The following is a 57671-nucleotide window of genomic DNA, read 5'->3' as shown; positions in this document are numbered from 1 at the left end:
CGGCGACGTTCTGGTCGCTCCACTTCACCAGCAGCTGCTCCTGATTGGTGCCGGCGCCGACGCCGATCCGCTTGCCTGCCAGCGATTTACGATCGGTATAGGTCCAGTCGCTGTCTTTGGGCACCTCCAGCGCGATGTTGTCGAGCCGATAGGTCGCGAAGTCGTACTTCTCCTTGCGTTCCTCGGTGACGGTGACATTGGCGATGAACGCGTCCACCTCACCGGAATCGATGCGGACGAAGTTCTGCGACCAATCCGCCGCGCTCAGTTCGGCTTTCAGCCCCAGAATGTCGGCGAGCAGGTAGGCGAAGTCGACCTCGGAGCCGATGAGCGCGCGATCGTCGCTGGCGTAGAAGCGCAGCGGCGGGCCGGTGTCGGGTGAACCGGTGACGATCAAGCTGCCCCGATTCCGAATGACCTGGGGCACTTTCGCCGCAATCGCGTCGACCTTGCCGGCGCGAATCCGGGTCGACTGTTCGGGCGACAGATCGAAGCTCTGCCCGTTCACGGTGCGCACCTCGTTGTCGACGGTGTCACCGCAGGCGCCGACCAGCAAGGTCACCGCGGTAAGCACGACCAGCACGAGCGAAGGCCGACTACCGTTGCGAGAGAATGACATAGACGTGTCCTTTGCTACGAACCGGTCACTGGTTCCTTGACTCGGCGCGGTTCGCGGCGACGCTGTTGAGGAAGCTGCGCGGCGCGTTGCCGTTCACCGCGTGATCGCCGATGAGCGCGGCCTTGTAGATGGCCGGATTGTGCGACGAGACGGTGCGGGCGTTGCGCCAGTGCCGGTCAAGTCCCAGTTCGGATTTCAGCGCGCTGGCGCTACCCGCATCGAACAGCCGCCACGTCGCGGCGCCGACCAGTTCGGTGTTCGCGACCTGGGTGGCCGCCGATTCGAGCAGTATCCGCTCGGCCGACCGCGGCGAGGGATCGGCGACGAACGCGTCGAGCGAACCGGCCAGCAGCAGCACATTCGCGCGCGCCGAATAGGCCTTGCTGCGCACCGCTCCGACGATCTGCAACACCTGCGGATCGGCGGCGGGCTCGGGCGTCGACGCCAACGGATAGGAGCGCGTCCGGCCGCGCACCAGCGTGGCGAGATCGTCGGCGACGGCACGGGCGATGCCGGCCTGCACTGCCGAGTGCACGAACTGGTAGAAGGCTTCCATGTAGTCGTTGGCGAGCGGATTGCGATGGCGCAGCAGGAAATCCGGATCGACGGGCACCGACTCGAAGCGTGCGGTGCCGCTCGCGGTCAACCGCTGACCGAAGCCGTCCCAGTCGTCCTCGATCGTGATGCCCGCCTGATGCCGTGGCACCAGCGCCGAGATGAACTCCTCGTCGTCTACCACCAGCACGTTGAGCCAGTCGGCGTGCAGGCTGCCGGTGGTGTAGTACTTGCGGCCCGACAAGACGTAGTGGTCATCGACGCGTTCCAGCGTGGTCGCCAGTGCGGTCAGGTTCGGCGTGCTCAGTTCGGCACCCGCCGGACCGAAGAACTTCCCGGCGGCGGCCGCCCGGAGCAGGGTCTCGCGCGCGGTCCCCGGCGCGGCGAACCGCAGGATTTCGGTGAGCCCCAGGTGACCACGGAAGATCTGGCCCAGGTTGGAGTCGCCCGCGGCGATGTCGATCAGGACGTCGGCGAGGGTCAGCACCGTCGCGTCGGCACCGCCGTACTCGGCCGGGACACGCAGCGCCCCGACGCCCGCCGCGAGCAACTGGGCCAGCTGCTCGGTGGGCGGCTTGTGTTCGGCGTCCCTTGCGGCGGCACCGGCGGCGAGACCGGCGGTCGCCTCGGCGATCGCGTCCAGGCGCTCATGAAGATCGTCGACCGGTGCCATCAGTACTCCGTTCGTTGTGCTAGACGCTGCCGAAATCTACAGTGCGGCAACAATTGCAGCGCCCGTACAGGCTGAGCGCCTGCGGCGAGCGCAGCACCAGGATTACGACAATGACCTGCGCGACCACCCCTGCGCACGGCACGCCCTCGGCGTTCCGATCACACTGAATGAAACTATGTTTCACCCGACAATCGAGCGATGACAATACATACATTCAGCATGCTCGAAACCGTATACAGCACAACCCGATTCGCCCACGATGGCGTTATCAGGGGGTCTTGCCAGAAATCACTCGCCTACCGAACGGACTCATCCACGTGTCTGCTGTCGTCGAGCACGAGTCATCGCTGTTCCGGTTCTCCGAGGAGGTCCGGGAAGCGCTCGTCCAACGAAGACCTGTCGTCGCGCTCGAATCGAACGTCGTGGCACACGGATTCCGCTGGCCGGACAACATCGCGGTCGCCGAGGAGGTCGAGGCCGCGGTGCGCGCGGCAGGCGCCGTCCCGGCGACGATCGCCATCGCGGACGGCCGGATCGTGGTCGGTACTACTGCGGATGAACTCGAAACCCTCGCCACCGCAACCGATGTCGCGAAGGTGACGAGCCGTGACATCGCGGTCGCGGTGACCAGGCGCGCGCTCGGCGCGACGTCCATCTCGGCCACCATGGTCATCGCGAACCAGATCGGCATCGCCACCGTGGCCTCGGCGGGGCTCGGCGGCGTGCACCGGGGCGCGGAAACGACGATGGACATCTCCGCAGACCTCACCGAACTCGCCCGAACCAAGCTCATCGTGGTCTGCGCGGGCGTGAAGAAGATCCTCGACGCGGGCCGCACCCTGGAGTTCCTCGAGACACAGGGCACCCCGGTGATCGGATACCGATATCTCCCGTTCCCGGCGTTCTACTGCCGCGAGAGCGGCTACAACGCGCAGCTGCGCATCGACGATCCCCACGACATCGCCGAAATCGCCCGCGTGCACCTGAGTTTCGCCGGTGCGGGTTCGCTGCTGATCACCCATCCGATCGCGTCCGCCGACGCGCTCGACAGCGACGCCGTCGAAACGGCGATCCAGCAGGCACTCGCCCAGGCGGACGCGGAGAATATCAGCGGGCCCGCCGTCACCACCTTCGTGCTCCGGGCCGTCGACGCGGCGACCGGCGGTGCCGCCGCGGCCGCCAATCGAGCGGTCCTGATCAGTACCGCGCAGGCGGCCGCGGAAATCGAAAATGCCCGCGCCGCACTAGAACACGGAGCCACCCATGCCGCATGAATCATCGACCGCGCCGCGCTCGGCGCTGCTGTTCGACCTGGACGGCACGCTGCTCGACACGCCACGCGCGATCGCCGAACAGTTCTCCGCGGCAGTCGAATCGGTCACCGGAGTGCATCCCGGTCTCGACGCGACCCGTGCGCTCGTCGGCGCCCCGCTGGAGCGGATGGCGGCCACGTTGTCCGGTAGCGATCCCGAATCGTCCACCGCTCAGGCGATTTCGTCCGAGTACCTGACCCGCTTCCGCGAGATCATCGTGCCGAAGGCGGCCGACCTGTTGTTCCCCGGCGTACGCCCCGGGCTGGAACGGCTGTCGAACGCCGGACTGATCCTCACCATCGTCACGACCAAGAAGCATCACAGCGCGGAACTGATCCTGACCGCAGCGGGGATCCGCGACTACTTCGCCGTGGTGGTCGGCGCCGACGACGTGGCACACCCGAAACCACACCGGGACAGCGCCGATGCCGCGCTGGCGGCCGTCGGCCTGATCGAGGCCGGTCCGGGCGGTGCCGTAATCGGTGATACCGCAAGCGATATCGGTCTCGGCGCCGGGATCGGCGTCTTCACCATCGGAGTCACCTACGGGGTGTACTCGGCCGAGCAGATCGCCGCGACGGCACCGGACGCGCTCGCGCACACCTTCGACGATGTCACGAACATCGTCCTCACCCGAGTGGAAAGCGACATCAGCTCATGACCGCATGGACTCGCCCGACGATCGAGCCCGCACAGATCGTTCCGTACCTGGGCGTCAACGTCTTCGAGCTGCCCAAACTCCCCGAGCTCATCACCCTGCACACCGAGGCACGCGACGCCGGCACCGGCCAGGAGCGCTTCGTCCGGGCCACCCAGCGCATCATCCGGCTGCTGCTGGAGACCGCGCTGTCGCAGCTGGAACACCGGCCGCGCGCGGTGACCACGCCCACCGGCCGGGTGTTCCGTGGGCTCGAGCCCGCGTCGCCCACGCTGTACGCGGTGTCGATCCCGCGGGCCGGTGACGCGCTGGAGAGCGGGCTGCGGGAGATCAGGCCGGACGCGCGGCTCGGCAAGATCCTGATCCAGCGCGACACCGTCACCAAACAGCCGACGTTGCTGTACCGCAAGCTGCCGCCCGACATCGCGGGCAACGAGGTACTGCTGCTCGATCCCACCATTGCCACCGGCGGCACGCTGCTGACCGCGGTCAACGAGTTGATCGCGGCCGGCGTCGAGGAGAACCGGATCATCGTGGTGAATGTGCTGACCTGTCCCGAGGCCCTCGCCACGGTGCTGTCCCGGCGACCGGACCTGCGCATCGTCACCTCACACATCGATGACACGCTGACCGACGAGGCCTTCATGTCGCCGGGCATCGGCGACTTCGGCGACCGGTTCCACGGCACGACCAGGAGTGCGTGAGGTGCACGGACAGACGGGGCAGGCCGGCACCCTGGTCGACCTGCTCGACGCCAACGTGCTGCGCGACCCGGATGCCATTGCCTGCGTGGACACTTCACGCGCGCTCAGTTACGGCGAGCTGTCGGCACGGTCCTCGGCCGGCGCCCAAGCCTTACGGGATGCGGGGGTGCTGGCGGGCGACACGGTGGGCGTCTTCCTGAGTCCCTCGGTCGATCTCGTCGCCTCGGTGTGGGCGATCCTGCGCGCGGGCGCCGCGTATCTGCCACTGGCCGTGGACTATCCGGCCGAACGGCTCGCCTACATGGCCACCGACAGCGACCTGCGCATGGTGGTGACCGATCCGAGCACGGACGCGCTCGCACGCCGCATTCTGCCCACTCCGACGGTGCGTCTGCCCGAGGAACAACCCGCAGCGCAGGACGTCAATGCCGCGACCGCAACGGGCGCCGCGTACACGATCTACACCTCAGGAACCACCGGATCGCCTAAGGGCGTGGTGATCTCGCATCGCGCGATCGTCAACCAGATGACCTGGATCGGCGCCGAACTCGCCCTGGGGCCGGGCGCCCGGATTCTGCTGAAGACCCCGGTCAGCTTCGACGCCGCGCAGTGGGAACTACTGGCCAACGCCGGTGGCGCGACGATCGTGGTGGCACCCGCAGGCACCCATACCAGCCCCGAGGGCCTGCTGGATCACGTTCGTAGCGAAGCGATTACGACGCTGCAATGCGTGCCGACCATGTGGGCCGAGCTGGTCGAACTGCCGGACATCAGTGCCGCCACTTCGCTGCGGACGGTGGTCAGCGGCGGTGAAGCGCTACCCTCCGCACTGGCCCAGCGCCTGCGTGCCGCACTGCCAGGGCCGCGAAAGATCAACCTGTACGGGCCGACCGAAGCGACGATCAACGCGACCTGGTACGACTTCACCGGCGCCGACGATTCCGATGCCGCGATCGTGCCGATCGGCCGGTCCGTCGACGGCTGCACCACCGTTGTCGTCGACGAGGCGGACCGCCCAGTCGCGGGAGCGCAGATCGGCGAGTTGCTGATCAGCGGTATCCAGTTGGCCGAGGGCTACCGCAACCGGCCCGACGTCACCGCGGCGCGCTTCGCCGAACTGGCCTTCGGTACCGCGGACACCCAACGTTGGTACCGCACTGGCGATCTCGCCCGCAGCCGGGACGACGGCGTGCTGGAGTTCGTCGGCCGCAACGACGAACAGGTCAAGGTCAACGGGCACCGGGTCGAAACGAACGAGGTCCGTGTGTCGATCGAGGCGCACCACTGGGTGCGTTCGGCCGCGGTGGTGCCCTGGCTGTCCGAGCGCGGCGTAACCCAGCTCGCGGGCTTCATCGAACTCGACCCGGACGAGGCCCCGCTGATGGACCAGGGCCGAGCCAGGCGGCATCACCGGTCCAAATCGACCCGTGTTCAGGTCACCGCGCAGCTGGCCGACCTCGCCGTGCCACAGTTCACCACCGAACCGGAGATCCCGCTGGCCGGGGCCGAACCCACCGGCGAGCAGCAGCGAAAGGTTTTCGCGCGCAAGACCTATCGAACCTTCACCGACACTCCCCTTGATCTCGGCGAGATCGAGGCATTGCTCGCTCAACTGCCCTCGCGCGACGTTCGACTCGGTTCGCACGGTCCACTCACCGCCGTCGAGCTGGGCCGGATGCTGCGCTGGCTCGGTCCATTCCACAGTCCGAATCGATTGCTGCCCAAGTACTCCTACGCCTCGCCCGGCGCGCTCAACGCCACCCGGGTCTACATCGAGACCACCGGACTCCCCGGACTCGCTGCCGGGGTCTACTACTTCCATCCCCTGCGCCACTCGCTGTTCCGAGTCGGCTCGACCACTCGATCCGGCCTGCACCTGCACCTGGTCGGGCTGCCCGAGGTCATCGAATCCGTCTACTCGACCAACGTCCGGGAGGTGCTGCACTTCGAGGCGGGCCACATCCTCGGCGTACTCGACGAAGTAGCCGCCGATTACGGAAGACGGATACGCACGGCCTGCGTGCGGCTCGTGGACGGCCTGGACAAGGGGGTGGTGACCGCCACCGTCGAAATAGCCACGCACGCGCCACATCCCGGCAGTGCGCTGCCGCGCACGGTGCTGGTCCAGGTGCACGGCGAGATCGGCGACGCCAGGCCGGGCATCTATCGGCTCGGCGAGGCCGGACTCGAGTTCCTGACCGAGCAGAAGATCGAACGACGGCACGTGATCGCCATCAATCAGCGTTCCTACGACCACTCCTCGTTCGGCATCGTGCTCGCCACCGACGCCGACAACGGCTGGGCCGGCTTCACCGAGCTCGGTCGCACACTGGCGCACCTGCAGCAGCTCGGCGCCCGCGACAGCATCGGCTTCATGTCGGCCGGATACTCCTCGCTGACCGGACGAGATCTGCCCTCGGCCCGCCGGTTCCGGGATATCTTCACCGAGGGGCCGCTGTCGAATTCGCTCAGCTACTTCGCGCTGGGCGGCCGCGTCTCCGCCGACCAGCTGCGCTCGACGGGCATGGCGGAGGACGCGCTGCACATGAAGGGACCGGAGGAACTGCTCAAAGACGATCTGCGCGCCGTACTTCCGCACTACATGGTGCCACCCACCATTCATGTGCTCGACCGGATTCCGCAGTCGCAGAACGGAAAACAGGACCGCAGCACACTCATCCGGCTCGCGGCCGAACTCAACGCGCCGACCGCCCAGCCCAGCGATCCGCCCGCGGCCGGGCGGGAGACCGAGCTGGCCCGTGTCTGGTCTCGCGTGCTCGATTATCAGCCGGTCTACCGCGCCGACGACTTCTTCGCGCGCGGCGGCAACTCGATCTCGGCGTTGCGGCTGATCCGCGCACTCAACGAGCGGTTCGGCATCAACCTGGGCGTGCAGACAATATTCCGCGCGCCGACCTTGGACGAGCTTGCTGCCGCGACGCTCGAGGCCGAATCGGCCTCGCGGCGAACCGGTTCGGAACAGACGTCGCGATTCTTGCGGCTCGCCGGGGCCGACGGCGACCCGGTCACCGTGCTCTGGCCGGGGCTCGGCGGCTATCCGATGAGCCTGCGGGCGTTGGCCGGTGAGCTCGCCAACGACGGTCACCTCGTGTACGGCGTGCAGGCGCGCGGCATCAATAAAGGCGAAGTGCCGCATGACCATTTGGACGCACTGATCGCCGACGACGTCGCGGAGTTCCGCAGTCTCGGCCTATCCGGGCCGATACGCGTCGTCGGCTACTCGTTCGGCGCGCGCGTGGCAGCGGAGGTGGCCCAACGCCTTTCGGCCGGCGGCCACCAGATCGAGCAGCTGGTGCTGATCGCGCCGGGTTCTCCCGTCATTGCCGGAATCAGCGCGGACACCGATGAAGTCAGTTACCGCAACGCGTATTTCAAGCGGGTACTCGCCTCGGTGTTCAGCGGCCGGATCGACCCCGGCTATGCGGCCGACCTCGACGAACAGGTCAGCAGGCGAACGGACTTCATCGACCTCATGGTGGCGAACGAGCCGGGCTTCGCGCGGGATATGGTCGAGCGGATCGTCGCGGTGGTGGAGCGGACCTACCGGCTGCGCACGCAGCCGATCGGGGTCGATCAGGATCTACTCGACCAGAGTCTGTTCCTGCGGGCCCGTGGTGACGGCCCGTCGTTCGCCGACATCCCGGTCGTGCCGCTGCGCCTGCGAACCGGCCGAGTGCGCAACCTGCCGTATCACCACTACGAGATCGTCACCGCCGGAGCAGCCGAGGTGGCGACGGTAGTCGCGACCGAAACCTTGGATCGGGAGTTGGTTTGACATGCCCCACGTAGAGATCTGGCACTTCCCCGCCGAACTGTCCGGCGACGCGTCGCGCAGGCTCGAGGCCGACATCGTCGACGCGGTCACGCGGGCGTTCGGCGTCGCCGAGGGCGTGGTGTCGATCGGTGTCGAGAGCGTCGGCAGCGACCGGTGGCAGGAGCGGGTCTATCGCCCCTTGATCACCGATCGGCCCGGCGAAACGCCCCTGCTGCGCACGCCGAACTACTGATGACCGCCCGCGAGGCCGGTCCGGCGAGCGCGGTGCCGCATCCGGCGAATACCGCCCGGCTGGTGGCGCTGATCGCCGTCGTCGCGGCGGTGGCGGTGAACCTGCGCCCTGGCGTTACCACCGTGGGGCCCGAACTAGATGTCGTGACAGCGTATTTCGGTGCCGGAGCGCGCGCGGCCGGGGTCATCACCGCGGCACCCGTCATCGCCTTCGCGCTGGTGAGCCTGGCGACACCGGTTGTGCTGGCACGGATTTCGCTGCGCGCCGGTCTCTACTCGGCGCTGGCGCTGACCGGGACCAGTCTCGCGGTGCGGCCGTGGGGCGGGCTCTGGCTCTTCGTCCTCGCGACCTGCACCGCGGCGGTCGGGATCGGGCTCATCGGCGTGCTGCTGCCCGCCGTGATCAGGACCATCGGCAACACCGGCCCGCTGATCGCCGCCTTCACCACGGCACTGCAGGCGGGTTCGGCGATCGGCTTCGCCGCCGTGGTGCCGCTGTCGCACGCGCTCGACAGCTGGCAATGGGCGCTCGCGCTGTGGGCGGTGCTCGCGCCGATCGGTGCGGCCGCGCTGTGGCGATCCCCGGCGGCCTCGGTCACCCCGACCGGCACCGGCCTGCCCCGCGGCTCCGCCGATCCGATCGAGATCCTGCGCCGCACCCGAACAGTCGGCCTGGCAGTCTTTTTCGGGCTGCAGGCGCTGGTCGCCTTCGTTGTCATCGGCTGGTTGCCCTCGGTACTGCACGACGCCGGTGTCAGCCCGGACCTGGCCGGCGGGTACCTCGGCATTCTCACCTGCGTCGCGGTGCCGATCAGTTTCGTGGTGCCGCCGATCGTGGCCGGGTCGGCGCACCGCGCCCGCTGGCTGGCCGGGTTCAGCCTGTGCAGCGCGGCCGGGATTCTCGGCTTCCTCGTCGCGCCCGAGGCCGCGCCACTGGCGTGGTCGATCGTGCTCGGCACCGGACTTTCGGTGTTCTCCTTGGCGCTGACCGTCATCACCGTGCGCGCGAGTTCGCCGGAACAGGCGATTCTGCTGTCCAGCGCGGTGCAGGGCGTCGGCTACCTCATCGCCGCCATCGGTCCGTATGCGATCGGTGTGTTCAAGCAATTCACGGACGGCTGGGGCATTCCGCTCACCGTCCTTCTCGCGACAACGCTGGTGCAGGCCGCGGTCGGGTTCGCCGTCGGCGACACCAACCAGCGTCCGACAGCACAGGAGGCCACGACCTAATGCCTGCACAAGCCGTGAAAGCGGTCTCGGACCTGCTCGATGATCGCAGCTACCACATCGAGTTCAACGGGCATCTGACCAATCACGTCAAGCACGCGGTGATCGCGCTGGCGGGCATCGGCGCGACGGAGCAGGTGATCCGGGAGTATCACACGTCGTATTGCCGCCTCACGCCGTACGGGTTTCCGCTCGAACCGGCACGCGAGCCCACCGAACTCATCGACACGAGCAATTGGCGCGAGTTCCTCGGCGAAAGAAAGCATTTCGCCGCCTACTGCGAGTTCTTCGACAACGAGGTCGCGCGCAAAGGGATCGCCGGTGCGGTCGACGAGTACGCCCCGTACCTGCTGCACGGATGGATCGGGGCCTTCACCCATGCCACCATCCATCTCGGTTGGGCGATCTGGGCCGACCATCCCGCGATGACCGCCGAGAGCCTCGCCTATCTCGCGTTCTCGTTCGTGCCGGTGCTGGCCGACGACCGGGACTCGCGGCCGGCCGTCGCCGCGGCCGATCCCTGGGATTCATTGCTGCAGTTGAGTTCCGGCTGGGCGCAGGACCCCGCTTTCCGCGGCGCGGTCGACCGGGTGATCACCGACACCAACTCCTTCACCGAGCTGCATCCGGAGCTCAGCCGCTCTGGACTGCAGGCTCGGGTCGCGGGCGTCGCCCTCGCGGACATCCCGGAATTGGCCGACGCACCCACCTGGCTGCACGCGTTCTCGGGCACCGAGCGCCGCGACCGGGTGCGTCGTGCGGTGACGCTGCTGTATCTGGCGGTGCCCGGCGATTTCGTTGTGCTGCATCTCATCACGTCGCTGTTCGCCCTGGAGACCATCCTCGAGCAGCTCACCTCGAAGGCCGCCGCCGACACAGTGTACGACCTCTATTGGGCCGGGCTGCGGATCATCGTGGCGGCCGAGACGAAGATCCCTGCCGTGCACAAGCTTCGGGAACTCGGCGACCTGTATGCCGGTCCCGCGGCCGATCGTTCCGGTTACGCCGCCGACGAATTCGATGTCATCGCCCGGCGGGCGTGGCTGGAGGACGAGGAGCACAACCCCAAACTCGTCTTCGTCCTGCAGTCGTGGTGGGCCGAGGACCCGTGGACCGGATATCGGCACGCGGCAGCCCAATTCACCAGCACACCCGCCCTGCCGCCCAGTTTCGCGGAGCCACCGAACGAGTAACGCCTCGCGCCGGTCAGCAACGTCGATACGAGAACAGGAACAACGCAGTGAACAACGTGATCGCGAATGAGCTTCAGCAGCAACTGGATAAGCGGTACGGCACCTCGGCACCGGATGCGGGCGACGCGACGAACCCCACGCTCGAAGTACTGCTGCGCCACCGGACCGCGCGCCACTACCTGACCGCGACGGTGAGCGAGACCGAACTCCAACTCATCATCGCCGCAGCGCAATCGGCGTCGACCTCGGCCAACTTCCAATTCACCAGCGTGGTCGTCGTAGACGACCCCGAACTCCGGGCCAGGCTCTCCGAACTGGCGGGCGGGCAGCAACTGATCAAGGATGCCTCGGTATTCCTGGTCTGGGTGGCCGATTGGTCGCGCAACATCACTATGGCGGAGGCTCACGGGCACACCATCGAGGCGACGTCCTACCTCGACAGCGCGCTCTCCAGCGTCATCGACGTCACGCTTTCCGCGCAGAACGCCGCGATCGCCGCCGAATCCCTCGGCTACGGCATCACTTTCGTCGGCGCCCTGCGCAACAACATCGACGATGTCATCGACCTGCTGCAGCTACCCGAGTGGACCTTCCCCGTCTACGGAATGGCCATCGGCGTACCCGACCCCGCCGATCCCGCCGACATCAAGCCACGCTACGGCCAGAACGTCGTCGTGCACCGCAACACCTACGCTCCGCCCGGCGAGGACGCCATCCAGGACTACCTGGACCGGATCAACGCCTATTACCGCGAACAGGAACTCCCCGAAGACTGGGTGAAGAACCGCCTCGCCTGGCGGATCTCGACCAAGGAGAGCCTGCACGGCAGGCAAGGCATCCGGAAGACCTTCGGCAACCAGGGTTTCCGGCTCGAGTAAGGCCGGGGCGTGGTGTCGGATTCGCCGAATCCTGTGACCACACTCGATGCAGCCGGGCGAGTGCGGCGTCGGCGATATCGATGAGGTCGACACCCCAGAGCGTCAGCCGGCCCGAGGTAGGAACCAGTTGCCTGTGCCAAGCTGGTTGTTTGCCACAACAAACCAGATCGGCGTGATTTCAAAAACTCGTGTGCGTCGGCGCCTGCACGATCGTCAGCTGCGAGCGCTGGCGCAGGGTGAAGCCGAGTGTCTCGTACAGGCTGATCGCCGTCGTGTTGTGGGCGACGGCGTGCAGGAACGGTTTCTCGCCGCGCGCTCGGATGCCCGCGCCGACCGCCCGGATCAGGCGCGAGGCTATGCCGCGGCCACGGAATTCGGCGTCGGTGCAGACGGCGCTGATCTCGGTCCAGCCGGGCGGGTGCATGCGCTCCCCCGCCATCGCCACCAGTGTGCCGTCGACGCGAAAACCCAAGTAGGTGCCCATTTCAATGGTCCGGGCCGCGAACGGGCCCGGTTCGGTGCGCGCGATCAGTTCGAGCATCTCGGGAACATCGGCGGCGGTGAGCACCTCGAATTCCGGGTCCTCGGCCACCCGCAGCCCGGTGCCGTCCATCTGCACCGATCGAACATCCTGCAGCACTGCCCAACCCGCGGGCGGCACGTGCCCCGCGCCGCGCAGCGCGGTGCTGCCGCCGGGGCCGAGCAGGGTGGCCAGGTCGGCCCAGTCCTGGTCGTCCAGTACCGGCGGATGGCCGAAGAACCTGGCGACCTCCGGGTCATAGCGACCGATCCGGCCCACCCAGGCGGCGAACCGGCGGTGCTCGCCATGCAGCGAGGACCGCACCGGATCGTCGAGCGGATGCAACGAGGTATAGACATCGAGGGTCGACTCAGCGGTCACCGCACACTCCTCCACGAGAACGTTCAACCAGAGAACGTTAGCGAAGCGCACAACCATCGGACATCGTTGCACTCACCGCGATTCGGACGCGGGGTACCGACGGCACATCCCGTGCCGTCGAAAGACTTGGGATTCAGAGCTTCTCGGCAGCGGCCAGCAGTAGCGCACGCGACCGGTCCGGCGTTTCCGCCTGCACGGCAACCTGGTCCATCACCTCGCGGTAGACCTGCAGATCGTCGCTACGATCCAGGTAGAGCGCGCTGGTCAGCTGTTCCAGATACACGATGTCGGGCAGCTCGCGCTCGGCGAAGCGCAGCATGGTGAACGAGCTGCCTGCCGCCGGATGGCCGCCCGCCTCGTACGACAGCACCTGAATGGTCACGCCGGGCTTCTCCGACATCTTCACCAGATGGTGGATCTGCTCGCGCAGCACCTTCTTGCCGCCGATCGGGCGATGCAGCACCGCCTCGTCCAGCACCGCCCACAACCTGGGGCCGTCCGCCACGTCGAGGATCTCCTGGCGCCGCGCCCGCAACTCCACCCGCCGGGACGCCTCGGCGCTCTGATTGCCGACCTCGATGACCGCATGGGTGTAGTCTTCGGTCTGCAGCAGCCCCGGAATCAGTTGACCCTCAAACGTTCTGATCGTCTGCGCGGCACCCTCCAGGCCGAGATAGGTCTCGAACCAGGGCGGCAGCAGATCGTTGTATCGATGCCACCAACCCGGCTGATTCGCCCTGAGCGCCAGATCGACGAACATCTCGCGCTGATCCGGTTCGGTGACGCCATAGAGGGTGAGCAGATCCAGGATGTCGCGTTCCTTGTACCCGGTGCGGCCGAGCTCGAGGCGACTGATCTTGGCGTGCGAACCACGGATGTGCTCGCCCGCCGCGAGCGGCGTGATGCCCCTCGCCTCGCGCAGCTTGCGCAGTTGACCACCGACCGCGATGCGCAACGCCGTCGGGCCGCGCTCGGCAACCCGCGCGTCGATACCCGTGATCCGGACCGGCACCGTGACCATGACCTCATCTCCGCTTCTCGACAACCACCGGCGGTGAGCACACCGCCCCACCAGATGTTATCCCGCTCCGGGCATGGAATCCCACACCACTGATGACCGCGTGTGCGCGCGGCTGCCGCGGTTGTCCGTCCGGGTTTTCTGATCGACATGGTTGACGATGTCGCCGCGCCGATGCAGACTGGGCAAGCGATCAGTTACTAAGCAAGCGCTTAGTCAGCATCCGGGATTCGTATGCTCTCCAGCTCGGCCGGAACCTATTCAACGCGCAATGGCAGATCGGCGAAATATGCCGCGATAGCCGCTCGGCGTCCAGGCAACAGCGAAAAGGAGTCCCATGAACAGCACAAACCTGCGTCCGCGACCGATGCGCACTAGCAGCGCAGTTCAGCGGTTCCGGCACCTTCCGGGCGTGGCCGCCGTCGCCTTCGTCACGTTCGTGTGCACCACCGCGCCCGCGTCGGCGATAGACGTGGACCCGACCCCGATCGCAGGCATCCCCACCTGCGTCGGCGTCAAGGACACGTCAGGGATACATGATGCGACGGGCGCCGGGCCGACCAGGACATTCGCCGACAACTTCACCCCGCCACAGCCCGACAACTGGTGCAATATCCACTACGGCACCGACACCCTCACCGCGGATGCCGACGGCCTGACCTTCCACAACGTGCCCGACAGCGGCACCGGCGCGCAATGGCGATACGCCGAAATCGTTGGCATGCCAGCGTTTACGGCCGGACAATCGATGAACTATTCGATCAAAGGGACCGATGTCGGCAACCTCAACGGCTCGATGGCGTTCGGGCTCTTCAATCGCATCGGCGACCCGACGCAAGTCAGCCTGGCCATGTTCATATACCAGCACAGTTCGAGGTTTTCGCCGATTTCGGACCCCCTCCGGCCGCTGCTCGACCCGACCACGCTGGCCGCGCCCGACGGTTTCTTCCTGATCGTCCGCAAGGCGGGCACCGCGCAGCTGCAGCTGACTCGGCTGGACGAGCGGCTGCTCGCCCAGGATCACCGGTACACGGTGCGGCAATCGGACCGGTCCGTCGAGTTCCTCATCGACGGCGAAAGCCACGGCGTCTTCGACTACCCGCAGAATCCGGCTGACGCGGCGTATCCAGGCATGGCAAGCATGTGGTTGGACGATCAATATTGGCCGGAGGACATCGTCCTCGGCACCAACGACAAATCGGAACCGAACACCGCGGAAACCACCGTGACGTTACGGTGTTTCACGCAAACCGATTACGCCGCCGGCGCGACCTCGGGAACCAATTGCCCTGCGGCATAGCAGGATCAGCGACGGCGTCAGAGTGGGATCGGGTTTCGAATTGCGCTGTGCCGGTGTAGGAAATCGACGGCGGTGTGGAAGAACGTGGTGGCCTGGGGGAGGTCGAAGCGGTACTGGTATTCGTGGTTCAGGCCCATGTTCTCGTAGAAGACGTGGGTGGTCGGAACGGACCGGCGGTCGAGGGCTGATACCAATTCGCGCGACTGGCTTGCGAAGCGGTCCCGGTCGCCGACAGTGATGAGCGTGGGCGGATAGTCAGCTGTTACGTGCCGCACTGTCGATAGTTGGTCGAGTTTCGGGAAGTTCAGCCAATTCCGTTGTCCGACATAGGCTGCCATGAACGTGTTCAGCGCGAAGACGCCGGATGTCGCCACGGTGGTCATATCGTAAGGGCCGCAGCACAGAACGGTGCCGCGGAGAGCTCGAGGGCCGACCGCGGCGGTCAGGCTCATGGCGTGGGCGAAGGTGGGATTCGTCTCGATAGCGGCGGCCTGGCTGGCAAGTTGAGCACCGGCAGAGTCACCGCCGACGAAAAATCGGCTCGGGTCGCCGCCGAATTCGTCCGCATGGTCACGCAGGTAGTGCAGTGCGGCATTGGCCTGGCGCACCGGCACCGGATAATGCTGGCCGGGAGCGAGCGAATACTCCAGGCTCGCAACGACGAAACCCTGGGCAGCAAGCATGGTCGCGTAGGGGCCGACCGTGCGACTGGTCCCTGCAATGAAGCCGCCGCCGTGAATCCACAGCAGGATGGGTCGCCGGTCGGAGGCCGAGCCCTTCGGGCGATGGATGTCGACGGATGCGGCCGGCGCATCCGTGACCGGGAAGCTTTGCCCCGCGAGCACCTCGACCTTCGCGGCGTATTCGGCCAGGTTGCCGGGCGGGGTGAACGGTTCGATTTCGAATGAGCGCTTGACCACTGCCACCCGGGTGGCGAACGGCAACAGGCCGAGCACCAACTCGGCCACCTGGAGCGCGGCGGCGGTGAGGTTCAGGTGTTTCGAGCGAGTCATGAGCGGCTCCGGTGTCGCGAAGCGGTCAGATATCGGCGAGTGATCGTCGTTAAGGCTTGGAAGCCGAGCGATCCGGCGGCCAAGCCGTCGTAGAAGTGGTTGGCGAACGGAACTTTCACCAGGGTGACGTCCATACCGGTCTGCTCGGCCCGAGTCACGAAGTCGTACACCGATTCGGGCGGCACCAGACTGTCTCGGGTGCCCTGCAGGACGAGTGTCGGCGGTGCCTGCGGCGTGAGGTAGGACGCGCAGTCGACGACGGTGTAGCGCTCCGGGAACTGCTCAGGTAGCCCGCCGATGTATTGCTCGACGTCCTGGTCGATATGCAGAAGATGATGCGCCAGAGCCGCTTGCGGGCTGACCATCGGATAGTTGGCGACGACCGCGAGCGGGACCGGAAGATGTTCTGCCACAACCTCTTTCCCGGATGCGAGCCGATACGCGAGGATCAGTGCGAGGTTCCCGCCTGCCGATTCACCCATCACGGTCATTCGCTCGCTGTCCCCGCCCAGCGCTCCAGCGTGTTCAACAGCCCACGCGTACGCGCGAGTCACGTCGACTGAGGCCACGTCCCAGGTAGGCCGATCCGGCTGGGCCAGACGGTATTCCGGGCGGATCACCAGCCAGCCGTGGTCGGCGAACCACCGCATCGTGGCCGGTAGGCGCGTATCGCCGGTGAACGCGCCGCCGTGGATGTAGAACAGCACCGGCACCCGATCACCGGTGGGACGGTAGATTTCGAGGTTCAGGTCCTGACCGTCGACGGTCGCGTACCTTTCCATGCTGTCCGCCTTGCCGGTCATGGGCCCGAACGCCAAGGCCCGCAACGGATTCACCGAACCACCGGCGGCACGCACGGTACGAACCAGCACCACCGTCACCACCGCCGAGCCCACCGCGCCGACGCCGCCGAGCATCAGAAGCACCGCAGCCATGCCGGGATGCTTTGCCTGCGACCACCATCCGATACCCGCACAGAACACCCCCACAAGCACGAAATGCGGCGCGAACGTGGGCATTACGAGGGCAGCCACCGCACCGAGGAGACCCGACCTGCCGACGAAGGCTCCCAGGCAGAGCAGCACGACGATTGCCGCCGCGACCAGCGTGAGTCCCAGGACGACGCCGACCAGCACGGTCATGGCCGGAAGCTGTCGACCGCCGGATCATAGATCGCAACGGCCAACGTGGTATCGCTCTGCCCGTAGTAGGCGAACCACCTACCGCGGAAGTGCACCAGCCCTTCGACGAAGGTGACATTGGCGACCATCCCGTGCGTGTCCTCGAACGATGCCGGGCGCAGCCACGGCTGGGTGGTCTTGGCGATCACCCGGGTCGGATCGTTGCGTGCGATGGCGATCTGCCCGCAGCGGTAGTCGACGTCCTGGGGAGAGGTCGCGGCGGCCGAGTTGGTGAGGAACACCAGGAGTCCGTCGGCCGTGGTGACCGGTGGCGCGCCGATCTCCACCAGGGTGCCGTCCCAATTGCCCGGCGTCGGTGTATGAATCGGCTCGTCCTGCGGGCACGGCGTCCAATGCAGCAGGTCCTCGGAGGTGGCGTAGTAGATGCAGCCCTCGCCGAAATACATGTAGTACTTGCCGTCGATCGGTTCGGCGTGGATGACACCGGCCTTGTTCCACGGGATTTCGGGCCCGTAGGGTAGCGGGCCCCAGGTGTTGAAGTCGGGGAACAGTGGGCCGTGCTTGGTCCAGCTGCGCAGGTCGGTCGAAGTCGCCAGGCACAGCAGCGAACTCGGTCCGGTGGGGCCGCCGGTGTATTCGCCGCCGTGGCCGGTGTAGGTGAGGTAATAGGTGTCACCGATCCGGGTGATGCGCGGATCCTCGCAGCCGTGACGCTCGTAGTCGAATTCCGGTGAGAGCAGCGGCTCGTCCTCGCGCTCGAAATGAATTCCGTCGTCGCTGAAGGCGATTCCGATGTGCGATATCTTGTCCGCGGCGTGCCCGCGGTAGAGCAGGGCCACCCGGTTGTCGACCACGATGGCTGCCGGGTTGTAGAGGTTGGCCGACTGCCAGCTCGCACCTGCCGGTTGCAGGATCGGATTGCCGGTGTAAGGCGTGAACGGGCCGAGCGGGAAGCTTGCCGGCGGATAGGCGCGCGGTCGGGACACTCTCGCATCGACGCTGCCGAGTGCCGTGACTATGGCCCGCAGCAGCAGTTGCTGGCCCGCCTCGGACGGATGCGCGCCGTCCGCCGACCAGTAGTCCGAGCCGACCTCCAGACCTGAGAAGACATCCAGCGCGCCCGGAATCGCGGCCAGCACGGCTCGGCGGCTCGCCACCAGATCCTCCGGATACCAGAAGTCTCCGCCGGCCCGTTTGGCCTCGACAGATGCGGGATCGAGGACCAGGAAGGACGGGATCACGATCACCTTTGCCCGTGACTGCTCGGCCGCCATGCGTTCCAGCTCGGCCAGATTGCGTGCGGTTTCGCCCACCGAGGTCATCCGCACGGCAGCCGTAATCCCTTCGCGCCGTGCGTCGTTCGCGCCGAGCATGATGATCACCCAGTCCGGATCGAGCGCGAGAGTGGCCTTGAATGCGGGAATAGTCTCGGTGGTGGTGCGCCCGCTCACCGCGCGGTTGACCAGGCGAACGCCACGGTCGGCCAGGATGACCCCGAGCAGGTTCGCCCAGCTGTACGCAGCGGCGGTCAGCGAGTCCCCGGCAACAACTACGGTCTGGCCACTGGTGAAGGGCAACCGGTCCAGCGCCGCGGCGAACTCCGGCTCGGCCGTCAGCGCGGCCGCCGTGGTCCGCAATCCGTCCCGCAGGGCCGCGCGAATCGTCTCGAGCTGCTCCTCGGACAGGCCGAGGGTCTGTGCGATCAAGCCGGACTCGGCGTCCGGGCCGACGCCGAAGCCCTCGAACAGCAGACCGGGCGTGAGACCCGCGGCGGCCACGAGTTCGACGACGCGGGGTGGGATGCCCTGCAACGGGCCGGTCTGAATCGCAACCGAATTGGTCATGGCTTTCCCTCGCTCGAAAGTCGGGGCGGACCGTGGAACCCGCCGTGAGATGACGGTTCTGGCAAGACCTGGTATGCATCAGAGCGTACGCTTGAAAACTAAAGAACACTAGGTTTTCATTGTGCCTGAGGGTGCTGACCAGCGTCGACGCCTGGTTGAACGCCGGATCGATGCTTCCGAGTGAAGCATGTCACACCTCTTGATCGGGGTTCGACGCTGCCGCTGAACGGCCGGGCGCCAGTGCTTCGACGAGCCGTTGCATGTCCGCTAGGATGTCGATGCGCGGATCACGCAGCCACCGCAGCTGCAGGCCATCGATCGCCGCGACGAGAATGCGTGGCTGCCAATCGTCTTCGTCGCCGCCCTGACCGAGCACGAGGCGGAGCAGGTCGCGCAAGGCGGTGTCGCGGCCGGTCAGAAACGCGTGCGCGGGATGATTCGGGTCGGCGGCCGCGACCACCATGTCGACGAAAAGCTTTACCTCGCCGGGGGTTTCGTAGGTTCGCCGGATGGCCGCATAGATCCCGTCCCAGGTCGTCAGGTCGAAGGTTTTCCGTGCGACCTCGTCGCGCGACTCCAACACCGACACCAGCAAGTGATCCTTGCTGTCGAAATAGTGCAGGACACCGGCCTCGGTCATGCCGAGCGAGTCGGCGATCTGCTTCAGCGAAGGCTGCTGCTGATTGTCCGCCGCGCCATAGGCGGTCAGCGCCGCCTGCAGAATCTCCGTGCGCCGGGCGAGCCCCTTGGCGTAGGGGCCGCGTCGCGCTCCGGGTTTTGCCGGCGGGCTCACCAGTCGCTCGTCGCGATCACCTTACGGAAGGTCTCCACCGCGTCGGTCGGAACGCGCTGCAGGGTCGGATCGCCTGCCGCGTCCACCGAGTACAGCCCGAAACGTGGCCGGTAGCTGCCCCATTCGTAGTTGTCGGTGAGGCTCCAGTACAACAGGCCGACGATGGGGACGCCGCGCTCGCGCGCCCGGCCGATGGAGTCCACGACATTGAGCAGCTGTTGGCTGCGGGTCAGCCCGTCGGCCCGCGGTGCTCCGTTGTCTGTCGGCATGCCGGATTCGATGACGAAGATGGCGAGTTCGGGATACTTCTCGGCGTAATAGCCTGTGACAGAACCGATCCCGTCCGGCGGCTGCGGGATGTTCCACGGTGTGCCCAGTGCCAGCTGCGCCATGCCCTCGGCATCGATATTCGGGTAGTAGATGTCGAGTCCCAGGAAATCCAGATACCCGTCTGCCACCTGGTCCAGGAAGGCGGCATCGGCCGAAACCCGCAGGGCCTCTGGCAGGTTTCCGGTGGCCTCGTTGCTCGACACCGCGGCGTCCGGATACGCGGACTTGATCACCGCGTACGCCCGCTGGTGCGCGGCCACGATATTGGCGGCCATGGCCGCGCTCTGCTTCGGCGTCAGCGCGCGCATCTTGGTATCCATGACAATGTTCACCGCAGGCTCGTTGAACACCAGCCACCAAGGGCACGAGCCGAGTTCGCGAACCGCGGTCTCGACATAGGCGAGGAAGCGATCGACCGTGGCGGGCGCCACCCAGCCGCCGTCGTCGAGAATCCATGCGGGATAGACGAAATGGTCCAGGGTCGGCATGGGCTCCAGGCCGGCCGCGCGGATCGCGGCGACCACGTCACGGTAGTACGCCCAGCCCTCCTCGGACCGCCGCCCGCGTTCGGGCTCCACCCTGGCCCAGTTCACGCCGAACCGGAAGACCTGCGCGCCGAGGTCCTTGGCGAGCGCGATGTCCTCGCGGTAGCGGTGCCGGAAGTCGACGGCCTCGCGATAGGGCTCGAGATCCGGATGCTGACCGTCGGTCAGGTAGATCTGCCAGTTACAGGGCGGCATATCGCCCTCGGACTGGAAGGCCGAACCGGCCACGCCCCACCGAAAACTCTGGTCCCATCGCATAGGTCGCCGTCCTTTCGTCATACGGATTCCGTATCCGGTCGATCCCCAGGCGCTTGCACCGAACCTATCGTTCAAAACTAAAGAGTACTAGGTTTTAGAGGCTACCGCTCGGCCACGGCTACTTCAGTGCGGCAATCAGTTTCTCGAGCGTGTCCCAGGACAGGCCCGGTGTGCGTACGAAGCTGAAGTAACTGATGCCCAACTCGTCTCGCAGGCAACGGATTCGGTCGGCCGCCTCATCGATGGAATCGCCGAGGAAGGTGGCGAGTTGGCGAAGGTCGGCGTCGCTGCGGCCGGGAGCGAGCCTCCGCAGCATCGACAGGTCATCGGGATCGTCGATGGATGCCTGGAAGAAGCTGAACGCGAGTTCGAGGTCGTCGAACCGGTCGCCCGCTGTGGCCTTCAGGTACTGGACCCGCTCGGCAAGATGTTCTTTGTTGCCCATGGTGGCGATGGCGACGATGTCGGCCTGCGCAGCGGCCATGGTCAGCACGCGGTCGCCCACGCCGGCGACCATGATCGGCGGCGGCGTCTGGACGGGAGCGGGGGCATAGTCCGGGCTGGACAGGAGTCGCCTGATCTCGGTCACGTGCTCGGTCAGCAGATCCACCCGCGCTCGCGCGCTGGGAAAGGGAAGACCGGCTGCGGTGAACTCTTCTTCGACATAGCCCGTACCCAGGCCGATCTCGAGCCGGCCGTTGGTAGCGGAATCGACACTTGCCAGGTCGCGAGCGAGCAGTGCCGGCCGGTAGAACGACGCGTTCAGAACCAGATTGCTCACCCGCAGTGTCGGAGCGGCCTGAGCGATCGCAACCAGCGGTGGCAACGGTGCCGGCAGACCGAGATGGTCGGGCAGCAGTGCGACGTCGATGCCGATCTGTTCGGCACGACGCGCGTCCTCGGCGAGACTTGCCACCGAGCTTTGGCCGATCAGGGACAGACCGAGGCGAATAGGGCGTGAAGTCATGACTCAGGTGACCTTTCCTATCGAAGATGACGCCGTTGATGAGGCAGCCCTCAGGTACGCCGCGAGCGTAACACAAAATGAGGCATGCCTCCGTTTATCCTGAGGGTTGTCTCACTTTGATAGAGTCCGGGTATGCCATCCGCCGCGGACCCGCCCCTCCCGATTCGGCGCGACGCGCTGCGCAACCGCGACCTGTTCATCCAGTCCGCCCAGGCCGCCTTCGCCGAGCTGGGGGTCGACGCCTCACTCGAGCAAATCGCCCGCGACGCCGGCCTGGCCATTGGCACTCTGTACCGCCACTTCCCCACCCGGGTGGATCTGCTGGTGGCCGCGTTCGAGCCGAAGCTGCGCGAATTCCTCGACTCGGCCACGGACGCGCTGGCCATGGACGACCCATGGGCAGGGTTCTGCACCTTCCTCGAAGTGCTGTGCCGCACCCAAGCCGGCGACCGCGGTTTCAACGACTTCCTCTCGATGCGTTTCCCGGCCAGCGAGCACACCGAAGCCATGCACAACCGATTGTGCGAGCTGACCAGCGACATCCTGGCCCGTGCCCAGACCGCAGGCGTCGTCCGGCCGGACGTGACCGAAGCCGACATCATCAGCCTCATCTGGGCCAACAGCCGGATCATCGAGGCAACAAGCCATACCGCACCACAAACCTGGCGACGCCACCTGCACCTGATGATCGACGGACTCCAGGCCGCCAACCGGCACGAACTACCCGAGCCGCCCCTCACCGAGGAGCAGCTCTACCAGGCAATGGCTCACCTGAGCGAATGAGCGACGAGCAGGTCTTCCTTGGAATCCCCTGCGGTGGTAGCCCTTTCGTCATCTGCCTGAGCGACTTCATGGAGCAACCGGAGCGTGGCCCGGCTGTGGTAGTAGCGCAACGTGTCGATCCTGCTGCTCGACGATCCGCTCCAGGTGCCCTACCCACCGCATTCGACCATCCTTGCCGGGCTATCCCGGCTGGGCCACCGAGATTCGGGCGGAAGTCGGCTCGCGAGCGCGGTCAGCTGCGGCGGGGTAGGCGGGCGACCTGGGCGAAGAATTCGTCGATTTGTTTGATGGCGGCGGTGAATTGGTCGAGGTCCGCCGGTTTGGTGACGTAGGCGTTCGCGAACAGGCGGTAGCTGCTCAGTACGTCGTCCTCGGCCGACGAGGTGCTCAGGATGACCACGGGCATGTCGGACAGTTCGGCGTCGGCGCGGATCTTCGCCAGGATCTGCCTGCCGTTGTATTTGGGCAGGTTCAGATCCAGCAGCACCAGGTCCGGGCGCGGTGCGTCCAGGTAATCGCCTTGCCGGAACAGGAAATCCAGCGCCTCCTGCCCGTCCCTGGCGACATGCAGGGTGCTGCCGATCTGGTGCTCCTCGAACGCTTCCCTGGTCATCAGCTCGTCGCCCGGATCGTCCTCGACAAGGAGGATATCGACGGGTCGGGTAGAGATCATCACAGCGGGACTCCTTCGACGGCCGGTGCGGCCGGGATAGCAGGTGCGTCCTCGGCGAGGACGGGAAGGGTGAACCGGAACCGGGTTCCTTCGGTGCGTGCGGTGTCGACCCAGATCTTGCCGCCGTGGTATTCGACGATCTTGCGGCACACGGCAAGGCCGATTCCGGTGCCGCCGTACTCCTCTCGACTGTGCAGGCGCTGGAAGATCACGAACACCTGCTCGGAAAACTCGGCCGCGATGCCGATTCCATTATCGGTCACCGACAGCTGCCACATTCCCGAAGCGGCATCGAGTTCGCAGTCCACCCGGACCAGCGGGGCGCGATCGGGAGCGCGGAATTTGATGGCGTTGGCGATCAGGTTCTGCCACAACATCTTCAGCAGCGTCGCCTCCCCCACCACCTCTGGCAACTGCGCGGGCAGCTCCACCTGGGCGTCGTTGTCCTCGATGATCGTGGACAGATCGCTCACCGCGGCTTCCAGCGGCGCACGCAGATCGACCCGGGTGGCGGCTTCGGCGACCCGCCCGACGCGGGAGAAGGTGAGCAGGTCGTTGATCAGGATCTGCATGCGTTTGGCCCCGTCGACGGCGAAGTCGATGTATTGCTTGCCCCGTTCATCGAACTTGTCGCCGTAGCGTTTATCGAGCAGCTGGCAGAACGACGCGACCTTGCGCAGCGGTTCCTGCAGGTCGTGCGAGGCGACGTAGGCGAATTGCTCCAGTTCGGTGTTGGAGCGGCGCAGCTCCTCGGCTTGCAGGTCGAGCTCCGTCTTCTGTTGGGACAGAACCGCTTCCTGCGCACGGGCAGCGGTCAACTCCGAGACCACCCGTTGGCGCATCCGCTCGACGACGTCGGCGACGGTGGCGACATCGGCCGGGCCCGCGATGTCGATGTGATGATCGAAATCGCCCTCGGCGACCCGCGACGACGCGGCCGCCAAGGCCGAGAGTGGTTGGGCGACAAGGCGACGGGCCAGCCCGGTCAGGATCGCACCGGTCAGCAGGGCGACCGCGACCATGCTCGCGAGGACCCAATTGCGCAGGGCGCGGGCGTGTTCGAGCGCGCGGCGGTCGGCGGCGATCGTGGCGGTGAGATCGGCGGTCTGCGTGTCGAAACGGGTGCGCAGCTCGTCGAACAGGGCCTTACCCTGCGCCGAGGTGGCCGCCAATGTCGCAGGTGCGGCGTCGGTATTGCGTGCGTAGTTCACCCGCCAGTTGTCCGCGGCGTGTTGCACCGCATCGAGATCCGCGAGCAGTGCCGGGGATCCGGCCACCAGCGTGCGGATCCGGTCGGCGGCTGTACTCTGCTCCCGCAGCCCGTTGCTGTAAGGCTCGAGGAACTGTCGATCACCGCTGATGGCGTAGCCGCGGATGCCGGATTCCTGGTTGATCAGCGCGCTCTGCAAGCGAGTTGCCTGCAGCAAGGCAGGCTGCGTGTGGTTGAGCACCCGGTCGGTCGCGTTGTTGGTGTTCGCGATCACCTGCGCACCCGCGGCCGCGCCGAACACGACCACGATCCCCATCACACCCAACACCAGCTGAAACCAGGCCTGCACGGTGAAGCGCCCGGCACCGCGCCCCCGGGCCGTCGCGGCAGTGCTCGCCACAGAGTCCTCCGTTTCCAGAAACGGGCGCACCTGGGCGCGCGTCATCGAACTCGACAGCCGTTTGCTGGACCGCGAAGTATCGAAATACTAACCGGTCCCGTCGATCCGACCGCACCGGTGGCCTAGATCGGGCGAAACGTCATGGCCTCGTCGAAAACCGTCAACCAGTCGGCACCGACCGCCCGATAGCCGAACGCGTTCAACCCCGCGAGCACCGCGGGCATATGCGCCGCGCCGTAGACGATCGCCACGACCTCGTGTCGTCCGCGACGCTCCTGGTGTATCTCCGCCAAGGCCGACACCAGGGCTTTGTCCCGGTCATGGATGAAGACATCGTTCATGAAACGGAGCCGCACCTCGGTGTTGTCGGAGATTTCGAACCTGGTGCGCAACAACCAGCCGCGACCGCCGAGGGCCATGACCGCGACATAGAACGGAGTCAGCAGCAGCAGGTCGAGGACGGAGAGAAACACCATCCGCCGCCGTCGATTGCTGCGTGAGTAGGCATCCGGCCACACGACGGGCACACCGAGCGCCGCGTGATCGATGTCCTGATGCACCAGGGTCCGGGCGGCGCGCTGAAACGTCATGCGCATCGCAAGGACGATGGCGAGGCCGGTAGAGCTGGGTGTGTCGGTGCCTTCGGAGACGATCAGGTCGGACGCACGCAGTCGGTCGGCGACCTCCTGATAGAACTGCCGCTGACCGATGTGCACCATCGGAAAGAGCCGAAAGGTCAAGGGTTCGCCGCGAACTCGCAGATCGATGACCGCCGACCGCAGCCCGAAGATACTGAACTCGGTGATCTGCACGGCCCACCTCCCATGGCCGGTTCCGGAGTCTCGTGCTCGCTCCGGAATGGCTACAGAATACGGCTGTGTCTCAGTGCGGAATACGGCCGTTGGTGCCACCAATTCCGGTGGCACAGAACAACACGTCTACCCGAGTGTCATATCGCTGAGCGCGCTGGTCGAAGCGGTCGGTCGCCGCCCGGTGCGAGCCCTGCGACAGCCAGTAGCCCACATACGGGCGGCCTCACGCTTGCTCAGCATGAGGCTGCCCAGACCGAAAAGGTTGGCACCTACGCTTGGATGACCTCGATCCCCACCAACGCGTTCAGTGAATCGCAGCTGGCCCAGGATTGGTTTTGGCCATACTGCACCGGGCCGTATTTCCAGTAGGTGAAAGGGACCGGCCATGCGACGCAGGTGAGTTTCACCTGATGCCAGGTCGGCAGCTCGCAATTGGACATTCCGCCGGTGTTGAAGATGGTGTAGACGTGACAGTTGGCCTGCCATACCGGCACGTCGGCCTGGGCGACGCCACCACCGGCGAGCACAGCGGCTGCGGCGGCAGTGGCAACAACAGAGCTAGCGACAATGCGCTTCGCAGTCAGCATTCCGAACCTCCTGAATCGGTGTTGTCTAGAACACATCGTCCGCGGTTCGCGCTTGTTACTCGAAACCATCAGTGAAGTGCACTGTCGGCCGTCAGGAGCCAATTTAATACCGCGAGCACTGAGACATCGCGCGAGCGCTGGCGCTCGAGTGCCACACCCTGTTCGCCGGATGCGCACAACACCCAAGCATAAATTCAGCAAATGCACCGCAATGCATTATGTGGACACTGTGACCGAGGACCACAGGCCGAGCCATTGCTCAGCGCCGTACTCCTCGAACCGCTCAACCTCGGTGAACCCCAACTTCATCGCGAGGCGCATCGAGCGGTCGTTGACGGTCTGAGTGCACAGTGCCAACGGCTCGCCGGGAAGCACGTCAGCGAACCAATCGAGTGCCGCCCCGCACGCCTCGGCTGCGTACCCGTATCCCCACGCCGCCGGCAGGAACATGTAGCCGAGCTCGACATCTCCGGCACCCGGACGGACGCGGCCCGGACGCTCGGTGTCGCGCCGATCGAGGGTGATCATGCCGATCATCGCCCCGGCGAGATCGATCACGAACAGACCAGGCCGTCGCCCCGGGACCTCAGGCATCGTGCGCTCGAGTTCATCACGCTGACGAGAGCCACCGATGTAGCTGCCCACCTCCGGCGATGCGAAGAGCTCGATGAACGCCGCGCGGTCCGGCGCCTCGGACTCGCGGAGCACAAGCCGCTCGGTCCTGATCGGCGAAGGTGGCCAGGCAACGGGTCCGAGCTCAGACATACCGTCCAACCTAACAACGAGATACGTCGGTGCGCCCACCACTCAGCAGTTGGTCGGCCGATCATGAGGAAATGAGGTCGGTATCGCCCGAGAAGCCAACGACACCGATTCCTCGTGATCGCTTGTCCAGCTGAGCATCTCGCATTTCGGCCGGATGATCAAAATAGGCTCGCCGTGCAGCGAGGCAGGCGAGTCGGGAGCGGGGTAGCGCGGCTGGCTTCCGCTAGCGGAAGTATGGATAATCCTGTACCCAGTGGAATCCGCGGCTGCGCAAGGTGAAGGTGCTCAGATCGACGCGTTCTAGGGTGATCACGACCGGGCGGTCCTGCAGTGAGCCACTCAATACCAGCCGGTCCGGGGTGGGTTGCTCGGTAGATAATGTCGCGAATGGTGGCTGGTGCCCGATCTTTTCGACGGTTGGGTTCGTGGTGAGTTCCAGCTGTCCGTTGGGGCGGAAGTCGGCGCGTATCGGCACTAGTTCGCCGTTCATCCGCTGATAGGTCGCATTCGATGGATCGTCGAAAACTAGCCGTTGCCAACGATTCTCGTCGGTTGTCAGTGGTGGTATCGGGTGTCCGTCGAGGGTGAAGTCTTGTACGTCCCAGATTCCGTACAGTTCGGACTTCGGGCTGTTGGGGCCGTATTGGTCTTGCCAGACTACCCAGCGGTCATAGCCGCAGCCGAAGGCGACCCAGAGGCCGAGGGCCAGTTGGATCCACGGTGCGATGCGATTCCTTCGGTCGGTGGTGAACAGCGCGGGTTGCGTCAGCGGCTTGCACTCGCGTTGCAGCACAAAGATATTGACTAACTGGCGGAGGTTCGGGGCGAGTAGGACCAGGCTGATCAGCAGTAGGTGGGAGGCGAGTAGTTTTTCCGGTATGTCGAATGTCATGTTCGTCAGGAAGACTTGGGCCATACTTGCCAGGCTCAATGCGGCGCCGAGCACGGCGGTCCGTGGCACGAACAGCAGCAGTCCGGCGACGACTTCCACTGCGCCGAGGGCCATTTCGTACGGAGGGGAGCTGCCGATCTGCAGCCACAGCACCGAGGCGGGGCTCAGGTCGCCGTACGGCTGCAACAGTTGGGCCAGTGTGGGGCCGGGCATCTGGGTGGGGATCAGTTTGGCGAAACCGAACGACAGCATCTGCCCACCCAGACATGCCCGCAGGAACAGCGTGAACCACGCCAGCAGGCGGGGGTGGGAGCTACGACGGTCGAAAGCCGTCCATACGGCGGTGGCTACCACGGCGATAACCAGGATGCAGAACATCAGCACCCAGGCGGCGGCCTGGTCGCCGGCGCCGGAGTCCTTGTGCTGCACCGCGTCGATCCCGAAGACCGTGCGGCCTACCCAACCGGTGATCGGGTCCGTCAGGGACATATCAGACGGTCCGTGGTATCGGCGGAGCCAGCGGTCGAGGAGGCCGAGCAGCGTGAACGGGATGTACGTGAGTAGCACGCAGAACAGGCCGAAATAGACTACGCAGAATCGTAACGCGATCTGTGCCAGCAGATTTCGGCTGGTCCGAGTACCGCCGGCCGCGGGCAAGTCCGTGATCACTGCTGCATCCTCGGATCCTCGGTGGGGTCGGCATACTGTGGCGGGCAACCGCTTTCGCCGGCTTCGGGACGCAGTTCGTAGTGCCAGGGCTCGTTGGCGTAGATCTGGCACAGCCCGTACTCGGTGCCGCGCATGGACAGCCACGCCGCAGCCTCGGCGGGCCCGACGTCGACCGCCTCTCCCGCCACATGAGCGGACGTGGTGGGGGTGGCGACCCAGCGGGCAGCTTCCTATTCCGAGCCGTACTTCGAGACCGCGTCACGCAACAGTTGTCGCTGGTATTCCGGGGAGCGCCAGCCACTGTTGACGACGAACGCGACCCCGTCGTCCGCGGCGTCGGTGGCGGCTCGGCGCAGGGCTCCGAGCAGCTCGGGGTCGAGATTGACCACGGATGGATGTTTGTCGTCGAAGATCGACACGCCGCCGGGCACGGCGCCACCGGTGACGGTGGCCGCGGATAGTGTCTCGTGGTCACCGTGCGGAATACCGATTGTCCAAGCGAGGACACCGATGGCCGCGATGCTGACGACCACGGCTGCGAGTATGGGTACTCGGCGGGTGGCCGTTGGTACTTCGCTGTGGTTCATGCCTCGAGTCAAGGCGGCGCGGCGTTGCCAGCGCGTATGCGGTTTTCGATATGCCCGCGATATCCCCGGCCTGGGAGAATCGAGCGTCTATGCGTGTATTGATCGTCGAGGACGAACCCTATCTGGCCGAAGCCATCCGGGATGGCCTGCGCCTGGACGCGATCGCCGCCGACCTGGCCGGTGACGGCGACACCGCGCTGGAGCTGCTGAGCGTCAACGCCTATGACATCGCCGTTCTCGATCGCGACATCCCCGGGCCGTCCGGCGACGAGATCGCCCAGCGCATCGTCGCGTCCGGTAGCGGCATGCCGATCCTGATGCTCACCGCGGCCGACCGGCTCGACGACAAGGCGACCGGGTTCGGGCTCGGCGCCGACGACTACCTCACCAAGCCGTTCGAACTCCGCGAACTCGTACTCCGGCTCAGAGCGCTCGACCGCAGGCGCGCCCACAACCGGCCGCCCGTGCGGGAGATCGCCGGGCTGCGGCTGGATCCGTTCCGCCGCGAGGTCTTTCGTGACGGCCGGTACGTTGCGCTGACTCGCAAGCAATTCGCCGTGCTCGAAGTCCTTGTCGCGGCGGAAGGTGGTGTGGTGAGCGCCGAAGACCTATTGGAGCGGGCGTGGGATGAGAACGCGGACCCGTTCACCAACGCTGTGCGCATCACCGTCTCGGCACTGCGCAAACGGCTGGGCGAACCCTCGATCATCGCCACTGTGGCCGGCGTCGGGTACCGGATCGACACCGGGGACGATCGTGAATAGGCAGCCGGGATTGAGTGTTCGCCTCAAACTCACCCTCAGCTACGCCGGATTCATCATGGTCGTCGGTGTCCTGTTGTTCGCCGCCGTGTGCGTCTTCTACCTGTGGTTCCTGCCCGACGGTTTCATCAGCACCGCCGGTAGTTTTTGGATCGATCGCTCCGCCCTGCTGCGCGCCTTCGTTCCGTTCGTCACCATCGTGATGGCATTCCTGCTGACGTTCGGTCTGGTGGGCGGATGGCTGCTCGCAGGCTGGATGCTCACCCCACTGACTCGCATCACGGCCGCCACCCGCATGGCCGCGAATGGCTCACTCTCCCACCGGATCCGGCTGCCGGGCCGCAGCGACGAGTTCCGCGAACTCGCCGACGTCTTCGACACCATGCTCGCGCGGCTGGCGGCACACGTCGCCGAGCAACAGCGGTTCGCCGCCAACGCCTCGCACGAACTGCGCACCCCGCTGGCGATTACGCGGACACTGCTCGATGTGGCCCGCAACGATCGCGACCGCGACGCCGACGAACTGGTCGACCGCCTGCATGCCGTCAATACTCGCGCGATCGACCTCACCGAAGCGTTGCTCCTGCTCAGCCGTGCCGACCAACGGTCATTCACTCGGGAGCAGGTCGACCTGTCCCTGCTCGCGGAAGAAGCCACGGAAACGCTGCTGCCCCTCGCGGAAAAGCATGGCGTCACCCTCGCGACGTCCGGCGACCTGACCCGCACCATCGGCTCGCACGCGCTGCTGCAGCAGTTGACGATGAACCTCGTGCACAACGCGATCGTGCACAACCTGCCCGAACGGGGCACCGCGTGGGTCACGACCAGGACTCACCCCGACAGTGTTGTGCTGACGGTCGAGAACACCGGCGAAATGCTCACTCCGCCATTGGTTTCCACGCTGGTCGAGCCGTTTCAGCGCGGCACCGAACGCGTCCGCACTCATCACGCAGGTGTCGGTCTCGGCTTGGCAATCGTCAACAGCATCACCCATGCTCACGCCGGAACCCTCACCCTCGCCGCTCGCCTCAACGGCGGGCTTTGCGTCACGGTGCGATTACCCACAGGGCCTTGAGCGAGTGTCCTTGTCGCAGAAACTTTTTCACTCTGTGACGCCGGATTCGATGGCGATCAGTCGACGCAGGGTCGACAGTTGGTGCTCGTAGTCGCCGTCGAGTTTGACCAGCAGGCTGGTTATTCCGGCGGCGCGATAGTGTGTCAGTCGCTCGGCGATCCGCGGTGGCGTGCCGATGAGGTTGGTGAGTTCGCCGAGTTCGCGGGGCACAGCGCGGCGCGCGGCGGTTTTGTCGCCGGACTGCCATAGCTGGGCGACCTGCTCGACGGCGGTTCCGAAACCTAGGCGGGTGAAGGCGTCGTTGTAGAAGTTCCGACCACCTTCGCCCATCGCGCCGATGGTGAATGCGTAACCCTCGGCGTGTTTTTCGATCGCCTCGGCGGCCGCCTGATCGTCGTCGGTGATCTCGACGGCGACCGGCGCGACCAGGTCGAGTTCGGACAGCTCGCGACCCGCCTGAATCGCGCCCTCGCGCAACGGATCCAGGAAAACCTCGGCCGCTTCGGGGATGAACGCGTTGCCGAGCCAGCCGTCGGCGAGTTCGCCGGTCAGTCGCAGGTTGCGCGGACCCATCGCCGCGTTGTAGATCGGGACGTGCGCCGGGCGCACCATGGGTTGCAGTGCCCGCCCGGGTCCGTCGGGCAGTGGCAGCGGATAGATCTCGCCGGGATGTTCGAGGCGTTCGCCGCGGCTCACCGTCCGGATGATCTCGATCGTCTCGCGGGTGGTCTGCACCGGACGGCGGAATCGGACGCCGTGCCACCCCTCCATGACCCGTGGCCCAGAAACGCCGATGCCGAGGTCGAATCGGCCGCCGGACAGCTCCTGCAGGCTCAGGGCCGAGGTCGCCAACAGTGCCGGCGTGCGCGAGCCGAGCTGAACGACGAACGTGCCCAACCGGATCGACGACGTCTTGGCCGCCAGATAAGCCAGTCCGGTGAGCGCGTCATAGCTCCAGACCTCCGCCACCCACAGCGACGAAGCCCCGGCCTGCTCCGCCGCGACGGCGAAGTCCACCGCGCCGGGCAGCCGTGGCTCGATCAGAACACCGATACGCATAGTGCCTCCTGGGCCATAGTGGCAATAGCGTATAGAGAGTTCGGATCGAAGCCGAAGGGAAGGGTGCGGATGCGCTATCGAGACTGTCCCACTATCGAAGTGGCGGAACGGATTTCCTGCGACGCCGAGACCGCATGGGCCCTGGTCACCGACATCGAGCTACCGGTACGGTGCTCCGCCGAACTGGTGTCGGTCGAGTGGGAGGGAACCGCGGACCGGGTCGAGCCGGGCGCACGGTTCCGCGGTCGAAATGAGCACGCCGCGTTGGGGTCCTGGGAAACCGTCTGTGAGGTGGTCGAAGTCGACCCCCAGCGTCGCTGGGTCTGGCGGGTGCTCGGCCCTGCCGACGCTGCCAGCGCCACCTGGGCTTTCGAGATAGACCCGGCCCGCGACGGCGTGATCGTCCGGCAATGGGCGCGCATGGGCCCTGCCCCATCAGGGTTGACTCCCGCCATCACCGCGTCACCGGAACTCGAAGGGCGGATCGTCGCGCGGCGACTGGAGGAATGGGCGGACGGCATGCGCGCGAATCTCGCATGGATCCGCGCCCAGGTCGATTCCCGGTAATCCAGCTCCGCGAATCCGGATTCAGTAGCGCACCATGGCGGGGTCTTCTTGGGCGATACCGCCACACTGAGTGCGGATTCGTCGGGGATGTCGTGCGTTTCGTCGGGTTGGCGCGTGGGCAGTGCGGGTCGGCACAATGGGAGGGCAGCGGTCTGTCGAACATCGCGGTCGGGGTGTCGGTTCCGAGCTGAGGGGGAAACCCATGCATATCACCGTGCCCAACCGCGCTTTTCGCACATCGACCCTACTGACCCGGCGGCTCGCGGTGACGATTCTCGGGCTCCTCACCTGTGTCATTGTGATCAGCGGGTGTGCGACCACGTCGACCCCGTCCACCACCCAACCGCCGGCACCGGCCTCGACGACGGTCGCCGCCACACCGTCCGCATCGCGATCCACCACCGCGCCGCCGTCGACCTCGGCGCCGGGTCCATCGACGCAACCCGCACACCCGCCGTCCGGGACAGCGTTTGCCGGTGAAGGGCTCTCCGCACAGCAGAGCAGCGACCTGCAGCAAGCGGTCGACAACGGTCATCAACCGTGGCGACTGGATCGTGTTCAGGTCGCGAAAACGTTCGCGCTACAGCGATTCGGCTGGTCCGACGTCGCAGCCGAGACCGGCGCCCCGACGGTCGTTTTCTTGACGAATCACGACGGCAGCAGGATCGCTTTGCACCTCGCCCAACCGGCAACGCGCGGCGACCTGGGAATCTGGGTCGTCGACAGCGGTGTGTGGAGCTGAAACCCATTCGGCCTGTACCGGCCGCTGATAGGAGATCGACCAGGTGGATACTCCGTCTGTGGCGCTTGCACAGACTCCGTTGACGCTCTACACCGCGTTCGATTCCTGGCAATGGGATTGGTCGACCGCGCTTGTTGTGGTGGTGATCGGTGGCGCGTACCTGCGCGGTAACGCCGTTGCGGCGCGTGCAGGCACCGCCGTCAGTAGTTCTCGGGTGTGCTGCTTCCTGGGTGTCGGGCTCGGGATGTGGGTGCTGGCGACGATGAGCTTCGTCGGGGTGTACGCCGACACGCTGTTCTGGGTGCGGGCGCTGCAGGTGGTGCTGTTGCTGATGGTCGTGCCGTTCGGGTTGGCGCTGGGCAAGCCGGTGACCGTGCTACGCGAGGGTGGTTCGCCGGCCAGGCGGCAACGCGTCGACGCCCTCTTGGCGAGCAAGGCGGCGCGGATCGCGACCTATCCCGCGACAACGTCGATCGCGATGCTGGCAACGCCGTGGCTGCTGTATCTGACGCCGTGGTATCGCCATGTGCTGGAAAACGAATCGGTTGATCTGCTGACCCGGCTGGTCCTGGTCGCGGTCGGATTCGGTTACTTCTACTCGCGTGTCCAAGTCGATCCGGTGCCACGCCGTTATTCACAGGGCATCTCGCTGCTGATCACGGTCGCGGAGACCCTCGGCGATGGTGTGCTGGGCGTGGTCGTCTGGCTGGGGCCGACGATCGCGGCCGGCTACTACGCCGGGCTCGGGCGCACCTGGGGTCCGTCGCAGGCTACCGATCAGACGATCGGTGCCGGGCTGCTCTGGATCCTCGCCGATGTGCTCGGCCTGCCGTTCCTGTTCGTGTTGATGCGGGCGTTCCGGGTCGACGAACGCCGCAGCGCCGCACACGTCGACGCCGAGCTCGACGGCGGGCACCCTGATGCGAATACCGTTGACGCGCAACCGGTTACGTCAGCGTTGTGGTGGGAGAACGACCCGCAGCTGCAGGAGCGCTTCCGACGAAGCAGGTAGCGCGGTGGTGCGGTGGCGCACCCGCCTCGCGGAACCGGCGCACCGCCTTTCCCGTCGAGCGGTCAGTCGAGGATGCGCGGCCAGGGATACAAGGCCAGGTGAATGAGCAGGACAACCAGCAGGCCTGTCAGTACCGCGGCGACCGGATGTGCCCGGCGCTCGAGATAACCGATCGTGCGAAACAGCGTGGGAAACGGGACATCTCGGCTGGCGAACAGCGCCAGCAGGCTGGGGACGACGACCCACAACAGCGCGATGGTGCCGTAGAGGACGTACGCGCCGAGGTAGGAGTCCGGATTCACCGCCCGGTCGGCCACCGCGTACGCGACCGCGCCGAAGTAGGCGACCCCGGCAAGCACGAGGTATCCCCCGAGACTGGCAAACCGCATACCGCCGTTGGCGCGCGTTACCCGACCACCGGCGGTCACCGGCTTGCCCGCCAAGACACTCGGCGGCATCGCCGGGTTCACCAACAGCTGCGGGATGGCGTAGTACCCGACCACCGCGATGACGAAGACAACCAGCACCCGCACCCAGTCGTGCTGGGTCTCGAGGTGGCCGATCGTCGCGGAAATGGTCGGCCAGCCGGCCAGACCGGTCGCCGACGCGAGCTCGGGCACTGCGATCACCAGCCCCGCCGAGCCCCACATCACATATCCCCAGAATTCCGCCGAGCGACCGGCTACCGCCGGCGGGGTCTCCAGATCTGTTGACTCGCCCATACCGTCCGGTTTACCCCGCCCGCGCCGATCCGGGGCCAGGCGCAGCCAAGATGGCCCCGAAATGGGACCCGTCCGCGCTGCGTCCTGGCCTCGACGTCAGGCCAGGATCTTGCCGAGGTCGTCGAGCACCCGCATCGCGCCGATCGGACCGAGGCCGAGGAACCACACCTCGTCGTCGACCGCGATCGCGTGCCCGGCCTTGACCGCGGCCGAGTTCCGCCAGATCGGACCCGAGGTGACCGCTTTCTGGTCCGGCGAGACGTCCGCGCCGTAGCTCGAGTAGAAGATCCAGTCGGCGGCGGCCTGATCGATGTTCTCCTTCGAGACCTGCACCGCCAGTTCGTCCACGTTCTGGTTCGCCGGTCGCGGCAGGCCGACGTCGGTGAGGATGACGCCGATGAAGGACTTGTTGCCGTACAGGCGAATGTTGCCGCTCATGAAGCGCACGAGCGAAATCGTAGGTGCGCCAGGCATTTTGGCCTTCACCTGATTCGCCTTGCCCTGATAGTCGTTGAGCAGCTTAGTGGCCTGCTCCTCCGCGCCGAGCGCGGCGCCGACCAGCAGGAAGTTCTCTTTCCACGGGAAGCCCGGCCGGATGGAGAACACGGTCGGCGCGATGGCCGACAACTGTGGATACAGATCGTTGGCGCGTAACTTGCTGCCCAGGATCAGATCCGGCTTCAGCGCGGCGATCTTCTCCAGGTCGAGTGTGTTGGTCGGACCGACCGTCGCAATGTTCTGCACCCGGTCGGCCAGATACGACGGCACGCCCTGCTGTCCGGCGGTGGTGGCCATGCCGACCGGCGTAACGCCCAGTGCGAGAACGTCATCCAGCTCGCCGGAGTCGAGAACGATTACCCGCGTGGGCTTTTTCTCGATCCGAGTCGGTCCCATCGCCTGGGTTACTGTACGGGGAAATACCCCGGGCCCGACATCGGCCTTGAGTTTGGCGGTCTCGGTATCGGCGGTGGCGAACTGTGCCCCGCCGGTGGCGACATTCTTGTCACCGTGACCGGTATCGCCCGCGCTCGCGGGGGTGGTGGCGGGGTCGGTTCCGCAGGCGGCGAGCAGCGCGGCGGCGGCGACCGCGACCACCGCTTTCGTCCATCGAGCCATTGTGTGATTCCTTTCTAAGACCGGGTAGCGGGCGCGGCGGCCCGGCCGGAGCGATGTCGGCCGATCGGCACGACCATCGGGGTGCCGGACACGGGGTCCGGGATGATCTGGGACGGCAGGCCGAAGACGTCCTCGACCAATTCCGCGGTGAGGATGTCCGAGGGCGCACCCTCGCGGGCGATGCGGCCGGCTTTCATGGCGATGAGGTGATCGCCGTAGCGGGCGGCCAGATTGAGGTCGTGCATCACGATCACCACCGTGGTGCCGTCGGTTTTGTTGAGGTCCGCGAGTAGGTCGAGCACTTCGACCTGATGGGCGATGTCGAGGAAGGTGGTCGGCTCGTCCAGCAGCATGATCGGGGTGCGCTGGGCCAGCGCCATCGCGATCCACACCCGCTGCCGCTGGCCGCCGGAGAGTTCGTCGACCGAGCGCGACGCCAGTTCGACGGTGTCGGTGACCTGCAGGGCGCGTGCCACCGCGGCGTCGTCCTCGGGGGTCCATCGGCGAAACATGCCCTGATGCGGGTAGCGACCGCGACCGACCAGGTCCGCGACCGTGATGCCCTCGGGCGCGACCGGGGACTGTGGCAGCAGGCCGAGCACTCGCGCGACATCCTTGCTGCGCAACGACGAAATCGGCTCGCCGCCAAGGTAAACCCCGCCGTGCGTGGGGGCGAGCAGTCGCGCCAGGCCGCGCAGCAAGGTCGATTTCCCGCACGCGTTGGTGCCGACGATCATCGTCACCCGGCCCTCGGGGATGCGCACCGTGAGGTCGTGCACGATCGTCACCGGTCCATAGCCGAGCCGCAGCTGCTCGGTGTGCAGAGTTGGTGTCACGCTATCCCTTTCAGACACGCCAAGCCCTTTCAGATTCGCCCGGCGCGGTTGGCCGCGGCGAGCAGCCACAGCAGATACGGCGCGCCGACCGCGCCGGTCACCACCCCGACCGGCAGCGGGGCGCCGAGCAGATGCTGTGCGACGAAATCGGCGATCAGCACGACCAGCGCGCCGGTGAGCGCCGCCGGGATCAAAGCCGTCCGACCGCCGCCGGTCAGCCGGGTGGCGATCGGGTTCGCGACGAAGGCGACGAACGCGATGGGACCGGCCACCGCCGTCGCGAAAGCCACACTGGCGGTGGCGATCAGCAGCAACAGCAGCCGCGTGTACTCCACCCGCAGGCCGAGGCCGGCCGCGACGTCGTCACCGAGTTGTAAGCCGTTGAGCGCGGGAGCGAGCAGCGCGGCGGCGGGTATCAGCACCGCGAGCGCGATCGCCAGCGGCAGTACCTGAACCCAGCTGCGGCCGTTGAGGTTTCCGATCATCCAGACCAAAGCCTGTTGGGCGAGTGCGACATCCGCCCACGTCATGAGGTACGACACCACGCTGGTCAGCACCGCGCCGACACCGACGCCGACCAGCACGAGGCGGAAACCGTTCACCCCGCCGCGCCGCGCGAGACCATAGATCACCGCGCCGGTGCCGACCGCGCCGACGAAAGCGGCCAGCGACAACGCCGCGCCGGACAGTCCGAAGACGATCAGCCCGGCGACGGCCGCCGCGCTCGCGCCCTGGGACACTCCGATCACATCGGGACTGGCCAGCGGGTTTCGCAGCAATCGCTGAAACAGCGTGCCGCCCATGCCGAATGCGATACCGACCAGTGTGGCGGCGACCGCGCGCGGCAACCGCAGCTGGGTGATCACGAACCTGTCCTGCCCGGCCCCGCCACCGAGCAGAATGCCCGGAACTTCGCTCAGCGGAACCGAATACGAGCCGACGGTGAGCGACAGCGCGAAAACCAAGAGCAGCGTCAGGAACAACGCGAGCGTTACCAGCCGTGCGCGAGTGCTGCCGCTGCGTCGCGCGTGAGCGACGGCGGCCAGCGCGGCCACATCGACGGTCGTCAGTGCGGCCACATCGACGGTCGTCAGTGCGGCCGCATCGACGGTCGTCAGTGCGACCGGATCGACAGTGCTCAGTGCAACCAACCCGCCGCCGGGCAGTGCCGCGGCATCGGCGGCGGGCAGCCCGGCCACATCGGCGGCGGGCAGCGCGGCCACATCGGCGGCGGGCAGCGCGGCCGCATCGTTAGCGCTCGACTCCGTCGTGTCCTCGGGGGCGCTGTGCTTTCTATTCGCGCGCTGAAACTCGCTCATGCCTCGACCAACTTGCGGCGGCGGACCAGTATGACGAGCAGCGGGCCGCCGATGACGGCGGTCACCACGCCGACCTGCACCTCGGCGGGGCGCGCGATGACGCGTCCGACCACATCTGCGACGAGCAGCAGGATCGAGGCCAGCACCGCGGCGTACGGCAGTAGCCAACGGTGGTCGGGGCCGGTGATCAGCCTGGCCGCGTGCGGGATCATCAGGCCTACAAAGGCAATTGGCCCGGCGATGGCCGTTGCCGCGCCGCAGAGGATGACCACCGCGAGCGCGGCGACACCGCGAGCGACCGGCACATTCTGGCCAAGCGCGCGGGCAACATCCTCGCCGAGCGCGAGCGCGTTCAACATGCGCGCCGACAGCACCGCGAGCAGCACGCCGACCGCGAGGAACGGCAGCGCCTGGCCGATGGTCGGCAGGTCGCGCTCGGCGAGCGAGCCGACCTGCCAGAAGCGGTATTGATCGAAGGTGGTGGTGTCGGTGAGCAACATCCCACTCGTCACCGACTGCAACGCGGCGGTCACCGCGGCGCCGGCGAGCGCGAGCTTCATCGGCGTGGCGCCGTCGCGGCCGAGCGAGCTGACGAAGTACACCACCGCGCCCGCCACCGCGGCGCCCGCGAAGCCGAACCACACGTAACTGGTCACCGAGCTCAGGCCGAGCACACTGATCCCGAGCACGACGAACAAGGCCGCACCCGCGTTGACACCGAGCAGTCCCGGGTCTGCGAGCGGGTTTCGGGTCGCTCCCTGGATGATCGATCCGGCCAGTCCCAGCGCGATACCGACCAGCACGCCGATCATCGTGCGCGGCAACCGGAGATCGCGCACGACGGCGTGATCGACATCGGCGGGGTTGTAGTGGAACAACGCGTCCACCACGGTCGGGAACGTCAACGCGCGCGAACCGACGGTGATGCTCAGCAGCGCCGCGAACGCGAGCACTGCCAGTAGCAGCACCAGCCCCATTACGAGCGGGAGCGTCCGGTTGCGGGCGCGATCCATGTGTGTCGGTTACCTTCGATAGCGATCAATACGGTTTGCCTACCCTAATTGATGAGCGATGGGCCGCTTGCGCCGCAATCCGTCTCGCCATCACGGGCCCGCCGAACACCCGCGTCGAGCTGCGGAAAGCCCACCGACGGCAGGTACGCTAACCAGCGGCAACCATCAGCTTTGCGGCTTGAAGGGGCGTCGAATGGTCACTCGCAGGGCGCTGTTGTGGATGGTTGCGAGCATGGCCACCGCCGGGACGATGTCGGGTCGGCCCGTCCGCGTCGCGCTGGCCGAGCCGCCGGTATTTCCCATTCCTCCCGCGCCGATTCCTATCCCGGACCTGCCTGCACCGCCGGTGAATCCGACGGGATTCCAGTCACCGCCGATACGCCCGTTCGTCGATGCCTTGCCTCCTCCGGAGGTCCGGTCCGCCGACGGCACTCTGACAGCACGGTCGGGCGCGCACCGATTCCATCGAGACCTGCCGCCGACGCCGACGCTGGGTTACGACCAGGATCACCTCGGTCCGGTTCTCGAAGCGCGTTCCGGCGAGAAGTCCGAGCTGAGCATTCACCACGCGATCGGCCGGCACCCGCTCGCCGACGACATCGACACCACCATGCGGCACGCGACGGAACACGATCGATCCGACCCGCGAACAACAGTGCACCTGCACGGGGCGCCCACCGAGCCGTCCTCCGACGGACATCCAATGGCGAACTGGCGCAAGGGCGGAACCCAGCACAACACCTACGACAATCGCCAGGAAGCCGCGACGCTGTGGTATCACGATCACGCGATGGGGATCACCCGGCTCAACGTGTACGCGGGCCTGGCCGGACCGTATCTGGTTCGCGACCAATGGGATACCGGCCGCGCCGACAACCCGCTCGGCTTACCCGCCGGGGAGTTCGAAGTACCGCTGCTGATTCAGGATCGGACGTTCAACGCCGATGGCTCACTCCAAGCACGCTCGACATTCCTCCTGCCGCAAGGCTATAACCAATCAGCCACCTTCGGCGACGTGGCCTGTGTCAATGGCATCGCCTGGCCGACAATGACAGTCGCGCGCGGCCGCTACCGGTTCCGGATCGTGCAAGGCTCCAACGGTCGCACCTATCGGTTCAGGTTCTCCAACGACATGCCGTTCTTGGTGATCGGCACCGATCAGGGACTGCTGGACGCACCGGTGCGGACGACCTCGATAAGGCTGGGCGTCGGTGAAAGAGTCGACATCCTGGTCGATTTCGGCGATTTCTCGGCAGGTGAGTCCGTCGAACTGTGCAACGACGAACCCAATGCGATCGGCAACGCGATCTTCTTGATTCCGGCGCTACCCATCATCATGCGATTCACCGCGGACGCGAGCAGGGGCCATCGTGGGCCGGTGCCGACTCGATTACGCGGCGACGCCGGGCTACCACCGCGGCTGCCGAAACTTGCCGAGCCGGAACGGGTTCGGACGATGACCCTGCTCACCCACCTCGACACCGCACGCCCCGGCGCGATACTCCCCGGCATGATGAGCCAGAACAACCTCCCGTTCACCACTGACGATGTGGAAATGATCCGGCCAGGCACGGTCGAACGATGGGACCTCGTCAACACCACCATCATCGAACATCCGATTCACTTGCATCTGGCAAAGTTTCGCGTCCTGGGCAGGCAACCGTTCTGGGCCGGGGGTTATCTGGCGGCGCACCTTCCGATCCCGAACTTCGGTACCCGCTGGAATCCGGCCGCCGACCGCTTCGTCACCGCGCCTCAGCAAGCACCGGAGCCGTGGGAGTCCGGTTGGAAAGACACCGTGCTCGCACCGACGGACCACATCACGCGAATCCTGGTGTACTGGCCCACAATCGAGGAACTCGGCTTCGACCCCGACGTGCCCTTCCATGCACCCGTTGACCACGCGATGCACGGGCACCACAGTGCTACGGACGGACCGACTCTGCAGGGATATGTCTGGCACTGCCACATCCTCGATCACGAGGACCACGACATGATGCTTCCGTTCCGGATCTCCGGTAACTGAGGTCGGCGGTCGTGCGCTCCGGTTGAGCACGGTCCGAAGGCCTTGCAAGCCAACGGCACCCGCAGCCCCAGCCGCGCTGGTCGACGTAAGCCGTGCTTCGAGTTATCAACCCATACCGCGAACTTACTCTTAAGTTATGGCCCGTCAGACAACGGTATGTACCGTTAAATGACGGCATATGAAGTGCCGATCGAGAACCAGGTCGGGTGCTGTCCGCCCAGGTAGCACCGGCTTTTTCGCGATGGAGTGCGTGATGACCACATTCAGTACACCTCCCGTCGATGCCGGAACCGTGGCGGTGACGGAGCTATGCCAGGCCGCGCAGGCGCACCGAGAGTATGGCGAGCGGCACGGGACGTTGCATCCGGAGGTGTGGCAGGAACTAGTGGAGTCCGCACTACCGCTGGCCACGCTGCCGAGACAGTTCGGCGGCCTGGAGTGGTCGGCGCCGCAGCTGCTGGCGGCGGTACGCGAGGTATCCGCCGCCGATCCGGCCGCTGGGTGGGTGGCGGCGATCCACGGCCCGGCGGGGGCGTTTCTGTCCCGCCTCGCCCCGTCCGTGGCGCAGGATTTCGCCGGCCGCCGTCTGGTGGTCGGCGGTTCCTCGGTGCCCGTCGGCACCGCCGTCCGGCACGGCGAGCGGGTACGGCTACAGGGCTGCTGGCCGCTGGTGACCGGGGCGCCTTCGATGACTCTGGCGGCGCTCGCGGCGCCCGTGACCGGACCCGACGGGGTCTCGGTCACCCGCTGGTGGCTGGTTCCTTCCGAGGCGATAAGCACCGAAAAAGATTGGGATGCACTGGGTTTGCGCGGTAGCGCCTCCTACACCCTCAGCTGCGACACCGAGGTGCCGCTCGCGCATGGCATCGACCTGACCGGACCGCCTGTCATCGATGCACCGATCTTCCGATACCCGCTCTACGCACTGCTGGCCGGTTGCATCGCGGAGGTTGCGCGGGCGACCGCCGACCGAGCGCTCGCCGCCTTCGCGGAACTCGCGGGCGGCACCCGCACTCGCTACGGGTCTGGACCGCTGGCCGAACAGCCTGTCGCGCAGGCGGCCTACGGCCGGGCGCACGGACGAGTGCAGGCCGCGGTGGCGTTCCTCGACAGCGCGACGAGCGTCGCATGGTCCGACGCGATGGCCGGCGAGGTGCCCACCGCGCAGGTGGCGTTGCTGCGCTCGGCCTGCTGTCAGATGGTCGATGCCGCGGAGCAGGTGTGCCGCGAATTGTTCGACGCCGCAGGCTCGGCGGCGATCCACCGGCGCAACGGGCTGGAGGGATGCTGGCGCGACGCGGTGGTGATCTCCCGTCACGCCTTGGTCGCCGCACGCGGGCGGCAGCTCGTCGGGGCCCATCACCTCACCTCGACGGCGGCGAAGGATCTGTGACGTTACGGGACGAGCCTGCGGTGCTCGTGCCCCGCGCCGATTCGTCCGGCCGCAAGACGCTCCCCTCCGCCGTCAGCCCAACGCACGAACCGTCGACGTGGTTATTGGTCGCGTTGTGCCTCGGCTTCGCCCTGGTCACCTTCGACAACACCATCGTCACAGTGGGATTGCCGCAGTTGCAGGAGCAACTCGGTATCGGTGCCGGGCTGGCGCCGTGGATCGTCGACTCCTATGTCCTGGCCTTCACGGCATTGCTGCTCACCGGCGGCGCGCTCGCCGACCGGTGGGGTGCGCGGCGGATGTATCTGAACGGGGCCGGGTTGATCGCCGTGGGGTCGGCACTGTGCGCGGTGGCCGATTCGGGCGGACTGCTCATTGTCGGCCGGGCGCTGCAGGGGGTCGGTGCGGCGGCGGTGATGCCCGGTTCCCTGTCGTTGCTCAAGGCCGGTTACGTGGACGATCGCCGTCGGGCTCGCGCGATCGTCATCTGGGCGACGGTCGGGAGTACCGCCGCGGTGGCGGGGCTGGTGTGCAGCGGTGTGCTCGTCTCCGCCTTCGGATGGCGAAGTCTGTTCTGGGCCAACCTGATTCTGGCCCTCGGCACGCTGATCCTGTCCCAGCGGTGTCTCCGCGAGACGCGGATCGTGCGCAATCGCCTGAATCTGCTGAGCCAAGGCGTGTTCCTGGCGGCGCTGACGGCGTTCGTGGCCGGGGTGATCGAGTGGGGAGCGGACTCGGCCGCAGGTCCGGTGCTCGTGGCCGTCGGCGTGCTGCTCGCGGTGGGCTTTACCGCGGTCGAACGTCGTTACCCCGCCCCCGCGCTGCAGTTGTCCCTGCTGCGTCATCCGGCGGCGCGCGCGACCGCGGTGGTGGCGTTCGTGGTCAACTTCGGTTTCTACGGGCAGCTCTTTCTGATAGCTGGATTTCTTCAGCGGGTCGCTGGATTGTCGCCCCTGCAAACGAGTTTGGTTATCACAGTGGAGGCCGCCGGGGCGGTGTTCGGTGCGACGTGCGGCGGTTGGATCGCGCGACGATCGTCGAATAACACCGCCATGCTGACCGGCCTGCTGGTCATCGCAGGCGGGTTCCTCGCCATGGCGGTCGGCGTGTGGTCGTCTGCGCTGGGGCTGATCGTCGGGGCGTCGTTCTTCGTCGGTCTCGGGATAGATATCGCGATCACTTCGGCGACCGCTGACCTGCTTCGGGTCGCCACCACCGGCCACGCCGGGGCGGCATCGGCGCTGCTGACCATGGCCCGGCAGATCGGCAGTGTGCTCGGCGTTGCCGTGCTCGGCGTGTGCGGCGCATCGGCGACCGGGTTCATGCGCGCGTTGATCATTGCCGCACTGGGGTGCATCGGTGCCGCGTATCTCGTTCGGCACGCCCGTGCGCGAGAAGCATTGCCCGCTCACGACTTTCGGAAAGCATGGGAATGAAAACATCGATTCGCGTCAACAATGATCTGTCCTACGAAGAACTCCTGCGGCTGGCTTCGGCCGCCGAAGCCGCAGGCGTGGACCAACTCTGGATATCGCACGATCTGCTGCTGCGGTCCGCTCCCGTGCTACTGGGCGCGCTCGCCGCGCGTACCGAACGCATCCAGCTCGGCGTCGGCATCATGAATCCGTACACGGTGCACACCACCGAGATCGCGATGGTGGCAGCGACTGCCCAGGAGGTCTCCGGCGGCCGGTTCGCGCTCGGGGTAGGCGCCGGGGCGACCGACTTTCTCGGCTGGGCCGGTCTACAGCGGCGTCGGCCGATGACGACTGTGCGACAGTCGGTTACGGCCCTGCGGGCACTGCTCGGGCACTCCGACATATCCGAGAACGATCTGCCGGACTGGTGGGGCGAGTCGTCCGCGCTTCGCTTCCCGCTGACCAGCCCGGTACCGGTGTACATCGGAGCGACGGGGCCACAGATGCGGCGGCTCGCCGGCCAAATCGCCGACGGGGCGCTCCCCCTGCTCCCCCGACCGGATATCTTCGACAAGATCAGCGACGATATTCACGCCGGCTTGCGCGACGCGGACCGCGACATCGAAGCGTTCGATCTACCGGCGTGCATCTGGGTGTCCGTCGGGGAGCGTGACGCCGCACGTCGGGCACTCGCCGAGAAACTCGCATATTACGGCCAGTCCTTCTCCCCAGATCACCTGGCCCCGGCCGGTTTACAACCCTCCGACTTCCATGACGCCGGAAGATACGCTCGCGCAGGGGATCTCGAAACAGCCGTGGAGTTCATCGATGACCGCATGATGTCCCTGGCCGTCGTCGGGTCCCCCGACGAGGTGATCGAGGGTTGCCTCCAGCTACACGAACTCGGCGCCCGCCACATTTCCTTCGGCCCCCCTCTCGGCCCCAATCCCCTTGCAGCCCTTGCAGAACTGGGCCGCTCCGTCATCCCAGCCCTGCGTTCGGTTGATCGGTAAAGTCACCAATGTGTGGCCGCCGGGGCCGGCGAAAAGCCCGGACCCGCGCCAGTCTGCCAGCGCACCACCGGAATTCGCGCCAAAACTACTCGCGTTTCCATGATCGTTCCCCAGTCAAATCCCCAGTCGGGCGGCTTTATCTGCGCTGTGCACCATGCACATAATCGTTGTACCGAATCAGAAGCATCCGAATTTCGGATGGCTGGTTTGTTACTTCACTGCTCGCTGTCACGTACGGCTCAATGCAGTCGTGCGTGCGCCCGAAAAGATTCTGAGGAACGGCGATGAAATCGCATTCGGCAACATTTGTTCGCATATCCACGATCTCCGCTCTTGTCTCACTCGCCCTTGCGCCCGTTGCGCTGTTGGCCGGGCCCGCTTCGGCGGACCCGGTGACCGTCAACTTCAAGTGTCAGGCCAGGCCGCCGATCGGTGCCCCGCAGGAATCCACGATGGCCATGCAGGTCAGCGGCACGGCACCGGCTACGGCGACGCCCGGTTCCGCGGTCGCGATCACACTGACCTCCGGCCAGGGGCAGATTCCCAGCAATCAAGGGGGATACAAGATTAATTACGTTCGCGATCTGACACTGATCGCCCCGTTCCCGACCAACTCCACCTATGTTTCCTCGTCCCTGACCGGCGGTACCGTCAACGCCACGATCGACACCAGCGGCGGCCGCGCCGCCATCAAGGTAACCAACCGGCTCGCCGGCGGTTCGACGTTCACGTTGCCCACGATCGGCGTGAACGTGACGGCAGGCAACTCCGGCTCGATCACGACCACACTGGCCGGCACCAGCTACACCGATCCAGGCCTGACCATGACCGTCAACGCACAAGCAGGTCCCTTCGCGGTTAACGTCCCGGTCTCGTGCTATCCGTCCCCGGCGCCGATCTTCACCACGACCGTCATCGGATCCGGCAAAGCGCCGCAGTCACCCCAGCCCGCCGAACCGAGCGCACCCGGCGCCTACACGCTCCTCCCCAACCTCGGGCTAGGCCAGGCGAAGTAACAATCACCGCCAGATGACGTGCGGTATCGACCGGACATACACCGATACCGCACGCCGCCAGTGGAAACAACGCGCGGAGGTGGCTGCCGAAGCTCTCGCTAGCTCAACAAAGTCTGTTCGCCGAACTCGGCTTGCACCTCACTTGATATGCGCGCTGCGCAGGCTGTCGCGGATCTCGACGCTCCTTTGATCCAAACGCGAAATAGCGCTGCCCATCATCTCTTTGAATGACGACACAACTGGCTAATTTCGGTTTCCTTTGTGCAACAATGCATCTGATTTCGGCATCGTCGTAGCGCGCAGCCACGTCGACGGGCTACTCTCTCCGCACCAAAATGATTGAACGGGAATGCCGAACAGGTCTTCCCGTTTTTCTCCGAGGGGAGATCCCCGTCATGCGAGTCTCGATCCGAGCAATTGTCGTGTCAACGGTGCTGCTATTCGTGCCCGCCGTAGCGCATGCCGAGCAACCCGTTCCACCGGGCGGTTGCTCCGTAATTTCCTTCCCGCAACCGCCTTTAGGAAACCTGTCCGCGACCCTCTGCATGCCGGCCACCGCCACGAACACCATCACGGTATTGCTGCCCGGTTCCAACTACAATCACACCTATTGGGATTTCCCGTACAACCCGGAAACCTATAGTTTTCGGCGGGCGATGAACAACGCGGGGTACGCGACACTTGTCGTGGATCGGTTCGGCACGGGCGCCAGCAGCAGGCCACCGAGCGCGCTGCTGACCGCGACCACCTCGGTCGTCGCGCTGCACGACCTCGTCGGCGCCTTGCGGCAGGGGCAGCTGGGTGGACAAGCTTTCAGCAAGATCATCACCGGCGGGCACTCGCTCAGTTCCGGGATCGCCGTCAATGAGGCGAGCACTCATCACGATGTGGATGGCGTTCTGCTCACCGGCTTTTCGCACAGCCTGGATGCGGTCGGCGTGACCGCCGTCGTCGCCACCTATCAGCCGGCCGCGTCCGACCCCAAGTTCGCGGGCCAAGGCTACGACCCGGGCTATCTGACGACGCGGCCGGGAACCCGCGCCGCCGACTTCCACGGCGCAGGCGATGATCCCCAAGTGATCGCCACCGACGAGGCAACAAAGGACGTCTTCGCGCTCACCGAATATCCCGACGGACTGACCTCCACCGTGCCGCCGATCACCAACACCATCAACGTGCCGGTGCTGGTTGTCAACGGGAGCGCGGATCGGTTGTGCCTCAACGCCTGCGCGAATACGGCGACCCTGGCCGCCGAAGAGGCACCGTTCTTCAACTCCGCCGCCCGGTTGCGCACGTTCGTACTCCCGAACAGCGGACATTCGGTCAATCTGGCCCCGAACACCACCGAATACCAAGCCGCCGTTCGCGATTGGATTGGCTCGACCGTCCTGCACTGAGACGGGCCGAATCCCGCTGTCCCGCAACAGTCCCCGATCCCGCGTCGCCCGCCTAGCGGTCCGGCGCGGGATCCGGCGGATGTGGACACTTCGACGATGAGTTCCGCGTCCAGCTCGGCTACTTGGTCAGGATCATCCGGGGGTGAATGAGGCCGGTGACGAGCTGGTGGGCGATCTCGGACAGCCGCGCACTGTGCTGACGTCCGTAGCCGCGCAACGCCTGAAAGGCCTCGTCCATGTCGAGGTTGCCTGCGTGGGCGAGCACGCCCTTCGCCTGTTCGATGACGATGCGCGCGTTGAGCGCGGCTTGGAGTTGTTCGGTGAGGACCTCGCCGCGCCGGATCGCGCGCTCCTGCAGGATGCCGATCGTCGCGGTGTCCGCGAGCGCACGCGCGACCCGAATATCCTGTTCCGACATCGGTATCGGCTTGTCGCCGAACAGATTCAGCGCACCGATGGTCTGCTGGCGCAGCCGCAACGGGACGGCGTGCACCGAGGCGAAGCCCTCGTCGAGGGCGCGAGGAACGAACAGCGGCCACCGCTCGACCTCGCTGGCCAGGTTCGCGATCAGGACCGGGCGACCGGTGTGCACACACTCCAGGCAGGGGCCCTCGTCGGTTTGGATCTGGTACAACTCGAGCATCCGAGTCTGCTCGGTAGACGAGGCCAGCAACTGCACGCTGCCCCTCTCGTCGGACAACACCAGTCCGGCGGCGGCAGCGTCGAGGAACTGGACACAGCACATGACGAGTTCGTGGAGTACCTCGGCGATGTCATAGTCGTCGACCATGGTGTCGGCCAGTTGGACGAACGTGTCCAGCAGGCCGTACTCGCGGTCGTTGCCCGTCAACGTTGCCATGATTTCCTCTCCGCCCTCCACATCACAGAATAGTTCTCGAGCTGCCGTGCGAGCGGCGCGCACACCGTGGTTTCGATTCGCATCGGTCATGGCTGACCGAGTTCGCGGGGGTCGAGCCGACGATGGACCAAGTCATCAGCGACATCATCGACAAGTCTCCCGGCCACGAAGGCGTAGCCGCGCAGCCGGGCGAGTACTTGTTCGGCGGACAACCCCAACGCGGAAATCAGCATTCCGATGGCCTGATTCACCTGCGCGCGGTTGCTCGGCAGTTCCGTCCACCAACGGGCGTCGATCGCATCCAGCCGCAGGCCGAGCAACGCGTGCGTCGCGATATCGGCGATGTACAGCGCGATCGATATCTCGATCGCGGACAACGTGCCGGGATGGCGGCGATAGAGGTCCATCGCGCCGAGGCTGATCGCACCGCGCAACAGCGGGAAGGCGAAAATCGCGCCGATGGGTTCGGCCGCTATCTCCGTCGCGAGGACTGGCCATGCCGGGGTGGTGCTCGTTGCGAGGTCTGCGACGAGCACTGGACGGCGAGTATCGAAGGCCTCGAAGCACGGGCCTTCGCCGAGGCTGAATTGCAGCGTCTCGATCCGCGAGATCACTTCGTCGCTGACATACAACGTTTCGCCCTGTGTCCCCTCGACAACAAGCGAGATCGACATCCCGTCGACCGGCAAACACGTCAGGCCGACCCGGCACACCCGCACCAACGCATCCAGCCCATCATCGGCGGCGTGCAATGCCGCGGCCAACGCAGCACGCACCCGATCCGCAGAGCGGTCGGAACTGCCTGCGGATTCAGGCATCGGCCGCTGCATCGGCACATGTCCGATCGCGGGCGTCGCCTCCAGTATCCGCAGCCATCACCTTGGTTCCTTACCCGTATGCGTGGGTTTCAATACCTACCCAGCGCGGTGCCGTAGATGTAGCCTGGAATTCGAGACACGTTGAAAAATCTAGCGTGTTCCCCAAGTGAGCCTACTGTCCCTGACCCCCGGCAGTTGCCGCGCGATTGTGCGCCAACAGAGGGGTCAGCATGTCTTACAAATCCAGCACGTCGGCGATGCCATCAACCGCCGAGTTCGCGAGCACCAGTCGAGTCCCTCGTACCGCCACAGCGACAGTGGCGACGCCCGCGAGGTCAGCCGCCCGGCACTCCGGGCGGGAGAGCTACGACGACATCGAGCCGCTACTCGGCGAACTCGCCGAGTACGAGACCAGCGATCCACGCCGAATTGTCTTGCGGGAAAACCTGATCCGGCGTTGCCTGCCGTTGGCCGAACACATCGCCCGGAAATTCGCGGGCCGCGGCGAACCCTTCGACGATCTGCTTCAGTCCGCCTCGGTGGGCGTCGTGCAAGCCATCGACCGCTTCGACCCCAGCTACGGTGGGTCCTTCCTCGCTTTCGCGGTTCCCACCATCATGGGTGAGGTCCGGCGCCACTTTCGCGACCGAACCTGGGCGGTACGAGTACCGCGGCGGCTCAAGGAGATTCAGAAAGCCCTCGGTTCGGCGATCGAGACGCTCGGTAACCAGCTCGGCCGCCCGCCAACGGCCAGAGAAGTCGCCACCTACTTGGACGTCGACTTGGTCGAGGTCACGCACGCCCTCGTCGCCCGCAACGGCTATCAGGCCTTCCCCATCGACGCGACGACCAACACCAACCCCGACGACTACACCTCTCGATCGGTCTTGGACCTACTCGGCACCGACGATCCGCACTACCGCACCGTCGAGAACTACCTCACCGTCGGCCCCTTGATCGCGGCACTCCCCGAAGCAGAGCGCCGAATCCTGATCATGCGCTTCTACGAATACAAATCCCAGAGCGAGATCGCCGCACAAATCGGCGTCTCCCAAATGCAGGTCTCCCGTATCTTGGCTCGAATCCTCACCTCATTGCGGGAAAAGGCACTGCGCGACTGAGGGAACGCGCGGCGGCGAACCGAGCACCGCCGCGACTGCTCCGAAGACACGCCTGCCACGCTCGTTTCGAATGATGGAAGGTTTCATGATCCGCACTCCTGCAAGTCCTGAATACCGCCCGCAGATCCTGCGGAGACCAAGCGATCACGTAATCGAATGATGTTGACACCCAACGACACTCACGGGGAGGCGCTGAAGAATAGCTTGACGACGATTCCGTGACGCAACCCTCGCCGGAGGCGGAACACGACACACGTACCACTCCTCTCGTTAGTGAGCGCCTGGGCTTGATCGCATGGTTCAATGAGCCATGTTTGGCGTGGGGGGAACGCAGTGACAGTCACGTTGTCTCATCAGATACCTGATGGCTCGTTGCCTGTCAGCGCGATGAAAGAAGACCTGAGCATCTCCTATGTTCACATGCTTGCCAGTTCGTGCGGGCTTACAGTCGGCACGTGGTCTCAGGACTACGACGGCAGAGACACAACCCTCGCCTCGAGCGTCGACTACTCCCCTTATATGTACGGGCCCAAGATCGACATACAGCTCAAATGCTCCGGTCAGACAGCAATCCAGCGACAAGACACGATAGCGTGGGCGTTGGAGTCTCGGACCTACGACCTTCTGTCAAAGCTCAACCGGTCCAGCCCCGCACTGTTCTGCGTCTTGGTTGTGCCTCCTGAAGTGGGACACTGGCTGAAGCTGGACCGCGAAGGCCTTCTTGCACGAAGCTTCATGTACTGGCAATGGGGCCACGTATTTCCACCCCTGAAGAAGGGGCAAGAGAACCAGACTGTTCACCTCCCCAAGGGGAACATCCTGACACCGAAGTCGATGCTCGAGTTGATGGAGGAGGCGAGTAGATGGCAGCCGGTAGTATCTCAGACTCCATAGCCGAGTACGGCGATGTCCTGACCCCTGCCAACGTCGCCCAGTTCCTCGCGACCCGCAACTGGACCATCCAGCGGGATCGAACATTCGACCAGGTGTGGGTGCTGGAGGGCGCTGCAGGGGAACGGCCGGTGTCAGTGCTGCTGCCCCGCGAGCCGTCCTTCGTCGACTATGCCAAACGTCTGCGTGAGGCGGTCATTGCCATCACCCATACGTACGATCTGGCGTTGTCCGAGCTTGTCGAGCAAGTCGCGTCGATACACGCAGACTTGTTCTTCGTCCGCGTCGACCAGAGCATGACCGACGGGACGATACCCCTGCGCCAGGCGACGTCGTTGCTCGACAACATCGACCAAATGATTCGCGCCGCCGCGGTATCAGCCCACAACCCGTTGGCCAGTGGGCGCGGTCGTGCGCCAGATCTGGTCAATGGGTTCCTTAACGACGACGTTCGCATGGGGCATACCAAAAAAGGCAGCTTCATCATTACCGTGGCAGCCCGCATCGACGACGCCAGCGTCAAACCATCGCGCGAGGTATCCCCTGGTGGCGAGGTCGTACCAAGCTTCACACGCCAAGTAATGACCACCCTCGCCAGAAGCCTCGACGTGACACGCAGATTCGCAGCCAACCAAGGCGAGTTCAATGACGTCGACGAAGCTGTCGACCAGGGACTTAAATTACAGATCGTGCAAGCTCTGCAGGATATCGGCGGGACCGAAGGACTCCGTTCTCTCGACTTGTCCTTCGAGTGGGCAGCCGCAGAACCCCAGCAGGCAGTGGTGCCGAACCGGGTATCCCTGGACCGTGTCCTCATCGACGAGCTGCCGGAGATCGAACGGCGACTGGTGCGGCGAGCCGATCCCGAGAGAGTCACCATCGTCGGCCCCGTCAAAGAGCTGAAGCTCACTGACGACAGCGGAGTACCCGATCACGAGCAGGGTGGCGAGATCGTTGTCCACGCCGACGTCGGCGGCAGAGTGCGTCGAGTTGTCATCCCTCTCGGTGCTGCGGACTACGACTGGGCGATTTCAGCCCATCGAGATCGGCTCCCCTTCACAGCCACGGGTGAATTGGTCAAACGCGGAAATGTGTGGCGCTTGGATGAGCCGATCGATGTCGATCGTTCGTTCCTCGAATTTCGGCGTTCACTAAAATCCACTCCGCCACCGACGACACCAACAGAGGGCCCCTAGCGCATTCGCGCTGCTGAGCATTCCCACTGTCTGGGCGACCTCAGTACCGGCGGTGTGGCCGCATTCGACGACAAGGCGCTGGCGTCGCATGCACCTCTCGAGCAGGTCTCCTGGACCTCGGCCCGAGACCTCACCTCATAACAGGAAAAGCGTTGAGCGACTGAGGGAACGCGCGGCGGCGAACCGAGCACCGACGCAACTGCTCCGAAGACGGCTGCGTGCGTGAATTCAATGCCGACTCCACGCACGCGGTGGCATGCTGTGATCGCCTATCCGAGCCGACGACGAATCGCGGATACGGTCGTCGGCCGAAATCCCTTGCGTTCGAGCCAGTCTGTGTGGTCTCGGACGGCGGGGATGCAGACACGCCGCCGGGGTGTCGGCCAGGGGTTTGCCGTCCTAATCGGTTCCGGCGGCGCGGGCGGCGCGGCGGGACAGTTCGGCGAACGCGACACACAGCTCTGGTGGTGCGATCACCTCGATCTCGGTGTCGAAACGGGCCAGTGCCGCGGCGAGGGCGGGCCAGGACCAGGACCCGGTCGTCAACCTGGTCCGAGTGCCGAGTTCTTCGACGAGGCCGTCGCCCGCGAACGGGGCTACCTCTGTTGCGGGCAGGTCGAGGATCACCTCGCCGCGGCAGGGCCAGGTGTCCGTTGCGGAACCTTTGAACTGGGCCGACAGGAATACGGCCACGTCGCCGCCCGGGACTTCGCGGGGCGGGAATCGCGGTCCGTTCGGGACACGCGGTGTCATGCGGTCGGCGCGGTAGATTCGCCAGTCCGCGCGGTCGGGATCCCAGCCGATCAGATACCAGCGTCCGGTCCGGACTACGAGGTGGTGTGGTTGCACCCGGCGGGGCGGTCTCGGCTCGGTGTCTTCGGGGCGTCCCGGGGAACGGTAGTCGAACCGCAGTTCCTCCCCGGCGCGGACGGCGGCGCTCAGTGTGAGCAGGACACCGGTGTCGACCTGAGGTTCGGCACCGCGCTCGGCCGCGCTGATTTCCAGTGCATCGACGCGCTGCCGTAACCGGGACGGCAAGACCTGCCGGACGGTGGCCAGTGCTCGCGCGGCCGCCTCCTCGATGCCCGCGCCCGTCCCGACGGCGATTCGCAACGCCACTGCGAGCGCGACCGCCTGATCCTCGTCGAACAGCAACGGCGGTACGTGCTGGCCCGCTTCGAGCCGATAGCCGCCGTCGGGTCCTTTCACCGCTTGGACCGGATAACCGAGCTCGCGCAGCCGGTCGACGTCGCGGCGCACCGTCCGGTCGCTGACGCCCAACCGCTGGGCCAGCAGGCCGCCGGGCCAGTCGCGGCGGGCCTGCAGCAGGGACAGCAGCGAGAGCAGCCTGCTGGAGGTTGTCGTCGACGAAGCGAGGGGCATGCCTCCAGGCTGCCATGAGTAGCGGACGTTCCCTGACCGGTACTGGTGACACCGTGGGCTTTGTCGCCGGAAGCCTCCGGCGGCCAACCCATTCATAAAGGACCGAAACACTATGTCGCTCAACGCTGTCGCCCACCTGAACTTCCACGGCCAGGCCCGCGAAGCCCTCGAGTTCTACCAGTCGGTGTTCGGCGGGCAGCTCACCATCGCCACCTACGCCGACTTCGGGATGCCTGCCGAACTGCCCGGCGCGACGAACGTGGTGTTCGGCCAGGTCGTCGCCGAGAATGGCTTCCGAGTGATGGGCTACGACGTGCCCGGCCAAGACGCACCCACCGCGCCGGCCGCGCCTACCACGCGCCGCGAGAACGGCACCACGATCACCGAGGAACCGTTCTTCCTTTCCGTCCGCGGCGAGAGCATCGACGAGGTCACCCCGGTGTGGGAAGGCCTGGCCAAGGACGCGACCGTGATCGAACCGTTCGGCCCGGCCCAGTGGGCCCCAGCTTTCGGCATGCTCGCCGACCGCTTCGGCGTCACCTGGATCATCGACGTCGCGGCCGAGTACCACCAAGCCTGACCTCATGCATGGGGTGCGGCCACTCCGGCCGCACCCCATCGAACAGGAGGACCCGCCCACTCGGCCGCACCGGCACCAGATCAGCGCCTGATCCCTGGGCACGATGATGTTCGGGCCGCACGGCAACCCGACCTGGACGAGTGCGTCCACATCATCCCTCGAGCCCTCGACGGCGATATCAACGCTATCGATACCGCCGAGTCGACCGCATCAATGAAATCGTCTCGCCGGGAACAGCTCTCGGCCCATTGATGTGGCCAACATCCACCGGCGCTCGTGCAGTCGCAACTCCGCCGACGCCGGTGACGACGCTCAGCTCGGCGCTCGCAAAATCCACAACGACGCGCATTCGCGAGATCGGGTTGAATGGGAAATTGTGGACGACAGGGGAATACGGCGGATCGCGGCGCGAATCTACGAGGGCTGGCTGTGGTACGACGAACGACTGTTGTCGGCGTACGTCGAGCGAGTTGCCAACGGAGCCTACGTAATAGCCGACGGGACCGCGATCAGGTGGGCGGCATGGTTGTCGGCGGCCCCTACCGCCGGAGTTCATGCGGCGCAGTTGCTGCGTTGGGGAGTCCCAGCCAGCGTGGTCGACATTGTGGAGATGCTGCGACAACGGCCGCAGGAGCTACCGATCGAGTATGTCGAGAGGATCTTCGTCCGGCGCGCGGCGGCAGTGGTCCGCTTCGCGGAGTTGACGGAGTTGGCCGACGCCGCACCCTCTCGATATCAGCACTGGCGTGCTGCCCACCGGCTGCTCGGCGAGAAACTGGGACTGCCGACACCGGAGGCGCCCGCCCCGGCAGCCATGATCGCGCCGACCGAGCCGACAGAGCACTGGCACGAGTTCGCCGGACAGGTTGCGGCTCAACAAGATCCGCAGGTTCTCGACCAGCTGATCGCTGGTTACCAGACCGGACTTCCTCAGTGCTGCCACGCCGCGGTCTGCGGCGCCATCTACGCCGCCAGCAGCGCGCCGCATGCTGCCTGGCTCGCCGACAAATGGTGGGATTCACAAGACCATTGGGAGGCGATGGTTGCGACAAGAGCGACCACCGACGCCGACCGCCTCCGCAGCCGACTCGCCGACGAGCGCCCCGGGGTGGTGGCAGCCGCGATCACCACGTTGCCACCGGACATCGCGGAGCCCGCCGAGATCGTCACTCTCGGCCAGATAGTGCGGCGCGCCGAGCCGCACTGGCGCTGGTGTCGCCTCGCGGCGGCGCGCAGACTGCGTGCGATCGGCGGGTCCGCGGCCGAGGAAGCTCTTCGAGACCGTTTTCTGTCGCCGCTCGACCCGCCGTGGCGCGAGGATCCGCAGTGGCTGGCGACCTACGGTGCGGCGCTCATTCCGGCTTTCATCGCGAATCTCGATGAGCCCGAATGGTGGTACGAGGCACCATATGCGCTGGGTAAACTCCGCGCGACAGCGGCCGAACCCGCGATCTGCCTGCGACTGCGCGCCCATCCGGACTGGACGCCCGGGATCGACGCCCTTGGCAGGATCGGTTCCGCCGACGCGGTCGCGACTCTGACGCGGACGGCCACCGCCGGGACTGCCGACACCCGCGATCACAGCCTGCGCGCACTCACCCGGATCAGCACCGAGGCGGCGGTGCAGGCCGCGATCGACGCGATGGACGACGTCGACCCGACCGTCCGCGACCGAGCCGCCCGAATCCTCGTGCGGCACGGCGACCAGCGTGCCCTCGCCGCACTGATCCGACTGTGCGACACCCGATATGCGGTAGCCGCCGCACGCGCGCTCGGCCGCATCGCCGACCCGCGCGCCGAGCCGACCCTGTGGCAGCTGTTCACCACCGGTACGCCGCGAGTCCGGAGTGCGGCCGGCCGCGCCCTCGCCACCATGACCGGACCACTGCGATTCCTGGACCATGCCGCATGGGACGCCGACCCCGGACTGCGCCGCGCCTTCATCCGGCTGCTCGGTTACCGTCGCGACTGGATCATGCCGTACGCCATCGAGCGAGGCGCACAAGACTTCGACCCCAAGGTGCGCTCGGCGACAGCCCATTTGATCGCGACACTTGGTATCCACCCACAACACGCAATACTCGACCGCCTGCTCAACGATCCAGATCCCCGAGTGCGGAACGCAGCTGCCAAGGCGGTACGCCGACTCGACAGCAGAAAACGGAAGGCGGCAGCCGATCCCCGCAGAAGAACCCAGTTATCCACCCGGTTCAATGGAAATTATCAACAGATCGGCCGAAGCGGTCGGGTACTTCGAACCAGGCGGTGGAGCATGAACCGGTCCAGAGACGAGATGGACAGCATGGTACGTCAAGAATTCGGTTCTGATATCGTCTTCACTTTCACCGAGTTCCCTTCGGGGGCAATGGAACTCGAGCTCCGCTGGCAAGGGCATTTTGCCGTGATCCAGGGCCGGGACAACGAATGGGGCCTATCGGTCGACATAGCCGACGGAGATAGCTTCACGGGCCACGACCACATCTTCAACTCGTTCGACGATGCTCTCCAATCCACAAAACCGCTGATGCTGAATCCACGAGCGCCTCAGAATGCCCACAGCACCGAAGGATGGCTCCGAAACCGGCTTACGGACATCACTGACGACTGAGTCACGGCCCCGGCCCACCCTGCGTTCGCGGCTCGTCCCCGCGAGACTCCCAGCTCCAGATCACATGTCCCCCACCGCATCCACCCCCAGATCTGCACCCCCACTCGGGATCGGCACCGACTCTAGGGCCCTATTCCGAGTGCAAATCCCGAGAGACAGTGCAGATCCCGAGCGATCCGGCCTCGAACCCCGCCACGGCGGGCGCTGATCGACGCCGCTGCGGCCCCACGTGCCGAACCCACAGAGCGTGCATACCCTGCACAACAGCTAGACACCCTAAGAAGGGTACGCACGCTCTGTGAACCGCCCCCACTTTCTGGCCGGCTTCATGGTTGAGTCATCACCGGCTGGGATGGCTGTTGTTGAGCGTAGTAGGCGGCTTCGCATTCGGCGG

Annotated in this window: 53 protein-coding genes (1 of these 53 running past the window's edge); 26 read left to right on the top strand and 27 right to left on the bottom strand. The window is 65.9% G+C overall.

The window, feature by feature from the left end:
• Positions 1-619: the 5' portion of an ABC transporter substrate-binding protein gene (locus tag ACFWF1_RS39040; RefSeq protein ID WP_379281278.1), read on the bottom strand. 356 nt of this gene lie to the left of the window's left edge; only the first 619 of its 975 coding nucleotides appear in the window; its start codon is at positions 617-619; its stop codon lies off the left edge, out of view.
• A gap of 25 nt (positions 620-644) precedes the next feature.
• Positions 645-1847, bottom strand: a complete 1203-nt coding sequence (locus ACFWF1_RS39035) for an acyl-CoA dehydrogenase family protein (protein WP_379281277.1) — start codon at positions 1845-1847, stop codon at positions 645-647.
• Positions 1848-2164: 317 nt separating this feature from the next.
• Here ACFWF1_RS39035 and ACFWF1_RS39030 point away from each other — a divergent pair, with 317 nt between their 5' ends.
• The 8 genes from ACFWF1_RS39030 to ACFWF1_RS38995 are packed head-to-tail and all read left to right on the top strand — an operon-like array spanning position 2165 to position 11847.
• Positions 2165-3121 carry a pseudouridine-5'-phosphate glycosidase gene (locus ACFWF1_RS39030; protein WP_379281276.1) on the top strand — a complete coding sequence of 319 codons (957 nt, stop codon included), beginning with the start codon at positions 2165-2167 and terminating at the stop codon, positions 3119-3121.
• Positions 3111-3821 (top strand): HAD family hydrolase, encoded by a 711-nt coding sequence (locus tag ACFWF1_RS39025; RefSeq protein ID WP_379281275.1) that lies wholly within the window; start codon positions 3111-3113, stop codon positions 3819-3821. The genes ACFWF1_RS39030 and ACFWF1_RS39025 overlap by 11 nt, the downstream gene beginning before the upstream one ends.
• Positions 3818-4522, top strand: coding sequence for a uracil phosphoribosyltransferase (gene upp, locus ACFWF1_RS39020; RefSeq protein ID WP_379281274.1), 705 nt, complete (start codon positions 3818-3820; stop codon positions 4520-4522). The genes ACFWF1_RS39025 and upp overlap by 4 nt, the downstream gene beginning before the upstream one ends.
• Position 4523: 1 nt before the next feature.
• Positions 4524-8318: an amino acid adenylation domain-containing protein gene (locus ACFWF1_RS39015; protein ID WP_379281273.1), complete on the top strand. Its 3795-nt coding sequence runs from the start codon at positions 4524-4526 to the stop codon at positions 8316-8318.
• Position 8319: 1 nt separating this feature from the next.
• Complete coding sequence (locus tag ACFWF1_RS39010; protein ID WP_379281272.1) at positions 8320-8550, top strand: hypothetical protein; 231 nt, start codon at positions 8320-8322, stop codon at positions 8548-8550.
• Complete coding sequence (locus ACFWF1_RS39005) at positions 8550-9779, top strand: MFS transporter (RefSeq protein WP_379281271.1); 1230 nt, start codon at positions 8550-8552, stop codon at positions 9777-9779. Before ACFWF1_RS39010 ends, ACFWF1_RS39005 begins: the two co-directional genes overlap by 1 nt.
• On the top strand, positions 9779-10969 hold the full coding sequence (locus tag ACFWF1_RS39000; RefSeq protein ID WP_379281270.1) for a questin oxidase family protein: 1191 nt from the start codon (positions 9779-9781) through the stop codon (positions 10967-10969). Before ACFWF1_RS39005 ends, ACFWF1_RS39000 begins: the two co-directional genes overlap by 1 nt.
• A gap of 47 nt (positions 10970-11016) precedes the next feature.
• Positions 11017-11847: a nitroreductase family protein gene (locus ACFWF1_RS38995; protein ID WP_379281269.1), complete on the top strand. Its 831-nt coding sequence runs from the start codon at positions 11017-11019 to the stop codon at positions 11845-11847.
• 178 nt (positions 11848-12025) lie between these two features.
• Here ACFWF1_RS38995 and ACFWF1_RS38990 read toward each other — a convergent pair whose 3' ends face one another.
• Together ACFWF1_RS38990 and ACFWF1_RS38985 are read right to left on the bottom strand one after the other, a co-directional pair.
• Positions 12026-12748, bottom strand: coding sequence for a GNAT family N-acetyltransferase (locus ACFWF1_RS38990; protein WP_379281268.1), 723 nt, complete (start codon positions 12746-12748; stop codon positions 12026-12028).
• A 133-nt stretch (positions 12749-12881) separates the two neighbouring features.
• The gene (locus ACFWF1_RS38985; RefSeq protein WP_379281267.1) at positions 12882-13769 is read right to left on the bottom strand and encodes a helix-turn-helix domain-containing protein; all 888 of its coding nucleotides are present in this window, start codon (positions 13767-13769) and stop codon (positions 12882-12884) included.
• Positions 13770-14103: 334 nt separating this feature from the next.
• Here ACFWF1_RS38985 and ACFWF1_RS38980 point away from each other — a divergent pair, with 334 nt between their 5' ends.
• Positions 14104-15066, top strand: coding sequence for a hypothetical protein (locus ACFWF1_RS38980; protein WP_379281266.1), 963 nt, complete (start codon positions 14104-14106; stop codon positions 15064-15066).
• Between the two features lie 17 nt (positions 15067-15083).
• Here ACFWF1_RS38980 and ACFWF1_RS38975 read toward each other — a convergent pair whose 3' ends face one another.
• The 6 genes from ACFWF1_RS38975 to ACFWF1_RS38950 all read right to left on the bottom strand — a co-directional run bounded on the left by ACFWF1_RS38975 (position 15084) and on the right by ACFWF1_RS38950 (position 21958).
• A complete protein-coding gene (locus ACFWF1_RS38975) occupies positions 15084-16079 on the bottom strand; it encodes an alpha/beta hydrolase (RefSeq protein ID WP_379281265.1) in 996 nt (331 codons plus the stop codon).
• Complete coding sequence (locus ACFWF1_RS38970; protein WP_379281264.1) at positions 16076-17221, bottom strand: alpha/beta hydrolase; 1146 nt, start codon at positions 17219-17221, stop codon at positions 16076-16078. Before ACFWF1_RS38970 ends, ACFWF1_RS38975 begins: the two co-directional genes overlap by 4 nt.
• Complete coding sequence (locus tag ACFWF1_RS38965; protein ID WP_379281263.1) at positions 17218-19065, bottom strand: GDSL-type esterase/lipase family protein; 1848 nt, start codon at positions 19063-19065, stop codon at positions 17218-17220. The genes ACFWF1_RS38970 and ACFWF1_RS38965 overlap by 4 nt, the downstream gene beginning before the upstream one ends.
• 190 nt (positions 19066-19255) lie before the next feature.
• Positions 19256-19858, bottom strand: coding sequence for a TetR/AcrR family transcriptional regulator (locus ACFWF1_RS38960; RefSeq protein ID WP_379281262.1), 603 nt, complete (start codon positions 19856-19858; stop codon positions 19256-19258).
• On the bottom strand, positions 19855-20991 hold the full coding sequence (locus ACFWF1_RS38955; RefSeq protein WP_379281261.1) for a family 1 glycosylhydrolase: 1137 nt from the start codon (positions 20989-20991) through the stop codon (positions 19855-19857). The genes ACFWF1_RS38960 and ACFWF1_RS38955 overlap by 4 nt, the downstream gene beginning before the upstream one ends.
• Positions 20992-21109: 118 nt before the next feature.
• The gene (locus ACFWF1_RS38950; RefSeq protein ID WP_379281260.1) at positions 21110-21958 is read right to left on the bottom strand and encodes a TIGR03621 family F420-dependent LLM class oxidoreductase; all 849 of its coding nucleotides are present in this window, start codon (positions 21956-21958) and stop codon (positions 21110-21112) included.
• A 132-nt stretch (positions 21959-22090) separates the two neighbouring features.
• Between ACFWF1_RS38950 and ACFWF1_RS38945 the strand changes: the two genes are divergently transcribed.
• On the top strand, positions 22091-22741 hold the full coding sequence (locus ACFWF1_RS38945; protein WP_379281259.1) for a TetR/AcrR family transcriptional regulator: 651 nt from the start codon (positions 22091-22093) through the stop codon (positions 22739-22741).
• Positions 22742-22973: 232 nt separating this feature from the next.
• Here ACFWF1_RS38945 and ACFWF1_RS38940 read toward each other — a convergent pair whose 3' ends face one another.
• The 8 genes from ACFWF1_RS38940 to ACFWF1_RS38905 all read right to left on the bottom strand — a co-directional run bounded on the left by ACFWF1_RS38940 (position 22974) and on the right by ACFWF1_RS38905 (position 29336).
• A complete protein-coding gene (locus ACFWF1_RS38940; RefSeq protein WP_379281778.1) occupies positions 22974-23414 on the bottom strand; it encodes a response regulator in 441 nt (146 codons plus the stop codon).
• Positions 23414-24940, bottom strand: coding sequence for an ATP-binding protein (locus tag ACFWF1_RS38935; protein ID WP_379281777.1), 1527 nt, complete (start codon positions 24938-24940; stop codon positions 23414-23416). Before ACFWF1_RS38935 ends, ACFWF1_RS38940 begins: the two co-directional genes overlap by 1 nt.
• A gap of 206 nt (positions 24941-25146) precedes the next feature.
• On the bottom strand, positions 25147-25836 hold the full coding sequence (locus ACFWF1_RS38930; protein ID WP_379281258.1) for a hypothetical protein: 690 nt from the start codon (positions 25834-25836) through the stop codon (positions 25147-25149).
• Between the two features lie 269 nt (positions 25837-26105).
• The gene (locus tag ACFWF1_RS38925; RefSeq protein ID WP_379281257.1) at positions 26106-26423 is read right to left on the bottom strand and encodes a hypothetical protein; all 318 of its coding nucleotides are present in this window, start codon (positions 26421-26423) and stop codon (positions 26106-26108) included.
• Positions 26424-26639: 216 nt separating this feature from the next.
• Positions 26640-27188, bottom strand: a complete 549-nt coding sequence (locus ACFWF1_RS38920) for a GNAT family N-acetyltransferase (RefSeq protein ID WP_379281256.1) — start codon at positions 27186-27188, stop codon at positions 26640-26642.
• 223 nt (positions 27189-27411) lie between these two features.
• The gene (locus ACFWF1_RS38915) at positions 27412-28749 is read right to left on the bottom strand and encodes a DoxX family protein (protein ID WP_379281255.1); all 1338 of its coding nucleotides are present in this window, start codon (positions 28747-28749) and stop codon (positions 27412-27414) included.
• Positions 28746-28937 carry a hypothetical protein gene (locus tag ACFWF1_RS38910; protein ID WP_379281254.1) on the bottom strand — a complete coding sequence of 64 codons (192 nt, stop codon included), beginning with the start codon at positions 28935-28937 and terminating at the stop codon, positions 28746-28748. The genes ACFWF1_RS38915 and ACFWF1_RS38910 overlap by 4 nt, the downstream gene beginning before the upstream one ends.
• Positions 28938-28979: 42 nt before the next feature.
• On the bottom strand, positions 28980-29336 hold the full coding sequence (locus ACFWF1_RS38905) for a hypothetical protein (protein ID WP_379281253.1): 357 nt from the start codon (positions 29334-29336) through the stop codon (positions 28980-28982).
• An 89-nt stretch (positions 29337-29425) separates the two neighbouring features.
• On the opposite strand from ACFWF1_RS38905, the gene vanR-Sc reads away from it, so the two are divergent.
• Both vanR-Sc and ACFWF1_RS38895 read left to right on the top strand, forming a co-directional pair.
• Positions 29426-30100 (top strand): VanSc-type vancomycin resistance response regulator transcription factor VanR, encoded by a 675-nt coding sequence (gene vanR-Sc / locus ACFWF1_RS38900; protein WP_379281252.1) that lies wholly within the window; start codon positions 29426-29428, stop codon positions 30098-30100.
• Between the two features lie 10 nt (positions 30101-30110).
• Positions 30111-31172: a sensor histidine kinase gene (locus tag ACFWF1_RS38895; protein WP_379281251.1), complete on the top strand. Its 1062-nt coding sequence runs from the start codon at positions 30111-30113 to the stop codon at positions 31170-31172.
• 27 nt (positions 31173-31199) lie between these two features.
• On the opposite strand, the gene ACFWF1_RS38890 is transcribed toward ACFWF1_RS38895, so the two are convergent.
• Positions 31200-32231, bottom strand: coding sequence for an LLM class flavin-dependent oxidoreductase (locus tag ACFWF1_RS38890; protein ID WP_379281250.1), 1032 nt, complete (start codon positions 32229-32231; stop codon positions 31200-31202).
• Positions 32232-32330: 99 nt separating this feature from the next.
• Between ACFWF1_RS38890 and ACFWF1_RS38885 the strand changes: the two genes are divergently transcribed.
• From ACFWF1_RS38885 to ACFWF1_RS38875, 3 genes are all read left to right on the top strand, one after another.
• Entirely contained in the window at positions 32331-32798 is a 468-nt protein-coding gene (locus tag ACFWF1_RS38885) for an SRPBCC family protein (RefSeq protein WP_379281249.1), read from the top strand.
• A 202-nt stretch (positions 32799-33000) separates the two neighbouring features.
• Positions 33001-33540 carry an acyl transferase gene (locus ACFWF1_RS38880; RefSeq protein WP_379281248.1) on the top strand — a complete coding sequence of 180 codons (540 nt, stop codon included), beginning with the start codon at positions 33001-33003 and terminating at the stop codon, positions 33538-33540.
• A 58-nt stretch (positions 33541-33598) separates the two neighbouring features.
• Positions 33599-34552: a cytochrome c oxidase assembly protein gene (locus ACFWF1_RS38875; RefSeq protein ID WP_379281247.1), complete on the top strand. Its 954-nt coding sequence runs from the start codon at positions 33599-33601 to the stop codon at positions 34550-34552.
• Between the two features lie 62 nt (positions 34553-34614).
• Here ACFWF1_RS38875 and ACFWF1_RS38870 read toward each other — a convergent pair whose 3' ends face one another.
• The 5 genes from ACFWF1_RS38870 to ACFWF1_RS38850 form a co-directional block, all read right to left on the bottom strand.
• Positions 34615-35274, bottom strand: a complete 660-nt coding sequence (locus ACFWF1_RS38870; protein ID WP_379281246.1) for a hypothetical protein — start codon at positions 35272-35274, stop codon at positions 34615-34617.
• 96 nt (positions 35275-35370) lie between these two features.
• The gene (locus ACFWF1_RS38865; protein ID WP_379281245.1) at positions 35371-36390 is read right to left on the bottom strand and encodes an iron-siderophore ABC transporter substrate-binding protein; all 1020 of its coding nucleotides are present in this window, start codon (positions 36388-36390) and stop codon (positions 35371-35373) included.
• A 14-nt stretch (positions 36391-36404) separates the two neighbouring features.
• Positions 36405-37244, bottom strand: a complete 840-nt coding sequence (locus tag ACFWF1_RS38860) for an ABC transporter ATP-binding protein (RefSeq protein ID WP_379281244.1) — start codon at positions 37242-37244, stop codon at positions 36405-36407.
• Positions 37245-37255: 11 nt separating this feature from the next.
• The gene (locus tag ACFWF1_RS38855) at positions 37256-38545 is read right to left on the bottom strand and encodes a FecCD family ABC transporter permease (protein ID WP_379281243.1); all 1290 of its coding nucleotides are present in this window, start codon (positions 38543-38545) and stop codon (positions 37256-37258) included.
• Positions 38542-39558 (bottom strand): FecCD family ABC transporter permease, encoded by a 1017-nt coding sequence (locus tag ACFWF1_RS38850; RefSeq protein ID WP_379281242.1) that lies wholly within the window; start codon positions 39556-39558, stop codon positions 38542-38544. Before ACFWF1_RS38850 ends, ACFWF1_RS38855 begins: the two co-directional genes overlap by 4 nt.
• A 193-nt stretch (positions 39559-39751) precedes the next feature.
• Between ACFWF1_RS38850 and ACFWF1_RS38845 the strand changes: the two genes are divergently transcribed.
• From ACFWF1_RS38845 to ACFWF1_RS38820, 6 genes are all read left to right on the top strand, one after another.
• Positions 39752-41584 carry a multicopper oxidase family protein gene (locus ACFWF1_RS38845; RefSeq protein WP_379281241.1) on the top strand — a complete coding sequence of 611 codons (1833 nt, stop codon included), beginning with the start codon at positions 39752-39754 and terminating at the stop codon, positions 41582-41584.
• A 253-nt stretch (positions 41585-41837) separates the two neighbouring features.
• Positions 41838-42977: an acyl-CoA dehydrogenase family protein gene (locus ACFWF1_RS38840; RefSeq protein WP_379281240.1), complete on the top strand. Its 1140-nt coding sequence runs from the start codon at positions 41838-41840 to the stop codon at positions 42975-42977.
• The gene (locus ACFWF1_RS38835) at positions 42974-44413 is read left to right on the top strand and encodes an MFS transporter (protein WP_379281239.1); all 1440 of its coding nucleotides are present in this window, start codon (positions 42974-42976) and stop codon (positions 44411-44413) included. Before ACFWF1_RS38840 ends, ACFWF1_RS38835 begins: the two co-directional genes overlap by 4 nt.
• On the top strand, positions 44410-45408 hold the full coding sequence (locus ACFWF1_RS38830; RefSeq protein ID WP_379281238.1) for an LLM class flavin-dependent oxidoreductase: 999 nt from the start codon (positions 44410-44412) through the stop codon (positions 45406-45408). Before ACFWF1_RS38835 ends, ACFWF1_RS38830 begins: the two co-directional genes overlap by 4 nt.
• A 452-nt stretch (positions 45409-45860) precedes the next feature.
• Positions 45861-46424 carry a hypothetical protein gene (locus ACFWF1_RS38825; protein ID WP_379281237.1) on the top strand — a complete coding sequence of 188 codons (564 nt, stop codon included), beginning with the start codon at positions 45861-45863 and terminating at the stop codon, positions 46422-46424.
• 545 nt (positions 46425-46969) lie between these two features.
• Positions 46970-47821 carry an alpha/beta hydrolase gene (locus ACFWF1_RS38820; RefSeq protein WP_379281236.1) on the top strand — a complete coding sequence of 284 codons (852 nt, stop codon included), beginning with the start codon at positions 46970-46972 and terminating at the stop codon, positions 47819-47821.
• A gap of 118 nt (positions 47822-47939) precedes the next feature.
• Here ACFWF1_RS38820 and ACFWF1_RS38815 read toward each other — a convergent pair whose 3' ends face one another.
• Positions 47940-48680 carry a GAF and ANTAR domain-containing protein gene (locus tag ACFWF1_RS38815; protein ID WP_379281235.1) on the bottom strand — a complete coding sequence of 247 codons (741 nt, stop codon included), beginning with the start codon at positions 48678-48680 and terminating at the stop codon, positions 47940-47942.
• A gap of 86 nt (positions 48681-48766) precedes the next feature.
• Entirely contained in the window at positions 48767-49498 is a 732-nt protein-coding gene (locus tag ACFWF1_RS38810; protein ID WP_379281234.1) for a GAF and ANTAR domain-containing protein, read from the bottom strand.
• Between the two features lie 230 nt (positions 49499-49728).
• On the opposite strand from ACFWF1_RS38810, the gene ACFWF1_RS38805 reads away from it, so the two are divergent.
• From ACFWF1_RS38805 to ACFWF1_RS38795, 3 genes are all read left to right on the top strand, one after another.
• The gene (locus tag ACFWF1_RS38805) at positions 49729-50619 is read left to right on the top strand and encodes an RNA polymerase sigma factor SigF (protein ID WP_379281233.1); all 891 of its coding nucleotides are present in this window, start codon (positions 49729-49731) and stop codon (positions 50617-50619) included.
• 303 nt (positions 50620-50922) lie between these two features.
• On the top strand, positions 50923-51513 hold the full coding sequence (locus tag ACFWF1_RS38800) for a DUF4365 domain-containing protein (RefSeq protein WP_379322268.1): 591 nt from the start codon (positions 50923-50925) through the stop codon (positions 51511-51513).
• On the top strand, positions 51483-52706 hold the full coding sequence (locus tag ACFWF1_RS38795) for a hypothetical protein (RefSeq protein ID WP_379281231.1): 1224 nt from the start codon (positions 51483-51485) through the stop codon (positions 52704-52706). Before ACFWF1_RS38800 ends, ACFWF1_RS38795 begins: the two co-directional genes overlap by 31 nt.
• A 399-nt stretch (positions 52707-53105) precedes the next feature.
• Here ACFWF1_RS38795 and ACFWF1_RS38790 read toward each other — a convergent pair whose 3' ends face one another.
• Positions 53106-54089: a helix-turn-helix transcriptional regulator gene (locus ACFWF1_RS38790; RefSeq protein ID WP_379281230.1), complete on the bottom strand. Its 984-nt coding sequence runs from the start codon at positions 54087-54089 to the stop codon at positions 53106-53108.
• Positions 54090-54201: 112 nt separating this feature from the next.
• On the opposite strand from ACFWF1_RS38790, the gene ACFWF1_RS38785 reads away from it, so the two are divergent.
• A complete protein-coding gene (locus ACFWF1_RS38785) occupies positions 54202-54669 on the top strand; it encodes a VOC family protein (protein WP_379281229.1) in 468 nt (155 codons plus the stop codon).
• Positions 54670-55045: 376 nt separating this feature from the next.
• The gene (locus ACFWF1_RS38780; RefSeq protein WP_379281228.1) at positions 55046-57277 is read left to right on the top strand and encodes a HEAT repeat domain-containing protein; all 2232 of its coding nucleotides are present in this window, start codon (positions 55046-55048) and stop codon (positions 57275-57277) included.
• Positions 57278-57671: the final 394 nt, after the last annotated feature.

This window comes from Nocardia sp. NPDC060255 (assembly GCF_042727395.1).
GTDB lineage: Bacteria > Actinomycetota > Actinomycetes > Mycobacteriales > Mycobacteriaceae > Nocardia.
The sequence above is the reverse complement of the archived record's forward strand: the minus strand, read 5'-3'. Positions and strand labels throughout refer to the sequence as shown.

What these genes read in the sequence shown, in the direction of transcription:
- ACFWF1_RS38985 (WP_379281267.1), bottom strand. Translation starts at nt 13,769, where the DNA reads ATGGTCACGGTGCCGGTCCGGATCACGGGTATCGACGCGCGGGTTGCC.
- ACFWF1_RS39035 (WP_379281277.1), bottom strand. Translation starts at nt 1,847, where the DNA reads ATGGCACCGGTCGACGATCTTCATGAGCGCCTGGACGCGATCGCCGAG.
- ACFWF1_RS38795 (WP_379281231.1), top strand. Translation starts at nt 51,483, where the DNA reads ATGGCAGCCGGTAGTATCTCAGACTCCATAGCCGAGTACGGCGATGTC.
- ACFWF1_RS38940 (WP_379281778.1), bottom strand. Translation starts at nt 23,414, where the DNA reads ATGATCTCTACCCGACCCGTCGATATCCTCCTTGTCGAGGACGATCCG.
- ACFWF1_RS38890 (WP_379281250.1), bottom strand. Translation starts at nt 32,231, where the DNA reads ATGCGTATCGGTGTTCTGATCGAGCCACGGCTGCCCGGCGCGGTGGAC.
- ACFWF1_RS38965 (WP_379281263.1), bottom strand. Translation starts at nt 19,065, where the DNA reads ATGACCAATTCGGTTGCGATTCAGACCGGCCCGTTGCAGGGCATCCCA.
- ACFWF1_RS39005 (WP_379281271.1), top strand. Translation starts at nt 8,550, where the DNA reads ATGACCGCCCGCGAGGCCGGTCCGGCGAGCGCGGTGCCGCATCCGGCG.
- ACFWF1_RS38865 (WP_379281245.1), bottom strand. Translation starts at nt 36,390, where the DNA reads ATGGCTCGATGGACGAAAGCGGTGGTCGCGGTCGCCGCCGCCGCGCTG.
- ACFWF1_RS38810 (WP_379281234.1), bottom strand. Translation starts at nt 49,498, where the DNA reads ATGCCTGAATCCGCAGGCAGTTCCGACCGCTCTGCGGATCGGGTGCGT.
- ACFWF1_RS38855 (WP_379281243.1), bottom strand. Translation starts at nt 38,545, where the DNA reads ATGAGCGAGTTTCAGCGCGCGAATAGAAAGCACAGCGCCCCCGAGGAC.
- ACFWF1_RS38920 (WP_379281256.1), bottom strand. Translation starts at nt 27,188, where the DNA reads ATGTCTGAGCTCGGACCCGTTGCCTGGCCACCTTCGCCGATCAGGACC.
- ACFWF1_RS38970 (WP_379281264.1), bottom strand. Translation starts at nt 17,221, where the DNA reads ATGACCGTGCTGGTCGGCGTCGTCCTGGGACTCACGCTGGTCGCGGCG.
- ACFWF1_RS38845 (WP_379281241.1), top strand. Translation starts at nt 39,752, where the DNA reads ATGGTCACTCGCAGGGCGCTGTTGTGGATGGTTGCGAGCATGGCCACC.
- ACFWF1_RS39000 (WP_379281270.1), top strand. Translation starts at nt 9,779, where the DNA reads ATGCCTGCACAAGCCGTGAAAGCGGTCTCGGACCTGCTCGATGATCGC.
- ACFWF1_RS38950 (WP_379281260.1), bottom strand. Translation starts at nt 21,958, where the DNA reads ATGACTTCACGCCCTATTCGCCTCGGTCTGTCCCTGATCGGCCAAAGC.
- ACFWF1_RS38955 (WP_379281261.1), bottom strand. Translation starts at nt 20,991, where the DNA reads ATGCGATGGGACCAGAGTTTTCGGTGGGGCGTGGCCGGTTCGGCCTTC.
- ACFWF1_RS39010 (WP_379281272.1), top strand. Translation starts at nt 8,320, where the DNA reads ATGCCCCACGTAGAGATCTGGCACTTCCCCGCCGAACTGTCCGGCGAC.
- ACFWF1_RS38820 (WP_379281236.1), top strand. Translation starts at nt 46,970, where the DNA reads ATGCCGGCCACCGCCACGAACACCATCACGGTATTGCTGCCCGGTTCC.
- ACFWF1_RS38980 (WP_379281266.1), top strand. Translation starts at nt 14,104, where the DNA reads ATGAACAGCACAAACCTGCGTCCGCGACCGATGCGCACTAGCAGCGCA.
- ACFWF1_RS38825 (WP_379281237.1), top strand. Translation starts at nt 45,861, where the DNA reads ATGGCCATGCAGGTCAGCGGCACGGCACCGGCTACGGCGACGCCCGGT.
- ACFWF1_RS38805 (WP_379281233.1), top strand. Translation starts at nt 49,729, where the DNA reads ATGTCTTACAAATCCAGCACGTCGGCGATGCCATCAACCGCCGAGTTC.
- ACFWF1_RS38925 (WP_379281257.1), bottom strand. Translation starts at nt 26,423, where the DNA reads ATGCTGACTGCGAAGCGCATTGTCGCTAGCTCTGTTGTTGCCACTGCC.
- ACFWF1_RS38935 (WP_379281777.1), bottom strand. Translation starts at nt 24,940, where the DNA reads ATGGGGATCGTGGTCGTGTTCGGCGCGGCCGCGGGTGCGCAGGTGATC.
- ACFWF1_RS38945 (WP_379281259.1), top strand. Translation starts at nt 22,091, where the DNA reads ATGCCATCCGCCGCGGACCCGCCCCTCCCGATTCGGCGCGACGCGCTG.
- ACFWF1_RS38905 (WP_379281253.1), bottom strand. Translation starts at nt 29,336, where the DNA reads ATGAACCACAGCGAAGTACCAACGGCCACCCGCCGAGTACCCATACTC.
- ACFWF1_RS38790 (WP_379281230.1), bottom strand. Translation starts at nt 54,089, where the DNA reads ATGCCCCTCGCTTCGTCGACGACAACCTCCAGCAGGCTGCTCTCGCTG.
- ACFWF1_RS38815 (WP_379281235.1), bottom strand. Translation starts at nt 48,680, where the DNA reads ATGGCAACGTTGACGGGCAACGACCGCGAGTACGGCCTGCTGGACACG.
- ACFWF1_RS39025 (WP_379281275.1), top strand. Translation starts at nt 3,111, where the DNA reads ATGCCGCATGAATCATCGACCGCGCCGCGCTCGGCGCTGCTGTTCGAC.
- ACFWF1_RS38800 (WP_379322268.1), top strand. Translation starts at nt 50,923, where the DNA reads ATGAGCCATGTTTGGCGTGGGGGGAACGCAGTGACAGTCACGTTGTCT.
- ACFWF1_RS38975 (WP_379281265.1), bottom strand. Translation starts at nt 16,079, where the DNA reads ATGACTCGCTCGAAACACCTGAACCTCACCGCCGCCGCGCTCCAGGTG.
- ACFWF1_RS38840 (WP_379281240.1), top strand. Translation starts at nt 41,838, where the DNA reads ATGACCACATTCAGTACACCTCCCGTCGATGCCGGAACCGTGGCGGTG.
- ACFWF1_RS38880 (WP_379281248.1), top strand. Translation starts at nt 33,001, where the DNA reads ATGCATATCACCGTGCCCAACCGCGCTTTTCGCACATCGACCCTACTG.
- ACFWF1_RS38830 (WP_379281238.1), top strand. Translation starts at nt 44,410, where the DNA reads ATGAAAACATCGATTCGCGTCAACAATGATCTGTCCTACGAAGAACTC.
- vanR-Sc (WP_379281252.1), top strand. Translation starts at nt 29,426, where the DNA reads ATGCGTGTATTGATCGTCGAGGACGAACCCTATCTGGCCGAAGCCATC.
- upp (WP_379281274.1), top strand. Translation starts at nt 3,818, where the DNA reads ATGACCGCATGGACTCGCCCGACGATCGAGCCCGCACAGATCGTTCCG.
- ACFWF1_RS38870 (WP_379281246.1), bottom strand. Translation starts at nt 35,274, where the DNA reads ATGGGCGAGTCAACAGATCTGGAGACCCCGCCGGCGGTAGCCGGTCGC.
- ACFWF1_RS38785 (WP_379281229.1), top strand. Translation starts at nt 54,202, where the DNA reads ATGTCGCTCAACGCTGTCGCCCACCTGAACTTCCACGGCCAGGCCCGC.
- ACFWF1_RS38850 (WP_379281242.1), bottom strand. Translation starts at nt 39,558, where the DNA reads ATGGATCGCGCCCGCAACCGGACGCTCCCGCTCGTAATGGGGCTGGTG.